The organism is Pseudomonas sp. SJZ080 (assembly GCF_007828295.1).
GTDB classification, from domain to species: domain Bacteria; phylum Pseudomonadota; class Gammaproteobacteria; order Pseudomonadales; family Pseudomonadaceae; genus Aquipseudomonas; species Aquipseudomonas migulae_A.
The window spans coordinates 169947-227414 of record NZ_VIUK01000007.1 but is presented as its reverse complement, the minus strand read 5'-3'; the positions used below and the strand labels follow the sequence as shown (position 1 = coordinate 227414).

Here is a 57468-nt window from a genome sequence, read left to right as displayed (position 1 = left end):
GCCTGGTCCGGGCCGGCACAACCGCAGTCGATGTCGCGGCGCCCGCGCCACAGGTTGATGGCGATGGCGGCGGCGTACAGCGCGATCAGGCTGGCGGCACTGAGCGCCGCCCACGAACGGCAGGCCGGCACCAGCAGTGCAAAGGCGATCGCCAGTTCAATCGCCGGAATGACTCGGGCGCCAGGGCGCACGAGCGCGTCGGGCAGGAGTTGGTAGTCGGCCAGTTGCCTGGCAAAACGTGCCGGAGCGCGCAACTTGTGCGTCGCGGCACTGGCCAGCAACACTGCAATGGCGAGCGCGCTGGCAATGATGAAGATCGGATCGATGTGCATGGCCGAACCTCGTTTAGTAGCTCATGACCTGAGTCGCGGTTTTGGCGACTTTCGGCATGCTGCCAGTGAGCTTGTTGGTCTTCAGATCGAAAATCTGCAACCCGCCCTCGATGTCGGTACCCAGCAACAACGGCTTATCGTCACCGGTGGCCTGCATGCTCCACACCGGCACCGGTGCTTCCAGGGTCGCTACTTTCTTGTGGGTTTTCAGATCGAATGCCCAGATCAAAGGGCTCGGGTCTTCCCACTTCATCGGTTCGTGCGCGTCGTGCATCAGCACGTACAAGCGGTTCAGCTTCGGCGCCACGGCCATCAGTTGCCAGCCACCGGGTGCCCAGCCGGCTTTCTTTTCCTCGTCGCTGGTCAGCGACCACGACGGCAGGATTTTCGGTGCATCGGCAGAGAAGTCCACCGGGCGCACGGTGCCCGTCGTGGTGGTGAAGTAGTAGGTGTCGCCGATGTTCACCGCGCGCTCATTGAGCTTTTCAGCATTGGGGTCGAAGAACGGCGTGCGGCTGCGCGCGGTTTCCTGGCCCTGATCGTTGAGCGTGATCACCTGCAGGCTGCCATCGCCGCACAACGAGGCGAAGCGGCGATTGCCGATCGGGTAGTTGAGAACGCAACCGGGAATCGCCAGTTCGGCGGCGACGGACTTGGCCTGGGTGTCGACCACGGTCACTGAAGTCGACGGCGTGAAGTTGTAGACGTAGACGAAGCGGTCATCGCCGCTGGTCTTCAAACCGTAGCGCTGGGTCAACGATTCGGCGCGCTTGGTCGGAATCAACAGCTCCCAGGCCGGCGACAGGGTCGAACTGTCCCAAGCGGTCAACACATCCGTGCGCGTGCCACGGGTGCCGCGTGAGTAAAAGATGTCGGCGCTGTAGAGGGTTTTCTGATCGTGACTGAGTGTCGAAGGCGCCGCAAAACCGGTGGGTACCATGCCGAGGATGCGTTTTTTGTCGGGGTCGACCACGGTGACGCGGCCCGCCACGAAGCTTTCGAATTCGACGTCGACGATGAACGCGCGATGGACTTCCGGTGGAAATGCCAGAACGGTCTGGCCGATCGTGTCAGCGGGCAGATCCGCGCTGGCATTGTTCAAACCCAGTACCAGCAGGCTGAGACTCAGCGCTGACTGTACGGTGATCCTGGTGGCTCGCATTAGGGGAACTCCCTGAATTATTGTTCACGCAAATCGCGGGTGCATTGGCAGATTTTTGCAGTTCGATTCTGCCTCGCTGGCCGAGGGGGTGAATTGCTGTGGCTGCCAAGCGTTTGTGTGTCTGTGCCAGTCTTTAAAACCGGGCTGCAAACACCGCAATTTCAGGCGAAAACCGTCCCTGTAGGAGCCGGCATGCTGGTGTTGGCGATGTCGAAGACGCCATCGTCAGCAAGCTTGCTCCTACGAAAAACGGTTTGTGTCAGGAAGGCTTTGCGAGGGGAAGGGAGAAGGTGAAAACAGCGCCGCAGGGCTCAAGGTTTTGCGCCCAGATATCGCCACGGTGACGGCCGATGATGTTTTTGCACAGCGCCAGCCCGATGCCGTTGCCGCTGACCTTGGAGGAAAAGAAACCGTCGAAGAGCTTCTCTTGCGCCTGAGCCTGAATGCCGCGACCGCAGTCCTCGATGCGCACCAGCGCCAGCTGATTTTCGGCGCTGGCCTGAATCCGCAGCACGCGCCGTTCGACCGGCAGGTCGCTCATCTCTTCAATCGCGTTGAACGCCAGGTTGAGGATGACCTGACCGATCAGCACTTTTTCGCAGCTCACCAGCAGCGGCGCCGGGCTGGCGACAATGTCGACGCGGACCTGACTCGGGTCGGCGCGCAGGCTGATGAAATAGCGGATTTCGCGCAGCAACTCATTGAGGTCGATCCGCTCTTCACTTTGCTCCAGCTTGACCACGTAATCGCGCACGCTCTTGATGATCAGCGACGCATGCTCGATTTGCCGCACGGCATTTTGCAAACCCCAGGCGACCCCCTGATCAGTGGCCTGCGCTTTGTTCAGGCGAATCACCGCACCTTCGATGAAGTTGCGGGTGGCGGCCAGCGGTTGACTCAGCTCGTGGGCAATCGCCACGGCCATTTCGCCCATGGCGTTGTAGCGGGCCAGGTACTCGAGTTTTTGCTCGCTGACACGCCGCGCTTCTTCGGCGCGCACTTGCTCGGTGACGTCGCGAAACAGCAGCAGATGGCCCACCAGATCGTCTTCAATTTCGATAAAACGACACGTCGCCTCATGCCAACGCCACTCACCGTCGCGGCGCTGCACGTGGTAGTGCACGCTGAACGGTGCATGCTCCAGTGTCTCGCTGGCCAGCTGTTGCAACAAACGCTGGCGTGAATCGTCGTCGCACCATGACAGGAAATTTTCGCCGATCAGCGCGTGTTCTTCGCTGTTGAGCAAATGCGCGCCGGAGTCGCTGATAAAGCGGATATCACCCTCAGGACCGAGCACCGCAACCCCCTCGGCCAGGTCCTGCATGAACGCCTTGAGCCGACTCTCGAAACGCTTGAGGTCGCGCTTGACCTTGTCTTCCCTGGAGATGTCGCGGAACTGCACCATCAACACATCGCGGCCTTCCAGATGCACCAGGGTCGCGACCGCCTCGGACAGAATTTCCACCCCCTGCTTGGAGCGATAACACCATTCGATGGCGCGCTGGCCCGTGCGTGCAGCGCCTTCCAGCCAGCGCAAACCCACCGAACGCCGGTACTTGGGGGCATCGCGGGTCATGTCGGGGGCTTTGAGCGGCGTCAGTTCTTCCAGGGTGAAACCGAGCGCGTCCAGGGCGGCGGTGTTGGCCCAGAGAATCTCCTTGCTCTGAGCATCGTGAAGAATGATGCACAACGGCATGGCTTCGACGAGGGTGAAAAAGTCGTGCGGTTTTGGCAGGTACATCGCGCAGCCCAGAGGAACCGGTGAAAGGGAAGTATGGCGTTTTATACCGTCTTGCGCGTGGGGATGCGCTCAGAAGTAACCGGGGGCGGTCTAGGGGATTTCTTTAGCCAAGTGGCTGCACGCACCAATGGTGGCGACCCGCTGCGGTATTTACACTGACCCCATCAGCGGTCGCCACTCCGCCGGGCAGGCTCCGGCTAATACCGGGTGGTTGATGTATTGCAGGCCCGCGGCGGTGACATCGACACCGAATGCCGCGAAGGCATCTGCGGCCTGCGCATCGTCGAGGTGCGGGGGACGGCGTGCCTGAGCATCGCGACAACGGTTCGTCGAACAAGGAAAAGGCGTCCGGCAAGGCGATGCGCGCCTGCGTTTTTCGCGCTGTTTCCGCTTGTCCGGTATTGGACATCCAACGCAAGGAAGGCTGGCAAGCCAGCGCGGGAGCCTGTTGAATAGCGCTTCGGCTGCCGTCAAGGGAGGAGACAGCCAGGTACGTAATATTTGCCGAACCGCTCGACGAAGCGGTCGAAAAATAACAATAAAACAGGCGTGAGGCTTTGCAGTGATGATGACTTCTTCGGCGGTTCGCAATGAGGCGTTCGAAAGCTGGTTGAGCCAGGTCAACCAGGCCTGTGGGCGTTTCGATGCCAGGGCCCTGGATACGGATTTTTACGGTGAGCTGGCGGAATACCGCAGCGGCGCCATCAACCTCAGTGTCGTCGACATGGCGCACGTGCACCTGTATCGCACCAGCAAAGACGTCAGCGTCAGCCGCGACGGCCACTATTACGCGGTGTTCCAGATGCGCGGCAGTTCACAGCTGGAACAGGGTGAAAATCGCGCTCGACTGGGGGCGGGCGACATCGCCCTGATCGATGCCTGCCGCCCAAGTGACATGACGTACAACGAGGATTCCCGGCAGCTGTCGCTGATTCTGCCGCGTCAGGTGGTTGAGCGCGGTTCGCACTTCAACGGGGTCAACTGCGCCACCCGAATCGCGGCCCACACACCACTGGCGGCGATGGCCAACAAGCTGGTCATGGACACCCGGCAGCAGGAAGGCCTGGACATGCAGGAGAGCGAAGCGGTGCTCGATGCCCTCGTCAGCCTGCTGTCGCCGGCGATCAGCGCCCGCGACAACGGCGGCGATGCCCACGAGCGGCAGTTTCGTAAGGTCATCGCCTACATCGACGAACACATCAGCGCCGAAGAGCTATGCCCCGAGCTGATCGCCCGGGAGGTGGGGGTTTCTGTGCGGGGGTTGTACCGGATGTTCTCCAAGCGCGGCCTGGTGGTGGCGCAATACATCAAGCATCGGCGCCTGGATTTCTGCGCAGAAAACCTGCGCCGCTCCCACGTCGAGCAGAAGCTTTCGGCGCTGTGTTACGCCTGGGGCTTTTCCGATTCCAGCTACTTCTCATCGGCGTTCAAGTCGCGCTTCGGTGTGTCGCCGGGGGCGTATCGCAAGCGCTATAGCCAGAACTGACCCGACGCAACCTTGTAGGGGCCGGCTTGCTGGCGATGGCACCTTTGAGTCTTGCATCGTCAGCAAGGATGCCTTCGCCAGCAAGCCGGCTCCCACAGGGGGCGCGCGCATGAGCCTTAATGCCGCGCCGGCTCTTCCGTCGGCAGGTGCAACACCTCGCGCACCAGCATCGCAATGCTGGTCACGCCCATCTTTTCCTTGATCCTGGTCCGGTGCACATCAACGGTTTTCACGCTGATGTTCAGCTCCCGGGCGATGACCTTGCTCGCCTTGCCATCGATCACCAGCATCAACACTTCCCGCTCACGACTGGTCAACAAGGCCAGTTTGCTTTGCAGGTTCTGGCGTTGCTCCTGATCGGCCTGGGCATGCACGGCCGTCTTCAGCGCCGCCTGAATGCGGTCGATCATTTGTTGCGGGTTGTACGGCTTCTCGACGAAATCCAGCGCACCGTTCTTCATCGCCGTCACTGACATCGGAATGTCGCCATGCGCGGAGACGAAGATGGTCGGCAGGGTACTGCCGCGCTGGTTGAGGATTTCCTGCAGTTGAAAGCCGCTGGTCTCCGGCATGCGCACGTCCAGCACCAGGCACGCCGGTTGCCTGGGGTCGTACTGGCTCAGGAACTCTTCAGCGCCGGCAAAGCATTGCGCCTGCACACTGACCGACTCCAGCAACCAGGCCAGCGAAGTGCGCAAATCCTTGTCGTCATCAACGATATAAACAATCGGTTTGCGGGTTTCCATCAGGGACTGCCACGAAAATTTCTAATTATTGTTTTCGCACGCGTGCACGCTGCGGCGGACATCGGCGCCGGTGTTGACGCCAATCAGCAGAATACCCACTGCGGCGGGCCCTGACGATAAAGAAACCACCTAGTCGACTAGCGGAAAGCCGACCTCGGCATGGGGATCGTCAGAATGGTTGTGCGCCGCGCCGGGCCTTAGTCTTGTTCCATAACCTGCGGGCCGCCAACGGGCGGCCCTCCTGAAGGAAGGGGCACCGACATGGCCGACCTGAGCCAGCAGCAAATCGACTTTCGCAACGCCATGGCGCAGTTGCCGGCGGCGGTGAATATCATCACCACCAATGGCCCCGGTGGATGCTGCGGCATCACCGCCAGCGCCGTGTGCTCGGTGACGGACTCGCCGCCGACCGTGCTGGTGTGCGTCAACCGCAACAGCGCGACCCATGATGTGTTTCGTACCAACGGCCTGCTGTGCGTCAACGTGCTGAGCGGCGAGCAGGAAGAGCTGGCCCGGCACTTCGCCGGCATGACAAATGTGTCGATGGAAGAGCGTTTCGCCTGGGATCTGTGGGACGGTGGCGACACCGGCGTGCCGGTGCTGCGTGATGCGCTGGTGCAGCTGGAAGGGCGGATCAGCGAGTGCAAGGAAGTGGGGTCGCATTCGGTGATGTTTGTCGAATTGTCGAAGGTTGGCGTGCGTGGGGAGGGGGATAGCCTGGTGTATTTCAACCGGGTATTTCATCGGGTTGAGCATGCTGTGGTGGCGTGCTGAAAGATCGCGTTATCGAGGGTGGAGTGTCAGGCGAGGTCGATGTTGCCTGTGATGGCCTCTTCGCGAGCAAGCCGGCTCCCACATTTGTCCGAGTTGCCTGGACGGACGCGGTCATTGTGGGAGCAGGCTTTGCACGCGATGGCGGAGTAACAGGCTACATCACTCTCAGATCCGAAAACTCCCCACCAACTGATTCAGCCGCCCAGCCTCCCGCTCCAGCTCGGTACACGCCCGCAACGTCGATTGCAGGTTCTCCACCCCTTGCTGGTTCAGTGTGTTGATCTCGGTGATGTCCACGTTCAACGCCTCGACCACCGACGTCTGCTCCTCGGTTGCCGCAGCCACTGACTGGTTTACATTGTCGATCTCACCAATACGCTGGGTTACGCTGCCCAGCCGTTTGCCGGCGAGGTTGGCGATGCTGACGCTTTCCTCGCTGTGCTGCTGGCTCTCGGTCATGGTGGTGACCGATTCACGGGCACCGACTTGCAGTTCTTCAATCATCTGCTGGATTTCTGCCGCCGACGTCTGCGTGCGCCCGGCCAGGCTGCGCACTTCATCGGCAACCACCGCAAAGCCACGACCCGCTTCACCGGCCCGTGCGGCTTCGATCGCTGCGTTGAGCGCCAGCAGGTTGGTCTGCTGGGAGATGCCCTTGATCACTTCGAGGATCTGCCCGATGTTCACGGTCTTGCTGTTCAGCACTTCGATGTTGGCGCACGAGGCGCTGATTTTGCCGGACAGTTCGTTCATCACCTGAATCGTGCGCTCGACCACCTGACGCCCGTCTTCGGCTTGTTGGCGCGCGGCGGAGGCCTGCTGTGAGGCATCGGAGGCGTTGGTCGCGATTTCCTGGGCGGCGGCGCCCAGTTCGTTGATGGCCGCCGCCACGCTGTTGGTGCGGGTCGATTGCTCATCGAAGTTGTTCATCGACGAGTTGGTTGCCAGCAATACGCGTTTGGCACCTTCATTGACACCGAGCGCCGCCGAAGACACCTCGCGGATCGAGTGATGAATGCGCTCGACAAACCGGTTGAACGCGGTTGCCAGTTGACCGATTTCATCCCGTGATTGCACGGCCAGGCGTCGGGTCAGGTCGCCTTCGCCCAGGGAGATATCCTCCATGACCCGCGTCAGCAATTGCAAAGGCCGGGTGATGCGGTACGCCGCGTACCAGATCAACACCAGCCCGAGCAGCGCCGAACCGCCGCCCAGCAACAACTCCAGCGCCGTGCTTTGCACACCTTGCGCATCGAGTTGGCTTTGCAGTGCGGTCACTGGCGCCAGCAGCACGTCCTGCGGCACGCCGACCAGCACGCCCCACGGCACGGCACCGGCAATCGGCGCCAGCGGCTCGAGGACTTTGATCTGTTGCCGGTCGACGAACACCTTCGGCTGGCCCTGACGCAAGGTGTCCATCACCTCGGCATTGTCCAGCGGTTGGCCGAGGCGGCTGACGTCCTGGCTGTTGGCGGAAATGACGCCACGCGGGCTGACGATGCTGATCTGCCCGTTGCCGTCGAACAGCTGAAGCGCGCTGGCTTCGCTGTTCTGTTGCAGGGCAGCGAGGTTGATGTCCAGGCCGACGACGGCGATGACTTTGCCGTTGTCGATCAGCGGAAACGCAATGCTGGTCACCAGTTTGCGGCTGCCGGACGCCTCGTCGAAATACGGCTCCAGCACGCAGGCTTTGCGGCTGTCGCGGGCGCAGGTGTAGAAGGCGTTGTACGGCGCGCCGCTGGGCCCGGGCGCGGTGTTGGCGAGCAACGCTTCGTCACCGATCACCGCTTGCAGTTCGCCGGGTTTGCTTTGCACCCAGTACAGGGAAAAGCGCCCGGTTTCGTTGCTGCCCATGACGGCCTGATCGACGAAGCTGGCGTCGGCGCCGTCCAGGGCATCAGGTTCGAAAATGACATAAAGCCCGAGCAGGTCGGGCTTGTCGATCAGGGCCTGATGCAACTGGGTGCTCAGCGCCTGACGCAGTTGTGGGCGGGTCAGGTTGCCCTGGTGTTGCAACTGCCTGAGGTAAAGCAGATAGCGCGACAACCCTTGGCCATATTCGTGAGTCTGCATGAAGGTGCGTTGCACCTGCATCGCCTGCACCTTGCCCAGCGCCTGCATGTGTTCCTTGGCGGCATTGGCGAGCATTTCGCTGCTGGCACGGGCCACTTGCTGGCTGCTTTGATGGGTCTGGTACAGCGACAAACCCATCAGCAAACCCACCACCAGCAGCAGGCAAAGGCCGGCGAGCAGGGCGATCTTGCTCTGAATCGTCAGGAATTTCTTGTGCATTGGAAAGGCCCTTTTCCTTGAAAAGCAATGCCGCCGAAACGCGATCCCGTAGGAGCTGCCGAAGGCTGCTCCTACAGGGAGACGTGTATGGGGTTCTAATTTAGAAAGTGGTAGCGAAAATCACCTGGCTGTAGAGGTTCTTGTCGTTGTTGCCCAACTGCGTACCGCCCTGATCGGCGCTCTTGTCCGGCTGGAACAGACCGATCAGCGGCATTACGCTCAGGTGTTCGTTGACGTGCCATTCGGCGTACAGGTCAACCTCGTGACCATCGGTATTGCCCAGGTTGCGGTCGATGGTGTCGAAGTTGAAGTACATGGCGCCGACGGTCAGGTTCTCCAGTGGCGAGACAGTGAACTTGACGTTCTGGATGCGCGAGTTGGAGTTGAACGGACCGGCGTAGTTGCCCGCCACTTCGCCTTGGAACCAGGTGCCGAAGCCACGACTGAATCCGTAGAACAGCGTGTCATAGCCTTCCGAGAAACGGCTGTAGCGGTAGCTGACATACGGCGACCAGGCCACGTCGGAGAAGGTCCAGCCAGCTTCCAGATACCAGGCGTCTTCGGTCGAGGTGTGAGGTTTGTCCTGTTTGGCGTATTCGCCGGAGAGGAACAGGTCCTTGACCCCGGCGTTGCCGGTAGCACGCAGGCTGTAGGTTTTCATGCCGTCGCGTTCGAGTTGAGCAGGGGAGGCGAAATCTTCGTCGACATCGGTGGTGTCGATGTAGGTCAGGCCGACCGTGCCTTCTTCGGCGACGTGTTCGAGGGTGCCGACGTACATTTCGGTTTTGGCCTGAGCGCGGTTATCCGATTTCAACCACATCAGGTCGCCACGCCAACCTTCCTTGCCACCGATGCGCAACACGGCAGTCTCGTCGAACGCCTTGCGCGCGGCCAGCCAGTAGGCGCCTCCACGGTTGAATTCGCCGTCGGCCAGGCCTTTGCCCAGGTTGAGCGCATCACCATTAATCAGGAAGCCATCACCGACCACGATGTTCTGGCGTCCGAAGGACAGGTCGACGCCATCCTCGCCGAGCACGTCGAACAGCTTGCCCGAACGCCAGCCGAGGTAGGCGTCTTCGAATTTGGTGGTGCGTTCCGAGCCGTCGGTGAAACCCGCGGCATCGCCGTCGCCCCAGGTGCCGGAACTGAGCATATTCGCCGCGCCGTACGCGGTGCCCACGCCGGCCAGGCCCTTGTCGAAGCTCAGGCCATATTTGACGTAGCCTTCGCGCCACGATGAAGAACCCTGGTCGAGACGGCCGGACAGCGCATAGTTTTCCTGACTGTGGAAAATGCCGAAGACCGCTTCCAGCGTGGCGTTCAGGTGACTGTCGTCATCGGCGTAGAGTTCATACGCGCTGGCATGACCGGCACTGATCATCAGTGCGAGCGTAGAGAGACGAAGCAAGGGGGACTTGAGCATGGTGTGGCATCCGTTCTTGTTCTTGAGCGCAGGTTTGCGGTCTTTTTCGATACTAAGGCGCGGAACTTTTCCGGCCTTTTGTGTGGTTGCCAAAGAGTTGGCTGTGCTTGCCAAAATGCTCGGTTTGGCAGCCCCGCCAATACGACTGGCACGCAGGGCAAAACCTGCGCGTCACTGAGCGTCGACAATCCGTCTCAACCCTGCCGATGCTGCGCTGCGTCGGCGCTCCCGTGTTGGCGCTCTTCTGATGAGCGCAGATTTCAAGGTCGTTTTCCTATGGTCACCTCGCTGCGTTTGCTGCTTACCGGTTTGCTCTCGATCACCCTGGCGCAAGCCGCGCTGGCCACTGAATGCGCGCCCGATCAAGGGCATGGCGCCCAGGTGTTCGCCAATGAGTGCGCGGTCTGCCATTCGGTGACCAAGGGCATGACAGGGATGATGGGGCCGAATCTGGCGGGTGTGGTCGGGCGCAAATCCGGCTCGCTGGAAGGCTTCAACTATTCCCAGGCCATGCGCAACAAGGACATCGACTGGCAGGCCGAGAACATCGCGCAACTCATCGCCCAACCCCAGGCATTCGTGCCGGGGACCTACATGCCTTACATGGGCCTGGCGTCGGAGGACGATCGCCAGGCGGTGGTGTGTTTCCTCAAAGAACAACAGTAATCAGCCCGTTCTCCGGCTGAACAATGCGTCTGAACCAAAGGTGATTTATGAGCAACGTTGAAATCCTGCCGCAGGTTGCTGCATTTCTTGACCGCCGCCATGGCTGCTTCATTGACGGCCAGTGGGTGTTTGCCGAAGGACCGAGCATTGCCGTGGTCAACCCGGCCACCGGCAAAACCCTGTGCGAAACCCTGGACGCGCCGCTGGAAGTGGTCGAGCAAGCCGTGCAGTCGTCCCATAAAGCCTTCAAGTCCGGCGTGTGGTCGGGGCTGCGTCCGGCGGATCGTGAACGCATTCTGCTGAATTTCACCGCGCTGGTTGAGGCGCATGCCGAAGAGTTGGCGCAGCTGGAAACCCTGAGTCAGGGCAAGTCGATCAACATGGCCCGCGCGCTGGATCTGAACGCCACCGTGGAGTTCATGCGCTACATGTCCGGCTGGGCGACCAAGATCGAAGGGCAGACCTTTGACGTATCGATTCCGCTGCCGCCGGGTGCGAAATTCACGGCGTTCACCAAGCGTGAACCGGTAGGCGTGGTGGTCGGGATTGTGCCGTGGAACTTCCCGCTGTTGATTGCTGCCTGGAAGCTGATGCCGGCGCTGGCTACCGGTTGCACGGTGATCATCAAACCGGCGATGGAAACCCCGCTGACCGCCATGCGCCTGGCTGAACTGGCGCTGGAAGCAGGCATTCCGGCGGGCGTGTTCAACGTTGTGACCGGTGGTGGCGCTAATGTCGGCGGCGTGCTGACGGCGCATCCGCTGGTGAGCAAGGTGTCGTTCACTGGCTCGACCGCTGTCGGCAAAAGTGTCGGCGTGGCGTGCATGGAAAACATGACGCGTTTCTCGCTGGAGCTCGGCGGCAAAAACCCGATGATTGTGCTGGCCGATGCCGATATCGACAAAGCCGTCCAGGGCGCAATCCTCGGCGGCCTGCTGAACAATGGTCAGGTCTGTGCGGCAGCTTCGCGCTTTTATGTGCATCGCTCGATCCATGACAAATTTGTCGAAGGCCTCGCGGCAGCGGTCTCGGCGATGCCCATCGGCGCGGGCATGAATGGCGATGCTGCGATCAACCCGCTGGTCTCGCGCAAGCAGCAACAAAGCGTGCTCAAGCACATCGAACTGGCTCGCCGGGAAGGTGCGCGCGTGGTGTCCGGTGGCGAGTTGCTGGAAGGCGAGGGCTTTTATGTGCAGCCGACGATTCTGGCGGACATCGATCACAACATGGCGGTGGCCCGCGAAGAAGTGTTCGGCCCAGTGCTGGGGGTAATGCCGTTTGACGATGAAGACACCGTGATCGCCCTGGCCAACGATAATCGCTACGGCCTGGCCGCCAGCCTGTGGACCAATGACCTCGGCAAAGCCATGAACCTGGTGCCGCGCATCGAAGCCGGCACCGTCTGGGTCAATGCCCACGTGTTGCTCGACCCGGCGATGCCGTTCGGTGGCGTCAAGCAATCGGGCATGGGCCGCGAGTTCGGGCGTGCGGTGATCGAGGCGTACACCGAGCTGAAATCAGTGTGCATCGCCCACTGATTCACACGGCGGGTGCCGGCTTCGCCAGTTCGATACCCGCGGCACCCAGACGCTTGAGAATCTCGAACAGCAGATCGCTCTTGGTCACGCCGACAATTCGCGGGCTGCCGACATAGCCGGTGACGGTCAAGGTGATGCCTTCAGGCGTGAGTTTGCTGAAGCGCACCATCGGCGCCGGTTTTTCGAGAATGGTTTCGTGCTCGCAGTAGGTGTTGTAGAGCAGGTCTTTCACCTGTTCGGGGTCGATGTCCAGGGGAAAGGTGAGTTCGAGCGTCGCCACCCCTTGGGCGCTACCGCCCAGGGTCACGTTGCGCAGGTTCTGCGAGATCAGCTGCGAGTTCGGGACGATGACAATCGAGCGGTCACTGAGCTGGATTTCGGTGGCCCGCACGTTGATCCGGCGGATGTCGCCTTCGACCCCGCTGATGCTGATCAGGTCGCCGACTTTCACCGGGCGCTCGGTCAGCAGGATCAGGCCGGAGACGAAATTCTTGACGATCTCCTGCAAGCCAAAACCAATCCCCACCGACAACGCGCTGACGATCCAGGCCAGGTTGGTCCACTGCACGCCCAACGATGACAGTGTCATCAGGATGACCAAGGCATAGCCGATATTGGCGAACAGCGTGGTCAGCGAAGCACGCATGCCCGGGTCCATCTCGGTCTTCGGCAGGAACTCCTTGTCCAGCCAGCGGCCCAGCGTTCGTATCAGGTAAATGCCGATCAACAGAGCCAGTGTGGCATTGAGCAAGTGACCGGGGATGATGTTCAGTTTGCGCAGCCCGGCGCCGCCGAGAATGGAAAAGACGTTGGAGAGCAACTGCCCCAGGGTTGTACCGACACCTCCGACGAACAGGGTGATGATTGCCATCAGCAACAGACCCGCCCGGCCCACCCCCGAGAGAATGGTGGAGATCTGCTCCAGGCGCCGGTCTTCAATGCCCAGCAACTGTTTCAGCGACTTGCCGCTGGGACTTTTGACCGAAAACAGGTATTCGCACGCATCCTTGAAGCATTGCATCAGCAGGTAGAAACCGCAGAGCACGAGGAATCCCCAGACCAGTTCATACGTGACGAACCGGGCCAGGGACACGTACCCCGTCAACAGCGATAACAGTGATATCACGAGCGCGAGACTGGCGATTGTGTAGAGCACGCCAGCGAACGTCCGGCCTGCTTCGGGGGCTTCACCTGCAATGACGACGGCTCTTCGGACTCTGCCGGTGCGTACCAACATGTCCAGCAGGACAAACGAAACCACCAGTGCGACGATGCCTCGCCCGGCGATCACCAGGCCTCCGCTCATCCCCGTTACGTTGATGATCTGGTTCATTGTCACCAGAACCAACAGCGCGGCCGCCAGAATTCGGGGATAAGGTTTCAGTGACAACGCCACCAGGTCGGCGAGCGGCGGTAGCCGCCACGATGGGTGCTGCGTGGATAACAGGGCGCGACTCAGTGAGGTGATCAGGACGCAGGTGTAGGCGACTTTTTCGAACTCCTGGGAAAAGGTGGTCAGCATCGGTGTCAGTGGAGTCTGGCGCGTGAAGGTATAAAACAGCAGTTGCAGGGCGACGCCGACGGTCAATACGGTGGCCAGCACAGAAGCCAGCGCGAGGGAGCTTCGGCGCAGGCGTCCTTCCGGCATCCGGTGAATGCACAGCCAGGTCAGCCCGCGTTCGGCGAGCCGGCGGCCGAGCGTCCAGAAGATCAGGGCCAGCAGCAACAGTACGCAGGTGTAGAGGCGTTGACCGGGTTGCCAGGCCACTTTGACGACCTCCGTGACCTGATCGAAGAACATTTTGACGCGCAGCCGATTGTCCATCGAAGGGGCCAGGACCGGTGACCAGAAGTCGGGGTTCAGGATGCTTCGGGTGCTCAGGGTCAGTTCGCTTTCCAGCAGGTTGCGACGGATACCGGCGATCTGGGTGACGAGGTCGGTGGCACTCGTTTTCAGAACGTCCAGGGTTTTCAGAGTGGCGTCGACTTTGTTTTTTTGTTCGGTGAGCGCTGTTCGCTGTGCGGCGATATCGGATTGTTCGGCCGCAGCGTCATCAAGGGGCGCAGGCCCCAACACGGCCAGTTGTGCGCGGAGTTGGGTTTGTAGCGGCAGCAGTGAGGCGGTGAGGCGATCGACATCCAGCATGAACATCTGGACCAGATCCTGCGGGCCCTCCAGCTGGTTGAAGTTGTCGACCAGCGAGATCTGCTGTTTGAGGCTGTCGAGCCGAAGTTGCAGCGCCTGGAGATCGCTCTGGGAAACGGCAAGGGTCGCGGTTCCCGCCTTGGGCGCGACAATGTCTGGAGCGTCGGCCGCCGACAGCATTCCGGGCCCCGCCCCGAAAAGCGTGAAAGCGACGAAAATCATGGCTTTCAGTGTATGACGCATAGGAGTGTCCGACTCTGTTGTTAGTCATTCAGCCTATGAGGTTAGGTCATCAGGTAAACCTTCGAGGAATAGTTTGGTCGCCTGCCCCCACTGAGCGGGGGCAGGGTGGGGGTGTCAGACGCGTTCGAACAACACGGCGATGCCCTGGCCGCCGCCAATGCACATGGTTGCCAAGGCATAACGGCCCTGAACACGGTGCAGTTCGTGAATGGCCTTGGTCGCGATAATCGCGCCAGTGGCGCCCACCGGGTGGCCCAGCGAGATGCCCGAACCATTGGGGTTGACCTTCTCCGGGTCGAAGCCCAGCTCCTGCGCCACGGCACAGGCTTGCGCGGCGAAGGCTTCGTTCGATTCGATGACGTCCAGGTCGGCCACGGTCAGGCCAGCCTTTTTGAGCACCAGGCGGGTGGCGGGAATCGGACCGAGTCCCATCAATTCAGGCTCAACCCCGGCGTGGGCGTAGCCGACCAGTCGGGCCATCGGCTTGAGGCCTTGGGCGCGCACCATTTCACCGGTGGCCATGATCAACGCACCCGCGCCGTCATTCAGGCCGGAGGCATTGCCGGCGGTGACGCTGCCGTCTTTTTTGAAGGCCGGTTTCATCTTGGCCAATTGCTCGGCATTGACCTCGGCGCGTACGTGTTCGTCGGTCGCGAAGGTCACGGTACCTTTGCGCGACGCCACTTCGATCGGCACGATCTGCCCGTCGAAGCGGCCCTCGGCGATTGCCCGCGCGGCGCGCTGCTGGCTGATCATGGCCAGTTCATCCTGGGCCTGGCGGGTGATGCCATAGCGCTCGGCGATGTTTTCCGCGGTGATGCCCATGTGGAAACCGGCAAACGGATCTTGCAGCACGCCCAGCATGTAGTCGATGGCCTGCATGTCGCCCATGCGGGCACCCCAGCGCGCTTGTGGCAACAGATACGCGCCACGGCTCATGGACTCGACGCCACCGGCCAGCGCCGCGCCTGCATCACCCAGCATCAGGCTTTGGGCGGCACTGACGATTGCCTGTAGACCGGAACCGCAGAGGCGGTTGACGTTGAAGGCTGGCGTCTCTTTCGGCAACCCGGCGTTCATTGCCACCGCCCGGGAGATGTAAGCGTCACGTGCTTCGGTCGGGATCACATGACCCATCACCGCATGGCCGATATGCTCAGGCGCCAGGCCGGAGCGCTCGATGGCGGCGCGGCAAACGTCGGTGGCCAGTTGAATCGGCGGTACATCCTTGAGCGAGCCGCCGAAGCTGCCGATGGCGGAACGGACGGCGCTGATAACGAAAATGTCGGATGGGTTCATGAGGGGTTCCCTGGTTCGGTCTTGTGCGCGTTTGGCGCTTTTATTGGGGGAAAGAGTCTAGGGGCGGTGGTGTGGTTGGCCTATGTCGAAAGTGCTCAAGGGGGGTGGTGTTTTTTGCCAGTTCTGGTGGGGGGATTTTAGATCGGTCTGAGTGGTTGGGGGGCATATCCGTTTCTTCGGTCGCGGCGGCTATTGGTTTCGCCCTTACGGCGAGTCACTTGGAGAAGCGCCAAGTAACCAAGCGCTTTTGCCCCTTTCGTTCGGTGGCTCGCTAATGCTCGCCATGCCCTCGCTCCGGTCCTGCTCCGTGGGCCCGCCGCCATCGGCCATCCTTGGCCGGGGGCGGCTAACCCGGCATCCATGCCGGGTTGCCCACTGCGCAGAACCTGCGCTCGGCCTCTCGAGGGGGCGACCACCGCCACAGCCGCCGAGGCGGCCTGAAAGCCGACCTGGCTCTTTGGTGCGCGCGTTCCCTCATTCCGGATATGTACACCTATCCCCCTGTAGGAGCCGGCTTGCTGGCGATGGACGTTAACGATGACGCGGGCTGTCTGAATGAACGCGTCGCCCAGACGCTTTTCGCCAGCAAGCCGGCTCCTACAGGGAATCCCATACGCTTTTGATTCCCACCACTCATCAGGCCGAGCGTTAGCTCTCCTTCAGCTTTTGATCTGAGCGCCCCCTCGAGAGGCCGAACGAAAGGGGCAAGAGCCCTTGGTTACTTGGGGCTCTTCCAAGTGACTCGCCGTAAGGGCGAAACCAATAGCCGCCATCACCAAAAAAACGGATATTCACACCAACCGTAAAAACACCAAACCTCACTCACCCACCCGCCGCCCCGGAAAAAACAGCTCAAAACACGTCACCCCCTCACTGCTGCTAACGCTGTAACCCCCGTGATGCAACTGCATGATCGTCGCCACAATCGACAACCCCAAACCATTGGAATGAGCCGAGCGCTCGCGGGATTCGTCGACCCGGTAAAAACGTTCAAACAGCCGGGGCAAGTGTTCGGCAGGGATGGTCGGGCCATGGTTGCGCACAATCAATCGGATGCCGTCAGCCGTAGGCGTGGCGCGAATGAACAGCTCTGAATGCGCCGCGCCATATTTGATGGCATTGGCGCACAGGTTGGCCAGCGCACGGCGCAACAGCATCGGTTCAGCCCAGATCACGCCGCTGCCTTGGGCGTCGATGCTGATCCCGACGTCTGCTGCCGGCCCTTCGAAGTAGTCGGCCATGCGCTCCATTTCATCGGCGGCGTCCAGTTCCTGGCGTTGGCTCAGGGCACTGGCCGGATCGGTGCGCGCCAGAAACAGCATGTTGTCGAGCATCCGCGCCAGACGCTCAAGTTCTTCGACGTTGGAGGCGAGCAGCTGCTGATAAGCTTCGACGCTGCGGTTCTGCTGCAGCGCGACCTGGGTTTCGCCAAGCAGATTGTTGATCGGCGTGCGCAGTTCGTGGGCCATGTCGGTCGACACCTGACCCAGTTGCATGAACCCCTTTCCCAGCCGGTCGAGCATCGCGTTCAATGCCTCGATCATCGGCAGCAGTTCCCGAGGTGCGCCCTGGCCATCGAGACGCTCGGTGAGGTTGCCGACGCCGATGCCGTGGGCGTGCCGGGCCAGGCGCCGTACCGGCAACAGGCCGCGATGTACCAGCAGATAACCGGACAGCGCCAGCAGAATCGCTGCCACGCTGGCAAACAGGTACACGTTGAGGCGGTAGCGGGCGAGCACGGCGGTGCGTTCGGTCATCAGGCGCCCGGTGACCACTTGCAGGCTGCCCATGTCGCCGGAATCGATGGTCGCCGCCAACGCCGCGAAAGGCACGCCATCCACGCCGGGGTAGTGCTGCACGTCGCTCAGACTCAGCGGATGGTCCATTGACACCGGCGCCAGCGACGGCATGGCAAGGTTGCCGGGGTTGACCACCAACAAGGGTTTTTGTCCCGGTGCGCCGATGGTCAACAGGGCTTCACGATTGCCCAGCATGTTCTGGAACAGCGCCGGTTTCGTTCGGATCAGCTCCAGCGTATTGCTGTCGTTGAGGAAGGTGCGCAGCTGATCGATGCGGTTCACCAGCGCGGCGTCGTCGCGGCGGATCAGTTCGCGCTCCAGGTCGCGGTACAGCGCCACGCCCAACAGGGTCAGCGAAACAAAGGCGAGCAGGGCAAACACCAGCGCCAGGCGCAGTGTCAGGGAATGGCGAAGACGACTCATGGCTGAGTATCGAAGCGGTAGCCGATGCCGCGCACGCTATGGATCAGCTTGAGCTGGAACGGGTCATCGATTTTCAGGCGCAAGCGGCGCACGGCGACGTCGACGACGTTGGTGTCACTGTCGAAATTCATGTCCCAGACTCTTGAAGCGATCATCGAGCGCGACAACACCTGGCCCTGATGCGTGGCGAACAGGTGCAGCAGGGCGAATTCCTTGTTGGTCAGGGTGATCTTGACGCCTGCGCGGGTGATGCGGCGCTTGAGCACGTCAATTTGCAAGTCGTCCACGTGCAATTGTTCTTCTTCGCGGGTGGGACCACGGCGGGTCAGGGTGCGCAGGCGCGCCACCAGTTCGGCGAAGGAAAAAGGCTTGATCAGGTAATCGTCGGCGCCCAGTTCCAGGCCCTTGATGCGGTCGGCGATGTCATCCCGGGCAGTGAGAAACAGCACCGGCGTGTCGGCCTCCTTGCGCAAGCGGCGCAGGACCTCCCAACCATCCATTTTCGGCATCATCACGTCGAGGACAATGACGTCGAAATCGTGCTCCAGGGCCAGGTGCAAACCGTCGGCGCCATCCCGCGCCAGGCTGACGGAGTAACCGAGCTCCTGCAGGCCGTTGAGCAGGTAGTTACCCGCTTTGGGTTCGTCTTCGACTACGAGGATGTTCATGGGGTTGTGCCTCAGACAATTGGCGCCAGTGTAGCCGGATCAATGATCATTGGTGCAGCCGGTGCCGTTGACCTGGTAATCCAGCACGTGCTCGCGACCCTGGTGGTCCAGGTAGTCGAGCCGCGCCGGAATCAGGCCGCACTGCTGCGAAATATCGGTGCTGGACAGGACTTTATCGACATCCAGGTGCACGAAAAAGCCGGTCTTGTCGTGGATCACCGGCGCCGTGGTTGTCTGCGTATCGGCAAACGCCGAACCGGTTACGAGGAGGGCGGCGAAACCGAGGATAAACATTTTCATGATGAGGTTCTCTATTCGGGTTTTTGGTGGCTGCCGGCGGGTGGCCTGACAGTGAATTGAGGTTAACCAGGCGATCCGGACAGCCGACCAACAGTTCAATGACAAAGTTGTAATGAAACGGCCTCGGCGTTATGGCTGGCGGCCGGACGCTTCGAGGATCAGGTCGGCGATTTCCTTGGCGTGGGAGACCAGCGACAAGTGGCTCGACGGCAGTTCGATGGTGGTCGCGCCCATGCGCTTGGCGAGGAAGCGTTCGAGGTCCGGATTGATGGTCTGGTCGAGGCTGGAGACCGCGTACCACGACGGTTTGCTGTGCCAGGCGGCTGCGGTGGTGCGATCAGTGAACAGGGTTTTGGCGATCGGTTGCTGCACAGCGAACAGTTGCATCGCCTTGTCGTGGGGCACGTCGCTGGCGAAGTATTTGAGGAAGGCGTCCTGCTTCAGGCTGACGAAACCATCGTGTTCTTCGGTGCCAGCGCGCACGGGCATGGTCGGGTATTTGCCCGACAGTGCGACGAAATCTTCCCCGGCGTCCGGCGCGCGGGCGGCGACGTAAACCAGCGAGCTGACCTTTGGATTGCCCCCGGCTTCACTGACTACAGTGCCGGCGTAGGAATGGCCGACCAGAACTGTCGGGCCGTCTTGCTGATTGAGTACGCGCTGGGTCGCGGCGACGTCGTCGGCAACCGAAGTCAGCGGGTTTTGCACCGCTGTGACGTGCAGTCCGGCAGCCTGCAACCGCGAGATTACGTCCGCCCAACTCGAGCCATCGGCCCAGGAACCGTGCACCAGCACGACGTTGTCGGCCTTGACCGGCGCGATGTCGCTGGCCATGGCGGACCCGGTGCCGAGCATCAACAGGCTGGCGGCGATCAGGCAGAGTTTGCTTAATGGTTTCATGGTATCGACCCTTGTCGTCTTCAGTGGGAGGCGTCGCCCGGTGTGGGTGACAGACGACGCCACTGTAGGAAGCGAGGGTGCTGGCTACGCTGACAAGTCGATGACAAGTTTGTAATGCAGGGCTTTGGATAGGCGCAGGTCTTTCGCCTGCCATCGCCAGCAGGCCGGCTCCTACAGATTGTTGTCGTTCATGCGATCACCGAGTCCCTGTAGGAGCCGGCTTGCTGGCGAAGGGGTCGCAGAGTTTCATCGATCCAGACGACTGCCGTACGTCGGCGTCGAGGAACGGTCACCCACTCATACACTTCCAATCGAAGACAATACTTGGGAGTTAGACCATGACCGATGTTCTGAGACAGGATGCCCTGGCGGCCTGGTACAAGCTCCTCGCACACCCCGAAATTCGCATGGATGTTGAGGAGCAGTATGACGAGTTGCTCAAGGCAGCCGATGAGATGGAGCGCAAGGGACTGATCAGCAGCGCTGAATGGCGAACCCTGGTACGCGAGGCCGGGGTGGCGTTTTCCAGTGCGACAGAAGGGGTGGGCAAAGGCACCTAGGGCCCAATCTGCGCACCGGCTTCCTTTTCAGCCTGCTGCGCGAACCATTGCAGGATCAGCGTGCAAGCGGGATGTGCAGCGGTTGTAGGTTGCAGACTCAACGAGTTTGTTATCCGGCCGTGAAGCAGGACGGTTGAGCACGCGTCTGTGGAGCAAGCTGAAAACCAATACCTGATCGTCAGGTGTAGGCCAGCAGCCGACCGCACACCACCACGGCGAGCCACAACGCGATCGACAGCAGCGCCTGGCATTTTGCGAGGCCGGGCGCCGCGACAGCAGTGTTCCATCGATTGACTGAACGATAGACGCCGACGTGGAACAGCGTTGCATTGAGGCCTGCCGTCGCAATCAGGCAAAGCTTGAGGATGAAAACGCTGTTGGAGGCGAAATCATGTGGGTGGGCTGAAAACATCATCAGTCCGGCAGGCACGATCAATAGCAGTGCAGCGACTGACCAGGTCAGGAGGTGGCGAGCGAGGTCGGTCACGGCAATGTTTTTCGACAGCCCGAGCACCCGCAGGTCAAACATCACGACCGAGCCGACCAACACCGCGAACCCGATGATGTGAACCACCTCCACCATCGGATACAGCCACAGGTCGCCCCGCATGGCGGCGCCCAGTGACGAGTCACCCACCCAGTCCAGCCAGCTGTCCGCACCGGGTTCCACGCCGGTGTTGAGGGTTTGCATCAGCGTAACTCTGTGGTTTTGCCGCCCACCGTAATGCGTTCGGCGCGCAGTTCATCCGGTTTGTTGCGATTCTGATAGCCGACCACACTGGCCGTGCTGCCGACACTTAGCATCTCCTTGGAAAGACCACGGTTTTCCATGCGCGAGGGCGGGGCCAATACCACGTTCCAGGTCTTGTCCGGTGTTTTGAGGCGCACGAATCCATGAGGATGGGAGTAACCCGACTCTTCGATCGTGCCATTCAATTGCAAGGGATTGTCGGAGTCGTATTCACTCCAGCCGTGATGAGCGAACGCTGCGGTTGCTGTCAGTATCAGTGACAAACCAATGCTGAGGATGCCTTTCATGACCTGTCTCCTGATGTATGCCATCTACAAACCCAAGTCGCGAAGTCCAGTAGGTTTTTAGAATAGCTGTCCGTTTTCAGTGTTACGTCGATGACTCGACGATTAGTGTTTCCAGAAAAGTAACTGGCTGAAAATCAAACGGTTATTCACCTGTCTTGGATCACCCGGCGCTTAACAGCCAACCTGCAACCCCGCAGCCGAGCACCACCAGCCACGGCGGTAGCTTCCAGAACATCAACGCAACAAGGGCAACCAGCGCCAGACCGAAGTCCTGTGCGGTGAAAATCGCACTCGTCCAGACCGGTTGATACAGGGCAGCCAACAGCAGGCCGACCACCGCTGCATTCACCCCGGCCAGTGCCGCCTGTGCGCGCAGATTGCTGCGCAACCGTTCCCAAAAGGGTAAGGCACCCAGGACCAACAGGAACGATGGCACGAAGATCGCCAGCAGGCAGATCAACCCGCCGAGCCAGCCCGACGGCGCAAGACTCGTGGATGCGCCGAGGAACGCCGCGAACGTGAACAGCGGACCCGGCACGGCCTGCGTGGCGCCATACCCGGCGAGAAACGCTTCATTGCTGACCCACCCCGAAGGCACCACCTCGGCTTGCAACAGCGGCAGTACGACGTGGCCGCCACCGAACACCAGTGAGCCGGCCCGGTAGAAGGCATCCACCAGCGCCAGGGTTTGACTCGGATAGAGTTGATTGAAAATCGGCAGGCCGATCAGCAGTGCCAGAAACAGCGACAACCAGATCGCCCCGGCCCGGCGGCTGAGGGGGATGGGCAGAGGATCGTGCCCGTCGCGCTGCGCGGGCTTGAACAACAGCAGGCCGGCGACACCGGCGGCGATAATCACCCCGACCTGCGCCCATGCGGACGGTTCAAGCAGGACAACGCAGGCTGAAATCATCATGAGGGCGACGCGCAGCCCATCCGTGCACAGGTTTCGCGCCATGCCCCATACCGCTTGGGCAACCACCGCGACGGCCACCACTTTGAGCCCGTGCAGCGCGCCGGGCGCGAGGAGTGCACCGTATCGGGAAAGCCCCAGTGCAAACAGGATCAGGGCAACGGCCGAAGGCAGCGTAAAGCCGGCCCAAGCGGCGAGCGCCCCATGGTATCCCGCCCGGGACATGCCCACCGCAATGCCGACCTGGCTGCTGGCCGGTCCGGGCAGGGATTGGCACAGCGCCACCAGATCCGCATAACTGCGCTCCGTCAGCCAGCGCCGTCGTGTGACGAACTCGTCACGGAAGTAGCCCAGGTGAGCGATGGGGCCGCCAAAAGAGGTCAGCCCGAGGCGCAGGAAAATGATAAACACCGACCATGGGCTGCTGCGGCTATCGGCACGGGGTTCGTCCATGTACGCGTCTTCCTGAAATGAAGTGATTCACTGTTGTATGCCGCCATTCTAACCATGGCCTACGCTTATCCCGAGATGGATGTTCATTGATCGGGGTATTCGCCCTGATCGACGTTCAACCGGCGCCCCATAAAAACAAAAGTCTCGGGAGAAAACGCATGTTTGCATTGTTACGTCGATCCACCCGTTGCCTCGCGGTTGTCGTCACGACCGCTGTGCTCACAACGCCTGCCTTTGCGCTGGATACCGTCAAATTCATGGCCCCCGGTTCGGTCGGCGGCGGTTATGACCAGACCGCCCGTGTCCTGGGCAAAGCCTTGATTGAAGCCAAGGTCGCCAAATCCGCCACCTTCGAAAACAAGGGAGGAGCAGGGGGCACGCTGGGGCTGGCGCAGTTTGCCAACAGCACCAAGGGCGATCCGGATGCGTTGCTTGTGGTTGGCGCGATCATGGTCGCGGGCATCGAGCAGAACAAACCGCAGATTACCTTGAAGGATGTGACGCCGATTGCGCGGCTCTTTACCGAGTACAACGTGATTGCGGTGCGCAAGGAGTCCGAGTTCAAAACCCTGGAGGACCTGCTGAAAGCCTTCAAGGACAAACCGACGAGTATTTCCTGGGGCGGTGGCTCCAAGGGATCGATCGATCACATCGGTATTGCCGAACTGGCCGCAAAAATGGGCATTCCGGTCAACAAGGTCAATTACGTTGCCTTCGCGGGCGGGGGGGAAGTGGTTGCCCAGGCATTGGGAGGGCAGATCAAAGTGATCACCGGCGGTTACGCCGAGCTTGGCCAGTACATCAGGAGCGATCAGTTCCGTGTGCTCGCCATTGGTGCACCGGAGCGCGTTGCCGGCATCGATGCCCCGACGCTCAAGGAAAGCGGGTATGACGTGATCATCGGCAATTGGCGTGGTGTTTACGGTGCCGCGAATCTCACACCCGAGCAGCGCAAGGAAGTAACCGACGCCGTGGTCGCCGCCGCCAACAGCAAAGTCTGGAAAGACAATATTGAAACCAACAAATGGTCTGCCAACATTCTGACCGGTGACGAGTTCGGCAAATTCGTCGACGAGGAGCACGTGAGGCTGCATGCGATGCTGGTCGAGGTCGGGCTGGTTGCGAAATGACTCAGTCGCGCAAAGTCGTACCGGTGCAACTGGCGATTGGCGCCGGAGTGCTGGCCATCAGCGCCGTGCTGGCGTACGGCGCCTTCCTGTTTCCCCCCGAGATGGGGTTCGTCATCCTCGCCGCGTATGTCTATCCCTATGCTGTAGCGGTGTTCCTGGGGGGCGTGGGTGTGTTCCTGATCTATCAAGCCCTCACCGGCGGTTTTCGCGAACTGGCTGACCACGAAGACGAGTCCGCCAAGGCGTTGCCCGGCGGCAAGGCAGGGGTGGCGTGGGTGACGGGCGGGCTGTTGGGGGTGGCCGTGCTGATCAATCTGATCGGATTCGTCCTGTCGGCCGCGCTGTTGTTCGCCTGTTCGGCGCGAGGTTTTGGCAGCCGCCATCCCCTGCGCGATCTCGCCATCGGCATTGCCCTGACGCTGCCGATTTACTGGTTGTTCAATGCCGGGCTGGGGGTTTCCCTTCCGCCGCTTGTCAACGCCTGGATCTGATTCGGGCCGAAGGAGATCAACAGGGTGGACATTCTTGCAAGCCTGGCAATGGGTTTTTCCTCGGCCCTGACGCCGATCAATCTGATGTGGGGGTTCATTGGCTGCCTGCTCGGCACCGCCATCGGTGTCTTGCCGGGCATCGGGCCGGCGCTGACGGTGGCGCTGCTGCTGCCGATCACCGCGAAGGTCGACCCCACCGGCGCGCTGATCATGTTTGCCGGCATCTATTACGGCGCTCAGTTTGGCGGCTCTACGACGTCCATTTTGCTTAATACGCCCGGGGAATCGTCTTCCATGGTGACCGCCCTGGAAGGCAACCTCATGGCCCGCAATGGCCGGGCAGGACCGGCCTTGGCCACGGCGGCCATTGGTTCCTTTGTGGCGGGAACCATTGCGACCATTCTGCTGACCCTGTTTGCGCCGATCGTGGCCAAACTGGCGCTCAAATTCGGACCTGCGGAGTATTTCGCAATCCTCGTGCTGTCATTCACGACGGTGTCTGCCGTGCTCGGCGCGTCGATGTTGCGCGGCTTTGCCTCGCTGGGTGTTGGCCTGACCGTGGGTTTGATCGGCCTGGACTCGACCTCGGGCATTGCCCGCTACACCTTGGGCGTTCCGGAGCTGGTCGATGGCATCGAAGTCGTGCTCGTCGCAGTCGGGTTGTTTGCGGTGGGCGAGGCGTTGTACAGCCTGCTGTATCAGAAAGAAGAAGCGACGGGCCGGCATCGCCTGACCTCCTTGTGGATGACGCGCGCCGACTGGAAACGCTCGGTTCCGGCATGGCTGAGGGGAACGCTGATCGGGTTTCCCTTCGGGTCGATTCCGGCCGGTGGCGCGGAGATCCCGACGTTCCTGTCCTATTCCACCGAGCGCAAGCTCAGCAAATACCCGAAAGAATTCGCCGCCAGCAAAGGCGAGGGTGCCATCGAGGGCGTCGCCGGCCCTGAAGCTGCGAACAACGCGAGTGCGACCGGTTCTCTGGTGCCGTTGCTGACCCTGGGTATCCCGACGTCGGCCACGGCCGCCATCCTGTTGGCCGCCTTCCAGAACTACAACCTGCAACCGGGACCGCTGCTGTTTGAAACCTCGGGGGAGCTGGTCTGGACCCTGGTGGCGTCGCTCTACATCGGCAACGTCATATTGCTGGTGTTGAACCTGCCGTTGGTGGGGCTCTGGGTGAAACTGTTGCAAATCCCGCGACCGTACCTGAACGCCGGGATTCTGGTGTTCGCCACCATCGGCGTGTACGGCATGCGCCACTCTTCCTTCGACCTGTTGCTGATGCTGGCGATCGGCTGGGGCGGGGTGTTGATGCGGCGATTCGACTTCCCCGTCGCGCCGGTGATCGTGGGCATGCTGCTGGGGCCAATGGCGGAAAAACAACTGCGCAACGCGTTGTCGATCAGCGAGGGCGACTGGACGGTGTTTCTGACGCAACCTATTTCCGCTGCGTTTCTCGCATTAACCCTGCTGGTGCTGTTGGTGCCGCATCTGCTGCACGCCAGGGGTATCAAGTTGCATGAGGATGATTGAGCGGGTGCGGGGCGATTATTCAAATGTTTCGTTCCCCCTGTAGGAGCCGGCTTGCTGGCGATTGGTCCTTAAGCCTTGCAATGCCCTTTCGGCCGCTATCGCCAGCAAGCCGGCTCCTACAATTGATTGGTGTCATGGCGAGTACCGCGTTCGCATGAAGTTGCCGTTGTTTTTATTACCGAATGCATTGACGTCAGCGTTATGTCCTTTTGGCGGTATCTACTGGCTTATTAGCGTTAGTCGGCAATCGGCAGGCGCGTTAGAGTCGAGGCACTGTTCCTCGCCACCGCCGGATGACACCGATGACCCGCCCCCGTTTCTTGCCCGACAACTTCACCCTGACCCTGATCGGCGTGGTCGTTCTCGCCAGTCTGCTGCCCGCCAGTGGCCAGGTCGCGGTCGGTTTTGGCTGGCTGACCAACCTCGCCATTGCCCTGCTGTTTTTCCTCCATGGCGCGAAACTGTCGCGTGAATCGATCATTGCCGGTGCCGGCCACTGGCGCCTGCATCTGCTGGTGTTCAGCCTGACGTTCATCCTGTTCCCACTGATTGGCCTGGCGCTCAAACCCTTGCTCTCGCCGCTGATCGGCGACGATCTGTACATGGGCATGCTCTACCTCTGCGCGTTGCCTGCCACGGTGCAGTCGGCGATTGCTTTCACGTCCCTGGCTCGGGGGAATATTCCGGCAGCGATTTGCAGCGCGGCGGCCTCGAGCCTGTTCGGGATCTTCCTCACACCGTTGTTGGTGACGTTGCTGCTGAATGTGCACGGCGAGGGCGGATCGACGCTTGATGCGATTCTGAAGATCAGCGTGCAACTGTTGCTGCCGTTCATTGCCGGGCAGATCGCTCGGCGCTGGATCGGCGCCTGGGTGGGGCGCAACAAGAGTTGGCTGAAGTTCGTCGACCAGGGCTCTATTTTGTTGGTGGTGTACGGCGCGTTCAGTGAGGCGGTGATCGAAGGCATCTGGCACCAGATTCCGCTCTGGGAGCTGGCCGGATTGGTGGTGGTCTGCTGCATCGTGCTGGGCCTGGTATTGCTGGCGTCCACCGTGCTGGGCAAGGCCTTTGGCTTCAGTCAGGAAGACCGCATCACCATCCTGTTCTGTGGTTCGAAAAAGAGCCTGGCCACCGGCGTGCCGATGGCTCAGGTGTTGTTCGCCGGCAGCACCATTGGCGTGTTGATCCTGCCGTTGATGCTGTTTCACCAGATTCAGCTGATGGTCTGCGCGGTGCTGGCGCAGCGTTATGCCAATCGCCCGGAAACCGTTGTCGAGCTGATGGCTCAGGTTGATCCTTGAGGGCGCTGGCCTCGACTGAAGCGATGTTTCTTGTGGGAGCTGCGGTGCGGCGATCCGATTTGCTCGCGATGGCGGCCTGACACTGTTCTCGCGCGTGTACCCGGAACCCCTGTAGGAGCTGGCTTGCTAGCGATGGCTGAGCGTCAGGCGACATAGGTTTTGATGGTGTATATATCCATTCCTGCGGTAACGGCGGCTAATGGTTCCGCCCTTACGGCGGGTTACTTGGAAGAGCGCCAAGTAACCAAGCGCCTGCGCACCTGACGTACGGTGGCTCGCCAAGGCTCGCCATCCCCTCGCTCCGGTCCTGCTCTGTGAGCCCGCCGCCATCGGCCATCCATGGCCGGGGGCGGCTAACCCGGCATCCATGCCGGGTTGCTCACTGCGCAGAACCTGCGCTCGGCCTTCCGACGGGGCAGATCAAGATCAAAATCAAAAACAAAGCGAGGAGGCCTGGTAGCCGACCTGATGTTCGTCAAGGTCATCGGCGGTGAATCCCCATGTCATGGCCGCCAAAACTCCCCTGTGGGAGCTAGCCTGCTAGCGATGGACGTCCAGACACCGCGTTCATTCAGACCGCACGCGTTATCGTTAACCTCCATCGCGAGCAGGCTCGCTCCCACAAGGGATCGACCTACACATCGGGACAATGGACAGGCCAATGCGACGCGGCCTTTAGCAGCAAGCTGCGGAAGGCCGCGCGCAGCGAAATGCCCGCCATTGTCCACTTCGTTGAAATAGCTCAGGTTGGGATAGGCGCGCTCGGTCCAGGTTTTCGGTGCCTGGTAGATTTCACCCTGAAACACCGTCACGGCTACAGGAATCTTGATATCCCGGGGCTTCTGTTCCACGGCGGCCCATCAGTCAAGAAAGGCATTGGCTTGCGTCACGAAGTCGTCGGCATACTGGAATAATGCACCGTGCCCCGAGTTCGGATAGATCAGCAGCCTGGCGTTCGGAATGTGCTGTTGCAGCGTGTACGAGTTCTGGGTGAGCACCATGATGTCCTTGCTGCCGTTGACCACCAGCGTGGGCTGGCCAATCTTGCTCAGTTGCGAAAAAGTGCCGTCACCGGGAGTGTTCCACTTGCCCAGCGCCGCCCCTTGGGCCGCGATGACTTTCATCGAATTGAGCTTGTCGAGACCCTCTTGGCGCTGATGGCGCCGTTCCCAGAATTCCCGGGCTGCCAGTTGGCTTGATGGCGCCGGATCGAAGAACAGATACGCGGTTTCTTCCAGCGTGGCGATGGATTCGCGCAGCGCGATTTCGGGAACCCGTGGATCATTTCCCGCGACCCCGCCGCGCGGCGACGTTCCCGCCAGGATCAGCCGGCGCACCAGATGCGGATGGCGCAACGCAACTTCCTGCGCCACCATGCCGCCGATTGAAAAGCCAAGCACGTCTACCTGCTTCAACCCACGGGCGCGGGCAAACGCGGCGACGTGGTCGGCCATGCCCTCGAACGAATCAGGTGTTTCGCCGCTACTGAGGCCGACGCCTGCATTGTCGAACAGGTAGACCGGGCGCTGCTTTGCCAGGCCATCGGTCACTGCGGGGTCCCAGTAATCCATATTGCCGCGAAAGTGCTGGAGCAAGATCACGGGAACGCCGGTCTGCGCCCCGAAGTGGCGATAGGCATAACGCACGCCGTCAGCTTCGACGAATTGATTGGGTGCGTTGTTGTGCGTGGCAGCCGGCGCCGCAAGGGCGCCGGCGACCGCGATGGTAAAGAATGCAGCCCCGAGGGCCAGCCGCTGGAAGAGTTTCACGGTGTGCTCCTTACGCAACGGTTTCTGGGTTCAGGTAAGCCGCTTGCTCGGTAGACAGGCTGGCCTTGATGGCGCGTGTGCCTTTGTCTGCGAGCACTTCCTGCAGGCCTGCTTCCACACCGTCCAGCGATTGGGTCACGACGTCGGATGGCTGGACTTTCGGTACGTCGAAACCATGCGTCAGGTCAGTGTCGATGAAGCCAACATGCAGCCCTTGCACGCTTGTGCCCTGGCCATGGAGTTCGATTCGCAGCGAATTGGTGAAGCTCCACGCCGCTGCTTTCGATGCCGCATAGGCGGACAGGAAAGGCGCGGCAATCCAGGTCGCATCCGACAGTACGTTGACGATTGCCCCACCGCCGTTGGCCTTGAGTACAGGTGCGAAAGCGAGGCTGACGTGCATGACGCCGTAGTAATTGGTTTCGAAGATTTCGCGGGCGGCTTCCACCAGGCCAGGATCAAGCATGGAAGGCAGCACGCGGGCGATACCGGCGTTGTTGACCAGCAGCGTCACGTCGCCAGCCTGGGCAACGGCCGCGGCGACCGATGCCGGGTCGCTGACGTCGAGGCGAATGGCGATGACGCCCGGAATGTCGACACCCTCAGGATTGCGCACCCCTGCGTAGACCTTGCTGGCGCCGCGTGCCACGAGTTCTTTTGCGAAGGCAAGGCCAAGACCACGGTTGGCGCCGGTAACAAATGCTACGGAGTTTTTGATGTTCATGGTGGTGTGCTCTGGCAGGGGAGCGACTTACGCTCATTAAGATTGCGGTTGCAATCAATGTTTTTATAGTGGTAGTCGCAATTATTAAAGTCAAGCTAAAAACCAAACAATTTTAATGCCTAATTAAACAGGGAATTGTCGATAATTGCGGTTGCAACGATAATGTGCCAGAGTGCGCGCGAAGGAGACTCATCATGAAAATCTCGAAAGAAAAAGCACAAGCCAATCGCGCCGCACTGGTGGAGACGGCAAGCCGCCTGTTTCAACAGAAAGGGATCGACGGGGTGGGCGTTGCCGAGATCAGCAAGTCGGCTGGTTTGACCCACGGCGCGCTGTACGCGCATTTCCCATCCAAGGAAGCGTTGGCCGCCGAGGCGCTGGCATGGAGCCTGGAGCAGGGGAATGCCAAGCTCTATACCGGCACGGTTGATGGCGAGCCGGACCTGGATCGTTTCCTGTCCGACTATCTATCCGTCGACAGGCGCGACGATTACGCCGACCACTGCGCAATGGCCGCGTCCGCCAGCGAAATCGGCCGCCAGGATGTTGCGACCAGCGCAACGTTTACCGAAGGTTATATGGTGCTGGTGCGGGCGTTTGAGCGCAGGGTTGCCGCCAACAATCCCGACGTCGACGCGCTTGACACCGCCATGGCCATCGTAGCGGCAATGGTTGGCGCGCTCTCGGTTGCGCGGGCCACGGCGAAGGCCAGGCCAGAGGTGTCGGCCCAGGTGTTGCGGGGCGTGCGTCACATGATCGACAGCGCACTGGGCAAACCGGTCTAGCCGGGTGTTGAAACAGCGCCTACTTGCATTCCATCTGCGCAATCCGGGTCATTTGCCACTGAGCAGTGGCAAATGACCCGCTTGGTTTTGGCAGCAGCAGGTGCCTATTGCCCGTCCACGAGGCGAGGCAGCTTCAACGGGTTGAAATCACGCAGTGCCTCAGGCAACAGCGCATCCGGAAAACCCTGGTAAGCCACCGGACGCAAGAAGCGCTCGATCGACGTCATGCCTACCGAGGTGAAGCGGCTGTCCGAGGTGGCCGGGAACGGGCCGCCGTGAACGGTGGCGTAGGTCACCTCCTGGGGATGGGCAAACGCATTGACGACGATGCGCCCGGTGCGGCGTTCCAACACCGGCAGCAAGCGCCGGGCCAATGGCAAGTCACTTTCTTCAAGGTGCAGGGCGGCGCTGAGCTGGCCTTTGAGCGAGCGCGCAATGGCGAGCAGTTCTGCTTCATCCTCGACAGTCACCAGCAGGGCAGATGGACCGAAGACTTCCTGGGAAAGTACCGCTTCGTTCAGGAAGCGTTGGCCGTCGACTTCCAGTAACGCGGACTGGCCGTCAAAGTCCTCGTTGGCGGCCGAGCCTTCGGCGACGCGGCGCGCACCGGCATTTTCCATCGCGGCCAGACCGTTCAGGTAGGACGCATGAATCCCCGGGGTCAGCATCGTGCGTGCCGAGGCCTCGGCTACGCGTTTCACCATGGCGTCGCGCAGTGCTTCAAGACCAGCGCCCTTGATCGCGATCAGCAGGGCGGGCCTGAGGCAGGCTTGCCCGACATTGACCAGCATGCGCTCGATAAAACCGTCACCGATCTGCGTGCCACGTTCGGCGAGTGCGGTGGGCAGGATGAACGTAGGGTTGATGCTGGTCATCTCGGTGAACACCGGAATGGGATCGGGCCGTAGCTGTGCTCGGCGATACAGCGCCATTCCGCCCTGTTCCGAACCGGTAAACGTCACCGCCTTGATCAGCGGATGATCGACCAGGGCTTCACCGATCGTGTTGCCGGTGCCGCGCACCATCGAGAAAACACCCTCGTGCAAGCCGTGGTCATGCACCGCTTTTTGGATGGCGCGCGCCTGGATTTCCGAAGCACCCGGATGGGCGTTGTGCGCCTTCAGAATGACGGTCGCGCCAGCGGCCAGTGCCGATGCGGTATCGCCGCCCGCCACCGAATAGGCGATCGGGAAGTTGCTCGCCCCGAAAATGGCCACCGGGCCGATGGCCATTTTTTGCAGCCGATGGTCCATGCGCGGGCGAGGCTGACGATCAGGCTGAGCCGGATCGATGGCCAGTTGCAGGAAGCGGCCTTTGCGCACGACTTCCGCGAATTGACGAAACTGGGTGGCGGCCCTTGTTGCCTCGCCTTCCAGTTGCGCTTGCGGCAAGCCCGTTTCAAGCGCGGCGCGTGCCGCTAACGCTTCGCGGACCGCTTCGAGATTGTCGGCAATGCTGTCGAGAAACGCCGCGCGCGCCGCGAGCGAGGTATGGCTGTAACTGTCGAATGCCTCGTCGGCGAGCGTTGCCGCCTGGTGGACTTGTGCCACCCCACCCAGCGCAAAATCCGGTTCGATCAACCTGTTGATGGCGGGGTTGAGCGCTTTCATTGTCCCTTCTGTGGCCGGGACGTCGTGGGCGCCGATGATCAGGTTTCCTGTCAATTTCATCGGCGGTTACTCCTGCTGTGCCAGGGTGGTAACGAGTTCGTTCGTCGTCACAATGGCGTGGGCGAAGGTGGGGCCGTTCAGTTCGTGGGCGGCGTGCATCATCTCCGGGCGGAAGGCGGCCGTCGCATCACGCACCAGAGTGACGTGGTAACCCAGTTCCGACGCGTAGCGGGCAGTCGCTTCGATGCAGGTGTTGGCCAGCAGGCCGACGATGATGACGTGGGTGATGCCTTTCTGCTTGAGGCGAAAATCGAGGTCGGTATTGGCGAAACCGCTGGACCCCCAATGCTCCTGAACGACGATGTCACCGTCCTTTGGCGCGAAATCCGGATGCCATTCGCCGCCCCATTCCCCGCGAGCGAAGTGATGCATGTGCATGATCTTGCACTGGGTCGGTGTCGGATGATCCCAGCCTTCGTAGTCGCCGTGTTCCCAGCGATGGTGCGGTACGATGACCACCGGAATGTCGCGGGCACGCACCGCGCGGTCGAGGGTGCGCAGGTTGTCCAGCAGGCCGACTTGCTCGGCGATCGGCTTGATCAAGGGGAAGACCTTGCCGTTTTCCGACAGGAAGTCGTTGTACGGATCGACCAGCAGGTAGGCGGTCCTGTTGAGCGGATAAGGGGCGTTCGACATGGCGATGTTCTCCACGAAAAGTTGAGTGACCGGTGCCGGGGACTTGCCTGGGCATCTTGTTGATATGATAATCATAGTAACTGTGAAAGAGGCAAGTCCGTATGTCGATAAATACCACTGTTCCCGAGACCCTGTGCCCGATTTCCCGGGCCGAGGCGATCGTGGGCGACCGCTGGACCGTGCTGGTCCTGCGTGAGCTGCTTATGGGGAGTCATCGGTACGACGAGATTCAGGCGCAAACCGGCGGCACCCCGCAAATGGTCGCTGCACGCTTGAAGAGTCTGGAGGCTGACGGCCTGGTCGAACGCCGTCTCTACAACGAACGCCCGCCACGCTACGAATACCACCTGACCGAAAAAGGGCAGGCCTTTTACTCGGTGGTGCTGGCGCTGCGCGCCTGGGGAGAAACCTGGTGCAAGTCGCCGGATGAAGGCCTGGCGGTGGTGTACACCCACAAAACCTGTGGCGAGCCCGCAGGATTAGGACCGCTTTGCGAACATTGCGGTGAGTTGTTGCGTCGGGATGAACTGATCAGTGAGCAGAGCGAAGCCTACGCCGCAGAACGACAAGCGCGGCGTGAGGCTTTCAAAGGGAGTCGGAGCCAGGCGTAAGGATGCTGTAGCCGCCCACCCCGAGCTTGCGAACGGGGAGGGCGTGGATGAAACGATCGACGATGCTAGAACTGCGGCGTGTATTTCACACTGAACATCACGTTGCGCGGATCGCCGTAGTTGTTGTTGCCATTGATCTGGTTGTAGGCCGCCGTGAAGTAGGTCTTGTCAAACAGGTTGTTGGCGTTCATCGCCAGCTCGATTTCCGACGTGAGCTGGTAACCGACACGGGCATTCCACACGGTGTAACCCGGTACGTTGACGGTGTGGTCGTAACCGATCGTGTGGGTTTGAGCAACGAAGCCCAGGCCCGTGCTGACACGGTTCCAGTCGCCGCTGAACTGGTAGTTGCCCCACACGCGCAGCATGTGTTTCGGCGTCCACCAGCTGAAGACCTTGCCTTCGTTCTCCGGGTCTTTGAGGTACTTGGTGGTGTTGTAGGTGTAGCCGGCAAACAGTTGCAGATTGTCGATCACTTCGCCGCTGATTTCAGCGTCGAGACCCTGGCTGCGCACTTTGCCGGATGCCTTCGAGCAGTACCAACCGTCGCAGATTTGCCCACCGTCCGTGTCGAGAGTGGCACGGTTTTCCTGGTCGTAACGGAACAGGGCCAGGGACGTATTGACCCGACCCTCCATCAACTCACCCTTGAGACCCACTTCGTAGTTCGTACCGATAATCGGTTTAACGACCGAGCCGCCTGTATCGCGTTCGGTTTGCGGTGTGAACACGTCGGTGTAGCTGGCATAGACCGCCCATTCGCGGCTCAGGTCATAGACGATACCGGCGTAGGGCGTCACTTCGCCGTTTTCATTGCTGGTGCTTTCAGGATCGGCGGTGATGCTGGTTGCGTCCTGGCGCCACGATTTATAGCTGTAGTCGTACCAGCTCACCCGTGAGCCGAGCACCAGGGTCAGCGGATCGATCGGCTTGACCCGCCAGCTGCCATACAGGCCTTTTTGGCGGATGTCATATTTGCTCGGCGTCCCACGACCTCCGGGGCTATCGAGCAAACCGTCGTAACTGATTTCCGGACGATCGTGATCAATGTTGAAGATATTGTCGGTGCTGTTATTGAAGGTCCGGGCGAATTTGTCGTCCGACGTGTACTTGGAATAGTTGCCGCCCACCATGATTTCCTGCTGCATGGACAAGGCTTCGAACTTGCCGGTGAGGTTCATGTCCAGAGCGACTTTGGTGGAATCCATATCCGTCACGAAGTCAGCGTATTGCACACCGCTGCCATCGGCATTGATGCCGGTGCCACTGGATTGCACCCTTGTGTTCTTTGCCTTGTTGGTTTCAGTCATGCGCACAGCGCCGACCTTGAAGGCCCAATCGTCGTTGAAACGGTGTTCCAGGTCGGTGTAGAGCGTGGTGACATCGATATCCGAATGGTTCCACTTTGCCCCGGTGTACGTCTTGCGCGGCAGGTCGATGGGTTTGCCGTCGGCGTAACGCGGGAAGCCGCGGACATTCGAGCGCGATTCGCCGTCGGACTGGCTGACTGCCAGGCCCAGGGTAGTGGCCTCGCTCAGATCGAAGTCCAGCGCGCCGTACAGCGAGGTGGTCTTGTACCACTCGGAATCGACGAACGAGTGGGTGTCATCCTGGTCGGCAACCAGGCGTCCGCGCACAGTGCCGGCCTGGTTCAGCGGCCCGCCGGCGTCCAGCTGCAGACCGTAGTGATCCCACGAGCCGGCCTTGCCGGTGAGGGTTACGGTCGGTGCGTTCTGGCCGCGTTTGCGCACCAGGTTGACCGCGCCGCCGGGGCTGCCGGTGCCCTGCAGCAAACCGGACGCGCCACGCAGCACTTCCATGCGATCGAAGAAAATCAGGTCCTGCGTGGCCCAGTTGCCCAGCGCGTAAGTGTTGCGCGGGATCGGCACGCCGTCGTACTGCCAGTCATCGATCTGGAAGCCGCGCGAACTGAGGACCAAGCCTCTGCCGACGCCTTGAGCCCCGACCAGGCCGGTGGTCTTGTTGGCCGCGTCTTTGAGATCGACGATATCCTGATCGTCCATTTGCTTGCGGGTCATCACCGTGACCGACTGCGGAATTTCCTTGAGGGTATGGCTGCCCTTGCCGATGGTCACCGCCCGCGCGGCGTAGGAACCCGAGCCTTCGGTGGTGGCGTCGGTGCTGCGCTCGACAATGGTGGTGACGCCCAGTTGCAACGCTGCGCTGTTGTCCGCAGCTGGCTCGACGCTGAAGTTACCTTGTCCGGTCACTCGCAATTGCAGGCCGCTGCCTGCCAAGGCCATCTGCATTGCCTGTTCCGCGGGCATCTGGCCGACCACTGCCGGCGCCTGTTTGCCCCGCACCAGCGACGGCTCCAATGAAACGATATGCCCGCTCTGGCTGGCGATGGCATTCAGCGTGCTGGCGAGTGGGCCGGCCGGCAAATTGAACGTCAGGTCTTGCGCCTGCGACAGGGCAGAGCTCGCGAGGGTTGCCAGGGCGACGGCGGCGGAAAGGGCGTGGGGCCACGGGTTGAACACAGCGTTCTCCTGAAAATGTGGAAGTGTCAGGAGATAGGTGGGACGAGAAATGAAAACCGGACACGAATGAGAGCGATTTGCAAAAAAAATCTTCCCGCGGGGTTATTTCGCACGAATCAGCGTCAACCATGGGCTGTAGCGGTCCACGCGAATCGGCAAGGTTTCCGCCAACGCCATGAACACCCGATCGGGATCGTTCAACGGAAATACGCCCTGGACGCGCAAGCCTCGAACGTCGGGCGCCACGCGGACAAAACCCCGGCTGTAAGGGCGTAGCGCGTCGACGACTTGCTCCAGTGGATCGTCCAGTACATTCAATCGACCGCTCAGCCAGTCGGCGCGATGACGCTGATCGCCGGCGACCGGTGCAATTTTTCCCGCATACAGCATGGCCGATTGACCTTCCTGCAGGTCGAGCGTCGTGCCATCGAACAGGCGGGCTTCGACCGAGTGCTGCAGCACCACGACGCGAGTGACGTCTTGTTCCTGAGCCACCAGGAATCGGGTGCCCAGCGCACGTGTTTCCCCTTGAGCGGTCCGCACGCGCAGTGGACGCTTGGGGTCAGCCGCCACCTGAATCACCAGTTCGCCATGGCGCAGAATCACCAATCGTTGCTTGTCATCGAAGCGCAGATCCACCGCGCTGTTGGCGTTGAGACTCAGGCGACTACCGTCGGCCAGCGTGAAGTTTTGGCGCTGGCCGCGAACGGTGTGCAGATCCGCCAGCAGCGAGTCACCCAGCGGGCTGCGAACACCCAGCCATGCGCCGCCGCCCAGCAGGCCCAGGCCCGCGATCACGCGCAGCGCATCGCGGCGTGAACTGCGGGGTTGCAGCAGCAGTTGCCGTGCTTCGTCGGCCTGGCCGGGCAGGCGTCGATCCAGCGTACGAATCGTGTTGAAGGAACCCCCGAGGCGCTCCTGCAATGTTGCCCAGGCGCGGGCGTGTGCGGGATCCATCATCAACCATGCGTTGAACCGTTCTTGCAGTGCGGCATCGGGCTTGCCGGCACGCAGGCTCACCATCCAGTCAATGGCCTGCTCGCTGACCGGGTCAAGGCGCGCTTTGCTCATGGCGCGAACTCGCTCAGATAGCACTGACACAATGCCTGTTTCATGTAGCGGCTGACCGTACGCTCCGACAGCCCCAGTTTTTGAGCAATCGCCACGTAGCTCAGACCGTCCAGCTGGCTGTAGAGGAACGTGGTTTTGACGACCATTGGCAAGCCGTCGAGCGCTCGGTCGATGGCGACCAGGGCTTCGATCAGCTGTAGTTGTTCTTCCGGGGAGGGCGCGAACGCTTCGGGCAGCGTGGACAGGCGTTCGAGGTAGGCCAGTTCCAGTTTGCGCCGGCGATGGCGGTCAAAGATCAGCCGTCGGGCAATGGTCGAGAGGTAGGCGCGGGGTTGTTCGATGCTGTCCGGGTCCACCCGGGCCACCAGCATCTGGCAAAACGTATCGGCGACGGTGTCCTCAGCGTCCGCGTGATTGCGCAGGCGCCGCTGGATATGCTGCAGCAGCCAGCGATGATGGTCGCTGAAAAAGAAGCCCAGCTTGCTGGTTGGAGGAGATTGCACCGGTTGGCTTTCCAGATGTTAGTGTGAATCGTTCTCAATACTACCTTTGAGAGGATGACCACTGCAATCTCTGACTTCGCCAAGGGAACGGGCACTTCTTTGGTTCAACGATCCGCCAGTTCTTCCAGCAGGTCTGCTGAAGGAACGAAGAACAGGCCTCCGGTGACCGCCGTGCTGAAATCGAGCAAACGGTCGTAATTGCCCGCGGGTCTGCCGACAAACATGTTCTCGAGCATCAGCTCAAGCGGGGCAGGCGAGCGCGCATAGCCGATGAAATACGTGCCGAACTCACCGGCGCCCGGGCGACCAAAGGGCATGTTGTCGCGCAGGATTTTTACTTCCTGACCGTCTTGGGTAATCGTCGTCAAGGCGCTGTGCGAGGAGGTCGGTTTGACCGAATCATCGAGTTCGATGTCGGACAGTTTGGTTCGCCCGATAACCCGTTCCTGAGCCTCGACGGACAACGCGTTCCAGGCAGTCATGTTGTGCAGGTACTTTTGCACCAGCACATAGCTGCCTGCGGTGAACGACGGATCTTCGTTGCCCACGAGCGTGAAGTCGACAGCCTTGCGACCGACCGGGTTTTCGGTGCCATCCACGAAACCGATGATGCTGCGCATATCGAAATAGCGAAAACCCTGGATTTCATCGACGACCGAAACCGCCTCTCCAAGTGATGACAGTAACTGCGTTGCCAGTTCGAAGCAGAGGTCCATCTGGTCTGCACGGATGTGCAGCAAAAGGTCGCCGGGCGTCGCAATGGCTCGGCGTCCCTCTACACCAAATTCGCGAAAGGCATGCAGTGAGGCAGGGCGCGGATTGCCGAACAGCGCGTCCCACGCCGTAGACCCAAAACCGCAGACACACGACAGGTTACCGGAGGGAACGCGTTTGCCAACCGATCGTGTCAGGGCCGCGACATCGGCGCACCAGGCCCGGACTTTACCGGCAGCGTCACTGCCAGGCGCCAGCGTTGCCACGATAAAAATCGCGCTGCTGGTTATGGGGTTACAGACGGCTTGAGGTTCAGGCGTTTGGTTATCCATTGGCGTCCACGTTGTCCAGGAGAGTTGCGACACTCTAGCGTTCTCGCCAGTTGAGTGAAACACGCGTGTTCGGTCTGAACGTTGACGCTGTTCCTGGTTGAGATAAAAGGGGACAGGGCTCGAATACCCCATCCCCTTCATCACGTCACAATCAGAACTTGAACGCCTGGCGCCCAACCAGCAGCCATTTGCCTTTCTGCTTCTGCCAGATCTGGAAATTTTCGATTTCGGTCGGAATCACTTCGGTGCCTTTCAGCGCCTGTGCCGAAAAATGGTTGCGAACCAGGGCGACGTCACCGGAGAGGGTGATGGTCTGGTTTTGCATCTCCAGGGTTTTGAACGCGCTTCGGCCGGTTTCGATGTCGGCAATGTATTCCTGTTTGTTCTGGATCTTCCCGCTGGAATGCCCGTAGGTCAGGTTCTCGGCGGTCAGCGCGTTCAGTTCGGGAATGTTCTTTTTCAGCATGGCTTGGGTCAGGTGGTCGACGGCCTGCGCCACATCTTTCTCAGCGGAGGATGGTGTGGCCGCGACGTAGCCACTGAACAGGCACAGAAAACCAATCAGCACTTTCATTTTTTTCATGGGTGTTTCCTTGTTGTTGTGGGTGATCGAGTGAGGAATAAAAGGGGCTATTCATCAGTCGTCGTACAACCTAGCATGTACTGTGGGAAAAACGAACTTGCAGGCCGGGCTTTTCTCGAAGTCAGGAACCGCGCAGGCTTATCGCGTCATCGTTGAAAAACACGGCCGCGCCACCCCGCGAAAGCTTGGAAGCTGCAGCCATCGCGAATGGGTCCTGATGTTGGGTGAAGCCCATTACGTGCGTTACGACGAGACCACCGCTGCACGCTTGTTGAGCCTGGGCAAAAAGCTCAGACCCTGCAGGCGCTTCCGGGCCCCAAGGCCCGCGCTGTATCCAACCTGTGAGGCGCTCAAATCCACATCCCCGGTACGAGCTCACGCTGCTGGTTCCCCTTCGCGGCAAAACGCAAAAAGCGCCGATGACGACCGCATGTCGCAAAAGCACGAACACATCGACATAACCTTCAATTCCCCTGCGTCGCGGTCGATAACCTGTTCAGACGCCATCCACGAATGGCTGTAGCCAACTGACCAGGGGACCCACAGAGTGTCGATAAAATTACGCTTGATCCTGCTGATTGGCACCGGTCTGCTTACGGCCTTGATCATGAGCCTGGTGAGTTACCTGGGAAATTCGCAAATGGCGACCGCGGTGAACGACAACGAGGTCAGCATGACCGCGCTGCGCAATCACCTCGAAGCCGACATGATGCACGACGCATTACGCGCCGATGTGCTGTCGGCGATGTTGGTCGGGCTCGGCAAAAGCACCAGTACGAATGCCGAAGTGCGCAGTTCCATCGAGGAACACGCGTCGCACTTTCGTGAAGTGCTGGGTGAAAACCTCAAGCTGCCGGTCAACGACACCATCAAGGCCGGCTTGAACACGATCAAACCCAGCCTCGATACCTACATCAACGCCGCCGAGCGCATTGTCGGGCTGGCCTTGGGAAATCCGGATGCGGCACAAAAAGAGCTGGGTAACTTCAACACCGCGTTCAGCCAGCTGGAAGACCAGATGGCTGCCCTCAGTGAGCTGATCGAGACCAACACCCAGCAGACCAGCGCAGGCACTCAGCAGGTCATCGGCAACGCCAATCTCACGCTGGGCATCGTGCTTGCCGCCAGCCTGTTGCTGCTGCTCGCCCAGGGACGCTGGGTGATTCTGAGCATCATGGGGCCGTTGCAGACTGCGAGCCGTATCGCCGAGAGCATCGCCCACGGCAACTTGAGCGAAACGATTGCCGAGCCCACCCGCAAGGACGAAGCCAGCGCGCTGATCCGCAGCCTGGCGACCATGCAGCGCGATTTGCGCGGCATGATCGAAGTGGTGCGCAGCAACGCCCATGGTGTCAGTGGCATGAGCGCACAGTTGAGCAATGGCTGCCATGAAGTCGCCGACAGCAGCCAGCAGCAAAGCGCCGCCGCCAGCACCATGGCCGCCGCCGCGAGTGAAATGACCGCGAGCATCGAGGACATTACCCGCCACGCCGAGCGCGCGCTGAACATGGCCAACCAGGCCGAGGCACTGGCCAAGGATGGCGGTCGGGTGATCCATCAGGTGGTCAACGACATGGACGGGATTGCGCGTTCGGCGCAGCAGTCGGCCCAGGTCATCCGCACGCTGGACAAGGAATCCGAGGGCATTTTCAGCATCATTCAGGTGATCAAGGGCATCGCCGATCAAACCAACCTGCTGGCGCTGAACGCCGCCATCGAGGCCGCGCGTGCCGGGGAGCAGGGCCGCGGCTTTGCCGTGGTGGCCGACGAAGTCCGTAGCCTGGCGGGGCGCACCAGCGCCTCTACCCAGGAAATCGCCACCATGGTCGCGCGCATCCAGCAAAGCACCCGCGAGGCGGTCACCAGCATGGAGGCGGGTGTGGCCCAGGTCGACAAAGGCATGGCCGTGACCGCCGACGTCGAACGCGCCATCCGCGAAATCCTCGAGGCCACGCTGAACACCACGCAACTGGTGAACGACATCTCCCGCACGATCGGCGAGCAGAGCCTGGCCAGCAATGAAATCGCGCATCAGGTGGAGATGATAGCGGGCATGTCCGAAGGGAACAGCAAGGTCATTGGCCAGACGGCTTCGACCACGGACGAGCTGTCCACCCTGGCGGGCAAGCTGTCCCAGTCGGTCGACAGGTTTCGTCTCTGAGACATGAAACCCGACCCTGCAGGAGTCGGCTTGCTGGCGATGCTGACAACGCGGTATCCCGTCAAACCGCGTTGATACTTTCGCCAGCAAGCCGGCTCCTACAGGTACTTATCCGTCACCGCCCCTTCTGAAGCGCTGGACACCGTCTTCGCATACTTCGCCAGCACCCCGCGTTTGTACTTCGATTCCGGCCGCACCCAGCGGGTCTTGCGATCGGCCAGTTCCGCATCGGAAACATCGACCGTGATCTGTCTGCTTTGCGCATCGATAGTGATTTTGTCTCCATCTTCGATCAACGCAATCGGCCCGCCATCAAAGGCTTCCGGCGTGATGTGCCCCACGACGAAACCGTGGGAACCACCGGAAAAACGGCCATCGGTGATCAGCGCAACGTCCTTGCCCAAGCCTTTGCCCATGACCGCCGACGTCGGCGAAAGCATTTCACGCATGCCCGGGCCGCCCTTGGGGCCTTCGTAACGGATCACGATCACGTCACCCGCTTTCACTTCGCCGTTGAGAATGCCGGCCAAGGCGCCTTCTTCACCGTGATAGACCCGTGCCGTGCCTTCAAAACGCAGGCCTTCCTTACCGGTGATCTTGGCCACCGCGCCAGTCGGTGAAAGGTTGCCGCGCAACACAACAAGGTGCGAGTCCTTTTTGACCGGCCGATCGAAGGGCAGGATCACGTCCTGACCTTCCGGATAATCCGCCACGTTTTCAAGGTTTTCCGCGAGGGTCTTGCCGGTCACCGTCATCGCATCGCCATGCAGCATGCCAGCCGCGAGCATGCGCTTCATCAACGGTTGAATGCCGCCGATGGCGACCAGTTCGCTCATCATGTATTGGCCGCTGGGGCGCAGGTCGGCCACCACCGGCGACACCTTGCCCAGCTCGACGAAATCATCCAGCGTCAACTCGACATCCACCGCGTGCGCCATGGCCAACAGATGAAGCACCGCATTGGTCGAGCCGGCGAGGGCGATCACCACGCGGATCGCGTTTTCGAAGGCTTTGCGGGTCATGATGTCCCGCGGCTTGAGGTCCAGTTTCAGCAGCTCCATGACCTGCTGGCCGGCGCGGAAACTGTCCGAGGCCTTGTCGCTGCCGACGGCGTCCTGCGAGCTGGAACCCGGCAGGCTCATGCCCAGCGCTTCAATGGCCGAGGCCATGGTGTTGGCGGTGTACATCCCGCCGCAAGAACCGGGGCCGGGAATCGCCACTTCCTCGATCTGCTTGACCTGGATTTCGTTGATGTCGCCGCGCGCATTCTGGCCCACGGCTTCGAACACGGAAATGATGTCGGTGTGGCCGGCGCCCGGCCGGATCGTACCGCCATAAACGAAAATGGAAGGGCGGTTCAGCCGCGCCATGCCGATCAGGCAGCCCGGCATGTTCTTGTCGCAACCGCCCACCGTCACCAGACCGTCGAAGCCTTCGCACCCGGCGACGACCTCGATTGAATCGGCAATCACCTCCCGCGACACCAGCGAATACTTCATGCCTTCGGTGCCGTTGGCGATGCCGTCGGAAATGGTGATGGTGTTGAAAATCACGCCCTTGGCCCCGGCGGCATTCGCGCCCTGTTCGGCCTCTTTCGCCAGTTTGTCGATGTGCATGTTGCACGGCGTGACCATCGCCCAGGTCGAGGCGATGCCGATCTGCGGCTTCTTGAAGTCCTCGTCGGTGAAACCCACGGCTCGCAGCATCGAGCGGCCGGGGGCGCGCTCCACACCGTCGACCACTTGGGAGGAATATTTGCGCAGATCTTTTTTATCGCTCATGACTGCTCCTCAGCGGCTCGTCGAAAAAACAGATTGAGTATAGTGGCCCCGGCGCGCGTGTTCGGACTATCAGGTCGGGAACAGACGCGCTGGTTTGCGATGTCGTGATATTCTTCGCCTCAACTTGGTTTGACCTATTCAGTTTGCGTGTCCTCGAGACGCGCCAACAGAATCACTGTCGCTCAAGTAGCTGAAGCCAATAAAGATAAAAAGTCAGTTCAGTAGGGACATATAAACTGAGGTCGATGGATCACGTCGGCCTTGTGTGCCCACCCTCCGATTTCATGTGCGAGCACCCACGACATCCTGCCTGAATGCCGTGAAACAAGGGCTTGTGAGTGAAGATCGAAGGGCGGATGGCGTTTTATCAAAGGTGCTACAGATGTTTAAGAAAATGAACACGGCCCTGTTGGGGCTGGCTTTGTCGATGGGGATCACGTCCGTTCACGCGGAAGAGGCAAAGAAAGTCGATGTGTTGCTCATCGGCGGCGGCATCATGAGCGCGACCCTGGGTGTCTGGCTCAATGAGCTGGAACCTGGCACTTCGATGGAAATGATCGAGCGCCTCGACGGCGTCGCCCTGGAAAGCTCCAACGGCTGGAACAACGCCGGTACCGGTCACTCTGCCCTGGCCGAGTTGAACTACACCCCGGAAGACGAGAAGGGCAACGTCTCGATTCCGAAAGCCGTTGAAATCAACGAAGCGTTCCAGATTTCCCGTCAGTTCTGGGCCTGGCAGGTTCAGCAAGGCGTGCTGAAAAACCCGCGTTCGTTCATCAACTCCACGCCGCACATGAGCTTTGTGTGGGGCGACGACAACATCAAGTTCCTGAAGAAACGCTACGAAGCCCTGCAGGCGAGCCCGCTGTTTGCCGGTATGCAGTATTCCGAAGACCCGGCCGTGATCAAGAAGTGGGTTCCGCTGATGATGGAAGGGCGTGACCCGAACCAGAAAATCGCGGCCACCTGGTCCCCGATCGGCACCGACGTCAACTTCGGCGAAATCACCCGCCAGTTCGTTGCGCACCTGCAAACCACGCCGAAGTTCGACTTGAAACTGTCTAGCGAAGTGCAAGACATCACCAAGAACGAAGACGGCACCTGGCGCGTCAGCTACAAAAACCTGAAAGATGGCAGCAAATCCGAAACCGACGCCAAATTCGTGTTCATCGGCGCGGGCGGCGGTGCATTGCACCTGCTGCAGAAGTCCGGGATTCCTGAAGCCAAGGAATACGCAGGCTTCCCGGTTGGCGGCTCGTTCCTGGTAACCGAGAACCCTACCATCGCCGAGCAACACCTAGCCAAGGCCTACGGTAAAGCCTCTGTCGGCGCTCCGCCGATGTCGGTTCCGCACCTGGACACCCGTGTTCTGGACGGCAAGCGCGTTATCCTGTTTGGCCCATTCGCGACCTTCAGCACCAAGTTCCTCAAGGAAGGCTCGTACCTGGACCTGCTGACCACCACCACCACGCACAACGTGTGGCCAATGACCAAGGTCGGCATCAAGGAATACCCGCTGGTCGAGTACCTTGCCGGTCAACTGATGCTGTCGGATGAAGACCGCCTCAACGCCCTGAAAGAATACTTCCCGAACGCCAAGGCTGAAGACTGGCGCCTGTGGCAAGCCGGCCAGCGCGTGCAAATCATCAAGCGTGATGAAGCGGCGGGTGGCGTCCTGAAACTGGGTACCGAAATCGTTGCTTCCGCTGACGGCACCATCGCCGGTCTGCTGGGCGCTTCGCCGGGTGCCTCGACTGCTGCGCCGATCATGCTGACCGTGCTGCAGAAAGTGTTCAAGGACAAGGTCGCTTCGCCTGCCTGGCAGGAAAAGCTGCACCAGATCGTGCCGAGCTATGGCACTCAGCTGAACGGCAGCCCTGAAAAAGTGGCTGAAGAGTGGGCCTACACCGCCAAGGTGTTGCAACTGACTCCGCCGCCGGCGATCGGTCAGGTGGCGGCTCCGGCTGCCGCTCCGGCCGAGGCGCCAAAGGCACCGAAAGCCAACGCTGCGAGCGACATGGCTCTGTAATCAGGGCGTAATCTGAAAGCCCACTGAACCGGTGACGGTCAGTGGGCTTTTTTGTGGGCGAAGACACTGCAGGAGCGAGCTTGCTGCGGGTGGCGTTCCGACGATGGTCGTCAACGATAATGCGAAACACCAGATGCCCCGTGGCGACCTTGGGTTTTTCGCGAGCAGGCTCGTTCCTACAAAATGAAATGTGGTGTAAACCGATTTGAGCACTAGACACGGGTTTCAATCCGGAAAGACCGGTAGGCCGCCTTGCAAAGTCCCGGCCTTATATCTTTACTGTTACTCAATGTAAGCGCGCTGCATCATAAAATATGTCTTGTTTTTCAAGGTTTAAGCGCGCTTATTGAAGTTCCGCCCGGATCTTTTATATCTGATCTGCCTAAGATAAAGCTCAAAGGATGACGAAAAGTGAAAGATAACTTGGCGGCAGTTATCCGAAAACTCATTTCCCCTTCAATGCGGTATGAAATGAGGCAGGCTTCAAGCTGGCTGCGAGACATCCTTGGGCGTGCGTGTGTCTGGCGTTGGGAAATTACCAGGTTCAGGCTGCAAAAGGACAGTCCTTACGAGATCCTCTATATCGGGAGGAAACAGCAACGGGAAATGGCCAAGCTACTCATCGGGGGGAAGAACACCTCTGTGACTGACGGCGAGCCGAAACCCGCCGAGCCGAAACCCGCCGAGTCGAATCATGTGGTGGTGGTCAGTGAGGTGCGGACCCCGGGGACTTTGTCTATTCCCTTGTATCTGAGTGCCGTCGTTCCGCTGGGGCGCTCCATCGAGGACATCACCGCAAAATACGATGGTGAGCTGCGTCGAAACATCCGCAAGAACCGACCGCACTATCACATGAGGCCGGCGCTGCTGGATGAAGAAATAGACAAGGCCGACAGGGAAATGCTTCGGCCTTATGCCCAGGCAAGGCAAGGCATCCACGCTGCGCAATTTCCCACCGAGGAAGTGTTCAGGATCGCCAGGACTGTCGGGCGGCTCGACCTGATCATGCGGGATGACGAAGTAATTGGCTGTCACCTGGGCTGCGCCGTAACGCGTGGCGGAAAACGCTATTGGAGCACGCTGCGTTTCGGGTACACCGAGGCGGTTTTTTCAGATGCCAAGCGACTGGGCGAGGTCAACGCGATTACCACCTTCATGGCGCTTGAGTCGGCGATCCATGAAGGCTTCGATTATTACGACATCGGTCTTTGCGTGGCACGGCCGGATGACGGACTGCTGAAATGGAAACGAAGGCGCGGCGGTGACGTTGATTCCCTGGGCAACCACGCTTATATGTTTCTGCGACTGCCCAAGGCAGGTGTCGCCAGATTCCTTTGGGACACGCCGCTTTTTGCTGCCGAAGGAAAGGAATTGACCCTTCACCTTGGCTTGCCTGACGGGCCAAGCGATGAAGAGGCCGCCAGCCGCTATCATGAAATGGTATTTGGCGGGCTGCACAAGATTTATCTCTACTGCGCGCAGAACTCGGGCGAACAGTTTCTCGAAACCTTGCGCAGTCGCTACGCTAACTTGCAGACCCCACCCGTTATGGAAAGGATTCCATCCAGCTGAGTATTTTCAGAACGTTCTGTCCAGAAGGGAGGACTTTTCATGGAAAGCGATGTCTCGCACATCAGCACTTCGACCGCTGGCAATCGAAGGAAATGGACCCTTGCCGCCTACAGGTACATGGCAAGAAAAAGACTCGCGCGCAAGGCAGAGATCAACCTGAAAAGCCTGGCGGTCAAACGCTGGAACGTTGCGCCGGGTGGCGTATCGTACTCTCCACCGGCTTTCTTCCTGCCCGGTCAGATGGAACGCGTGACGGGGTGGGAGGCAAAGCGTTTTTATCCGTTCGAGCATCCGGCGCGCACGATGGAAGGGCTGGGTGACGTGGTCCAAGGCCCGACACGCGGTTACTTGCTCGAGAATGTCTGGCTGATCGATGGAGCGCTCTACAAGGACAACGCAAGTTTCTGGTTGTCTCTCAAGCCCGGCAGGTTTCCGCGCATTGTCGTGGAGCATGAGATCGACCGCGCGGCCGTCTTCTGCACGCAGAATGGCAATACCTGGTTTGGTACGCGGTTGATGGAAGACTTCCCGACCTATCCATTGGCCTGCGATGAAGGCGTCCCGGTGACCACCGCGCCATCCGCCCGGTTTCCTCTCTCTGCCCAGACTCTCGCGTACGAAGAGTGGCTTGGCATGAAGCCGGTTCGCTTGAACGGCGCGTTTTTTCATGAGCTCGTGCTATTCGACGATTTCAGCAACAACCAAAGCAGGCACCTGCGTTACCGGGCCATGGGGGAAAAGCTGCTGTCGCACGTGAGCCATGAGGATCACCCGGGCGTGTTCATTCTTCGCGGAAGCGCCGGCGACTTGCGCCTTTTGCGCAACGAACTCGAGATCGCCGAACATCTGCGCAAGACTCGAGGTTTTCGTGTACTCGATCCTTTGAAAACCGACGTCCCGACCATCGTGGCGACCTGTGCCGGAGCGCGGACCGTGATCGGGGTCGAAGGCAGTCAGCTCGTACACGGTGTCAATGTATTGCAGCAGGGCGGTTCGTTGCTGACGCTGCAGCCACCGAACCGCTTCGTCAGTTACTTCAAATACCTGACGGATCGCGACCAGCAGAATTTTGGCTTTGTGGTCGGCACGCCTGAGGGCGATGGCTTCAAAATCGATATTGAAGAGGTGGAGCGCACATTGGACCTGTTTCCTTCATGACGGCCGCCCGGGCTCTGTGATCCGCAGTTTTTTACCCAATCTGCCACTTTCGCCACAAGGGCGGCGGATCTAAAGTCGAGGGCGCCTCTTCAGGGAACTTCTGGTCATGTACAGCCCGCTTGCCCTCCCGGGTACCGCTCGCCACTTCCACGACCGCATCTACGCCGGCGACATCATGCTTGTCGCGGACTTGCAGCCCATGACAGCACTGGTCGAGTTCACCCGTGCCTTCCTCGAAGAGGCGCTGCATCCCTGGCCGCCACAACACATCCATCGCTACTTGAGCCACGAACAGCAGACGGTGCTGTTCGCAAAATGCCAGAACGAATTCGCTCGCTCGGCCGAGATCCAGCGCCTGTGGCAGGCGGTTATCGAACAGCTTGGGTTGACCCCGGATTCTCTGGCGTGCGATCGATTGCACCTGCGTTTCCAGCCCCACCGGGAAGCCGAGCAGTTCACCCCACGCGCCCGCACCACGGCCACCATCGCCTTCCACCGCGATACATGTGGCTCGAACATGTACGCGCAGACCAATTGGTGGGCGCCGGTCTATCCGGTCACGGCCGGTCGGACGTTCGCGTTGTACCCCGGCCTGTGGCAGCGGCCGCTGCTCAATTCGAGTGTCACCTTCGATATGCGCGCCATTTTGCAGCGCTCCCATCAGGACGGACGCAATGCAGTGGATGCCGACGAGGCCATCCCGCATCTGCTGGAGGCAATTGCCGCGGAGGAGGGGATTGCCGTTGAGATCGCCCCCGGCAGTCTCATCGCCTTTTCCGGGGCCCATGCCCATGCCGGCGTCGGCAACAGCACCGGCCTGACGCGGATCTCGTTCGAGACACGCTCAGTGCTGATCGCCGACGTGATGGCCGGGTTGGGCGCCCCCAACATCGACGGTTACGCGCCGTGGCAGACGCCGGGGTTGTTTCGCCGGATGAGCGACGGTCAGCGCCTGAGCGATATTCTTGGCTGTGGGGTCGTTGAGCGCTATTCGCGGTCGGCTTGAAAAAGCGCTGCGAATGGGGCTAGATCCTTCCCACATCCCTCGTCGCCAGGATCTGTTTATGCCGCTGAGTTTTCACAAGATGCACGCCAATGGCGATGACTTCGTTGTTGTGGACGCACGAAACTCGGCCAACCCAGTGACCAGTGCCATCGCTCGGCGAATGGGCGATCGCAACCGTGGCGTCGGCTTCAATCAACTCGCGGTGCTGCTCGATTGCGATGACGCCGCCGCGCGGCTGGTGTTCTGGAACGCCGATGGCTCCCCGCTGGATGCTTGCGGCAGCGCAACGCGCGGTGCCGCGGACAGGCTGATGCGCGAAGCCAATTCCACCTCGATTGTGCTGCGCACCAACCGGGGTTTGCTGACGTGCGAACGAACCTCGACCGGCGCCATTTCGGTCAACATGGGAGCGCCGCTTTTTGGCTGGTCGGATATTCCTTTGGCTCAGGAACTGGATACGACTGTCCTGCCCCTGGAGGGAGGCCCGACCGCGTGCAGCATGGGCAATCCGCACTGCACTTATTTTGTGGATGACCTGACGGCGATTGATATCGCGAGCATCGGGCCGGCCATTGAAACCAACCCGCTGTTTCCCCTTAAAACGAACGTGCATTTTGTTCAGGTTATTGACCGCAAGCATATTCGGTTGCGTATTTGGGAACGTGGGGGTGGAATTCCGCTGGGCTCCGGTTCTTGCTGTTGTGGTGCGGTTGTTAATGGGATTCGTCGGGGTTTACTGGATGAATCCGTTGAGGTCGAGTGTGATGGCGGGAGCGTGACGGTTCAGTGGGATGAGGTGGGGGCGGTGTTTCTTACTGGGCCGGTGGAGGCGACTTTTTCGGGGACCATCGCGGATGGCTTATTGAACGCTTGATTGGCGCTTTTTCGTAGTAAGCGGTGCAGCCCCGTTGGGCTTCGAAGAAGACTTAATGGATTCATTCATCGTCATGTATTAGCTCCAAGGCCTTGATCCACTCGGTCGGAGCTTCAAATTTTGCGTAATACGACTGTTTTTCTGAATCACTTAATTGAGTGAAAAAAGGCAGGAAGTAGTTGTCGTTGTAGTAACCCTGCGCGCCTTGCATATGGCCACCCCCAACGCGCCGCCGATGCCTTGCAGCACGCGGGCCAGAACAAACATTTCGATGTTCTGGCTTAGCCCGCACAGGAGCGAGGCGAGGGTGAACACGACGATTGCGCCGGCGAAGACTCGCCGCGCTCCAAAGCGGTCGGCGATCCAGCTGGAAAGCGGGATGAAGATTGCCACCGCCAGAATGTAGGCGGTGATGCCCACGTTCATGTCGACCGGTGTGATCTCGAAGGCGCTGGCCATGGTGGGCAGCGCGGTCGCGATGACGGTCGCGTCGAGGTTTTCCGTGAAAAAGGTCACCGCCACCACCAGCGCGATCAGCCGGGTTTGCAGGCTCAGGCCGGACTCGGTTGTGGTACGTGGATCGGGCGTGGCGGGTGACTTCACCGAGGTGATCCTTTTTCGAGACGCGTCAAACAGAAAACGTCGCGATGAGTTTTACCACTCCGAGCCCACTCAGTCCCTAACTCCGGGACTTGAGACGTTCGACGATCGCCTTGCCCACGTCCAGTGCTGAGCCCGGGGTTTGTCCAGTCACCAGTTCGCGGTCAATGACGACGTTGGAAGTCCAGGGCGAGGTGTTGCTGCGATAGACGCCGCCCGCTTGTTCCAGTGCCGTTTGCGGATAGAACTTCATGGCGCCGCCATTGAGCAAGCCCTTGGCCAGTTCCTCTTCCTGATTGCTGATGACCGTGAATTTATAGCCGGTGTAGGTCCAGCCTTTTGTCGAGGCTTTGCCGCCGGTCTCGAGTTGTCGGGTGAAAGCGACAGGATCGGCCAGGGTCGACAGCAGGGCAATCGGGCCGTGGCAGACGAGGGCAGTGGTCTTGCCGTTGTCATGGAAGTTGTTCAGCAGCTTGCCCAGCGCGGCGCTGTGCAGCAGGTCCTGCATCGGCGCATGGCCGCCGGGGACGTAGACGGCATCGAACTGTTCGTAGCCGATCTGTTCGACCCGCGCCAGGCTGATGACCGGCGACTCACCTTTCGAGGTGATTTTCAGGTGATCCAGCAGTGCCTTGTGCGCCTGCAAGGCCGCCACGTCATTGTTGAAATACATCTTGTCGTTGGACGACTGGTCCAGAGTCGGCGCCTTGCCGGTCGGGGTGGCGAAGGTCACCGAGTGCCCGGCATCGAGCAGCAGTTTTACCGGTTGCATCAGTTCGTTCAGGTAGAAACCGGTGGCGAAGACCTTGTTGTCCTTGAGGTCGAGGTGGTCGGAGTCTGACAGCACGATCAGGACATTGCCGGCCTGTGCGTTGAAGGCGGCGGCGGAAATGGTCATGGCGAGGGCGAGTCGGGCGATAGGGCGCATGGGGCTTCCGTGAGTGATCGATCGGCGGGTGCTGATCGTTGATTCACTATATTCATGCCTCCGTGGGCGATAAACTCGCTGCAAAGGAAAGCACTTGTTCTTTGGAGGTCAAGGTGAGCCGGCGATTCGATTATCTCGCGGACGTTGAAGTGTTCGTCACCGTGGTGGAAAAGGGTTCGTTGAGCGCCGGGGCGGTGTTTCTGGCGACCACACCGTCGGTGGTCAGCCGGGCGATTTCGCGCCTGGAAGCGCGTCTCGGGGTCCAGCTGTTGCGACGCACGACCCGACGCCTGAGCCTGACCGAGGCGGGCCTGCTGTACCTTGAACAATCACGCGCGGCGTTCGGGTTGATCGATGATGCCGAGCGGACGATCCAGGGGCAGGAGGGCGAGTTGACCGGGCGGGTGCGGCTCAGTGTGCCGACGACCTACGGGCATTACCGGTTGCCGCCCTTGCTGTCTCGATTTACGCGGCAGTACCCGCAGGTGCGAATCGAGTTGAGCATCAGCAATCGCAATGTGGATCTGGTGGCGGAGGGGTATGACCTGGCGATTCGTCTCGGGCAATTGCCGGACAGTGGCCTGATCGGCCGCAAGCTTGAAGACGCGGGTTTGTGCCTGGTCGCCGCACCGGATTACCTGAGTCGTGCCGGCACGCCGCGCAGTGTCGACGAACTGTCGGCGCATGCCTGCCTGCCGTTTGTGATGCCCAGCAGCGGTCGCGTCGGGCCCTGGCTGTTTCGCGAACAGGGGGTGGATCGGGAGTGGATACCTGAGGCGAATGTGCAGGTGTCCGACGACGTGCTGGGCATTGTGTCTCTGGCCGAGCACGGCATGGGGATCTGTCAGAGTTACGACTTCATCGTCCGTGAGCGGATTCAAAGTGGCCGCCTGGTGCCGCTGCTCGAACAGTCGGGCGGACGCTCCCGACCGTTCTCTGTGATCTACCCGCCCCATCGCCAGTTGTCCGCGACAGCGCGGGCCTTGATCGACTTTCTGACCCGGGAAGTGGCCACCGACGACCTTCTTTGAAAAAGCACTCACCGTTGCAGTGAGCGCCGGCCGGCCTGGCTTCGCGCGTCAGATTTTATCGATCGGCACCCCGTGGTTGTTCTTCCACATCAACACCACGGCACTGGCGATCACGGCGACCACGATCAGGTAAATGTTGAACATCCACCCCATGTTTTCCGAGTACAACCAGGTCGTCAGGTACGAAGCCGTTCCGCCAAACACCGCCACACCCAAAGAAATGCACACCCCAAACATGCGTGTGCGATAGCGGGTCGGAATCTGCTCCGAGATCGAAGCAGGTTTGCAGCCGGTGATAAAGCCTACCAACAGCAAGCCTGCCGTCTGCGCCACCATCAACGTCCACGGCTCATTGGAGATCAAACCCCACAGCGGGAACAGCGTCGCGGCAATCCCCAGCAAGGAAATCAGCGCTGAAATCTTGCGTCCCCACTGATCCGAGATCCAGCCGGAGATCGGCAGGAACACCAGGTAAATGACCTGTGCAATACAGCTCATGGTGAACGCACTGCGCGGGTCCATGCCCTTGACGCTGATGGCGTAGATCGACGCTGAGGTGACCCACGTGTAATACGTCAACGTGGCGCCGGCTTCATAGAGAAACAAGCGAACGCCGTGTTGAATGATGGTGCCGCGGCTCCACGCCGGTTCTTCGGACATGCCACCGGCACTTGGGCTGTGTTCGCTTTCCATCATGTTGCGCCGCAGCCACAAGGCAAAAACCGCCAACAGGCCACCGGTGGCGAAAGGGATGCGCCAGCCCCATTCCTGCATTTCACTGACGGACAACAACGACGTCAGCAAGGCCATGTAAAACGTCGCCAGCAACGATCCGCAACCGACGGCCAGAAACACCGTGCTCGACCATAGCCCGCGGTGTTTCGGCGGCGCGATTTCAGCGATGTAGGCGTAAGAGGTGGTGGTTTCGCCGCCATGGGCAAAGCCCTGCACCAGCCTGGCCAGCAGCAGGAGTGCTGAGGCCCAACTGCCAATCGCGTCATACGAGGGAATGAACGCAATCAGCAAACTGGCGCCGGCCATCAGCAACATGGTGCTGAGCAACACCACGCGCCTGCCCAGCCTGTCGGCGAGGATGCCGAAGAAGATGCCGCCAATCGGCCGTAGCAGGAACCCGGCGGCAAACACCGCCAGCGTGTTGAGCAGGGCAGAGGTGGCGTTGCTTTTATCGAAGAGTGCCGCCGCGATGTACACCGATGCGACGGTGTAGATCGTCCAGTCGAACCACTCCAGCAGGTTGCCGACGCCGGTGGCCATCAATGACTTTCTGCGCAGGGTGGTACGTGTTTTGGCCTGCCCGATCGAGTAGTCGGGCATGGTCTCGGTGATGTTATTCATTGTTGGCTCCGAGATGTTTCATGAACCACGGGATGTGGTGGGTGACGATGCGGTGCGGAAAGCTCCCTGAAAAAACGAGATGTCCCTGAAATACACAATTCTGTAGGAGCCGGCTTGCTGGCGATCCAGTCGCTGCGGTGTGTCAGGTGCACCGTGGTGATTTCATCGCCAGATCAAGCCGGCTCCTACAGGTGGGGTCAGCGTCAGGCGTTGATGTGCGCCAGCGCCACTTCCTCGATCCCGGCAGCGTCGAGTTTGTAGTGCTCGTACAGGTGAGTCGGCGGGGCGATCAGGCTGTATTCGTCGTAGATGCCGTGACGCTTGAGCTTCACGCCGACGCCTTCGTCCGCCAGTACTTCAGCCACTGCGGCCCCCAGGCCACCGAGCACGTTGTGCTCTTCGACGGTCATCATGCGTTTGCTGCGGGCAGCCGCTCGCAGGATGGCGTCACGGTCGATCGGCTTGATCGACGCCATGTCGATTACGCCCACCGAGCGGCCTTCAGCGTTCATCTTGCGAGCCGCCGTCAACGCCGCATGCACGGTGATGCCGCAGGCGATGATGGTCAGTTCCTCGCCTTCAAAGTGCTCATGAGCCTTGCCGAATTCGAAGACCACACCGTCCTCGTAAACGATCGGGTCGCGACCGCGACCGATGCGAAAATACACCGGCTTGTCGTAGGTGGCCGAGGCTTTGATCGCCGCCACCAGTTGTGCGCCGTCTGCCGGCGACACGACCGCCAGATCAGCAATCGAGCGCATGGTGGCGATGTCTTCGGTGGCGTGATGCGAGGTGCCGTAGAAACCCAGGGAGATGCCGGTGTGGTGACCGATCAGGCGCACCGGTTGCGCCGAATAGGCGACGTCCATGCGGATCTGTTCGCAGCACAGCAGGCCGAGGAACGAGGCAAAGGTCGCCACGAACGGCATCACGCCGCAGGTGGCCAGGCCGGCGGCCGCCGTGACCATGTTCTGCTCCGAGATACCGAATTGCAGGTAACGCTCGGGGTAGCGGCTGGCGAACTTGTTCAGGCCGTTGGAGTACTGCAAGTCGGCGGAACCGGCCATCACCGGATAACCGGCCTCGGTCAATTCGATCAGCGCATCAGACAGGTAGGACAGCCCCGGGTTAAGCGCGTTAAGGCCACGGTACTGCCAGGAATTGGGGGAAAGAGGGGCATTCATGTTCAGATCTCCATGGCTTCAATTTCAGCGATAGCGCGTTTGGCGTCTTCCGGGTCGAGGTAACCGAGGTGCCAGCCGGGTTCGGTTTCCATGTAGGAAACGCCTTTGCCTTTGACGGTTCTGGCGATGATGCACACCGGCTTCTCACGGGTTTCATCGGCTTTGACACGGCGCAGGGTTTCAGTCACTTCGGCGATGTTGTGGCCGTCGATGACGTGCACTTCCCAACCGAACGCACGCCATTTTTCGTCCAGTGGTTCGATGCCGATCACGTCGTCGACCGAGCCGTCGAGCTGGAAGCCGTTGCGGTCGACAATCGCGATCAGGTGCCTGGCCTTGTGATGGGCGGCGCTCATTGCGGCTTCCCAGACCTGGCCTTCCTGCATTTCACCGTCTCCCAGCATCACGAACACGTCGTAGACTTCGCCGGTGAAACGCTGGGCCAGGCACATGCCCAGGCCGCCGGAGAGGGCGTGGCCGATGGAGCCGGAAGAGAAGTCGATGCCGGGCACTTTGCGCATGTCAGGGTGATCGCCCAAAGGGCTGCCCAGGCGGGTGTATTCATCCAGCCATTCCTTGGGGAAAACCCCGAGGTCGGCCAGGATCGGAAACTGGCCCACGGCGGCGTGGCCCTTGCCCATCAGGAACCTGTCACGCCCCGGCCATTTCGGTTCTTCCGGGCGAATGGTCATCACGTCGTAGTACAGCGCGGAGAACAATTCGGCAGCGGAAAACACCGAGGTGTAGTGGCCGGTCTTGGCAATTTCAATCAGGCGGATCGTTTCCAGACGGACGAATTTCGCCCGGTCTTTCAACAGGCGCACAGTCTCGGCGGAGGGCACAAAATTGCTGGCTTTCCACTGTTCGAGTGTTTTGCGGGGTGCAGACATCTCTACCTCCAATCACAGGCATGAATTTGTTGAAGTTGAATCTCAGTGGCGGGTGTTGAACTTCAACGGGGTGGTTGTGGATTCAACGGCGCTTTTGAGTCGGTGCTCAGTGGGTCAGGCCTTCAAGCGCGTGCATCGCCCCGATCAGTTCGTCGCAAGTCAGTGCGCCGCCCGATGCCGAGAAAAAATTACGCGCGTGGGGGGCTTTCAAGGTGGGCTCGGCCACTTGCATCAGCACCGAATCGTCGACGCTGAGGACGCCCAGTTCGGCCAGGTTGCGAGGCAAGCCGATACGTTGATAGAAGCTCAACATATCGCCCATGAGTTCGGCGTCGCGGTCTTCAAGCACCAGCTGCACGAGCAAGCCGTACGCCACTTGAAAACCGTGAACCTGCTGTTGCGCGCCGGGGATTTTCGACAGGCCGCGGGTCATCGCGTGGGCAATGGACAGGCCACCGCTTTCGAACCCCAGGCCGCTCATCAACAGCACCGCTTCAATCAAGTGATCGAAGGCGACCGTGACTTCGCCGGTACCTGCCTGTGCCAGCGCAGGTTCGGCGTATTGACGAATGAGGTCATAGCACTCGCGCGCCAGCACCAACCCTGACAGTGCCGGGCGCGCGCCAAACATGTTCACGCCACCGGACTTGAAACACTGCTCGGCTTCGAACTTTTTGGTTAACGCATCGGCAATCCCCGCGAGCAGGAACTGACGCGGTGCCTGGGCGATCAGCGACGTGTCCACCAGCACGTAGCGAGGGCTGACAAGCAGGTGACCGACTTCGCTGAGTTGATGATGGGCGTCGTAGATCACGTAGTTTTTCGAGGTGGGTGCATCGTTGGACGCTACGGTCGGCATGGTGATCAGTGCGCGACCCGAGGTGTGGGCGAGGGCTTTGCCGGCGTCGATGCACTTGCCGCCGCCGACCGCCAGGATCATGTCGAACTCGACTTCAGCAGCCGCCTTTCTCAGGCCGGCAATCCCGTCGGCGGTGATCTCGCCGTCGAAGGTGAGGTAGTGCAACTCGACGCCGGCTTGCGCACAGGTGTCGTCGAGTCGTTGCCGGATCAAACCCAGCACGTAGCTGTCGATGACGACCACGGCCTGGCGTCCGCAATGCGCCAGATAAGTGCCCGCCTGGGCGAGCACTTCAGTGCCCTGGACGTACCGTCCGGGCGAGCCGAAAACCAGATTCATTCAGCACCTCTCACTTCACTGCTTTGTTGTTATTCGAGGACTCGGCGGCAGACTGCCGGCGCCTCGGTTTTGTGTGATGCATGATATATCATGTTTTTAGACGGTCAAGCGCTCAATCGACGAGAGGCCGTCAGGCGATCGAATAACCGCCATCCACCGGCAACGTTGTGCCCGTGACGTAACGTGCGTTGTCCGACACCAGGAAGGCGATCACGTTGGCCACGTCTTCCGGCGCGCCCCAGGTTTTCATCGGGATACGCGCCATGATGCCCTCGGAGCGTGCCGGGTCTTCGAAGGCGCGGCGCGACAGATTGGTCAGAATCCAGCCCGGCGCCACGGCATTGGCGCGCACGCCATCGGTCGCCCAGGCCACGGCCATGCAGCGCGTCAGTTCGGAGATGGCCGCTTTGCTCGACGCGTAGGCCGGGGTCTTGGCCGAGCCGA

The 57468-nt window shown here is 60.5% G+C and carries 49 protein-coding genes and 6 pseudogenes (2 of these 55 running past the window's edge); 21 read left to right on the top strand and 34 right to left on the bottom strand.

The features are described from left to right. From FBY04_RS12760 to FBY04_RS12750, 3 genes are all read right to left on the bottom strand, one after another. Window positions 1-332, bottom strand: partial view of a MauE/DoxX family redox-associated membrane protein gene (locus FBY04_RS12760; protein WP_084322566.1) — the 5' portion only. It extends 208 nt beyond the left edge of the window; 332 of the gene's 540 nt are visible here — the first part of the coding sequence; it begins with the start codon at window positions 330-332; the stop codon falls past the left edge of the window. A gap of 13 nt (window positions 333-345) precedes the next feature. Next, window positions 346-1494 carry an amine dehydrogenase large subunit gene (locus FBY04_RS12755; RefSeq protein ID WP_084322565.1) on the bottom strand — a complete coding sequence of 383 codons (1149 nt, stop codon included), beginning with the start codon at window positions 1492-1494 and terminating at the stop codon, window positions 346-348. 259 nt (window positions 1495-1753) lie between these two features. Next, complete coding sequence (locus FBY04_RS12750; protein WP_145315425.1) at window positions 1754-3235, bottom strand: PAS domain-containing sensor histidine kinase; 1482 nt, start codon at window positions 3233-3235, stop codon at window positions 1754-1756. A 187-nt stretch (window positions 3236-3422) separates the two neighbouring features. Here FBY04_RS12750 and FBY04_RS32720 point away from each other — a divergent pair. Both FBY04_RS32720 and feaR read left to right on the top strand, forming a co-directional pair. Next, window positions 3423-3687: pseudogene (locus FBY04_RS32720) on the top strand (2Fe-2S iron-sulfur cluster binding domain-containing protein); the annotation flags it as partial. A 113-nt stretch (window positions 3688-3800) separates the two neighbouring features. Continuing rightward, complete coding sequence (feaR, locus tag FBY04_RS12740; RefSeq protein WP_145315424.1) at window positions 3801-4721, top strand: transcriptional regulator FeaR; 921 nt, start codon at window positions 3801-3803, stop codon at window positions 4719-4721. Between the two features lie 116 nt (window positions 4722-4837). Here feaR and FBY04_RS12730 read toward each other — a convergent pair whose 3' ends face one another. After that, complete coding sequence (locus FBY04_RS12730) at window positions 4838-5467, bottom strand: response regulator transcription factor (RefSeq protein WP_145315422.1); 630 nt, start codon at window positions 5465-5467, stop codon at window positions 4838-4840. A 261-nt stretch (window positions 5468-5728) separates the two neighbouring features. On the opposite strand from FBY04_RS12730, the gene hpaC reads away from it, so the two are divergent. Beyond that, entirely contained in the window at window positions 5729-6241 is a 513-nt protein-coding gene (gene hpaC, locus FBY04_RS12725) for a 4-hydroxyphenylacetate 3-monooxygenase, reductase component (RefSeq protein ID WP_084322561.1), read from the top strand. 165 nt (window positions 6242-6406) lie between these two features. On the opposite strand, the gene FBY04_RS33195 is transcribed toward hpaC, so the two are convergent. The 3 genes and pseudogenes from FBY04_RS33195 to FBY04_RS12715 form a co-directional block, all read right to left on the bottom strand. Continuing rightward, entirely contained in the window at window positions 6407-7660 is a 1254-nt protein-coding gene (locus FBY04_RS33195; protein WP_371850937.1) for a methyl-accepting chemotaxis protein, read from the bottom strand. A gap of 144 nt (window positions 7661-7804) precedes the next feature. Further along, a pseudogene (locus FBY04_RS33190) lies at window positions 7805-8314 on the bottom strand (cache domain-containing protein); the annotation flags it as partial. A gap of 319 nt (window positions 8315-8633) precedes the next feature. After that, complete coding sequence (locus FBY04_RS12715) at window positions 8634-9956, bottom strand: hypothetical protein (protein WP_145315420.1); 1323 nt, start codon at window positions 9954-9956, stop codon at window positions 8634-8636. A gap of 276 nt (window positions 9957-10232) precedes the next feature. On the opposite strand from FBY04_RS12715, the gene FBY04_RS12710 reads away from it, so the two are divergent. Then, window positions 10233-10622, top strand: coding sequence for a cytochrome c family protein (locus FBY04_RS12710; RefSeq protein ID WP_145315419.1), 390 nt, complete (start codon window positions 10233-10235; stop codon window positions 10620-10622). A gap of 47 nt (window positions 10623-10669) precedes the next feature. Further along, window positions 10670-12160, top strand: coding sequence for an aldehyde dehydrogenase family protein (locus tag FBY04_RS12705; protein WP_145315418.1), 1491 nt, complete (start codon window positions 10670-10672; stop codon window positions 12158-12160). A gap of 1 nt (window position 12161) precedes the next feature. Here the strand turns inward: FBY04_RS12705 and FBY04_RS12700 are convergent, their stop codons facing one another. From FBY04_RS12700 to FBY04_RS12675, 6 genes are all read right to left on the bottom strand, one after another. Next, entirely contained in the window at window positions 12162-14549 is a 2388-nt protein-coding gene (locus tag FBY04_RS12700; RefSeq protein ID WP_145315417.1) for a DUF3772 domain-containing protein, read from the bottom strand. Window positions 14550-14663: 114 nt separating this feature from the next. Then, window positions 14664-15848: an acetyl-CoA C-acyltransferase family protein gene (locus FBY04_RS12695; protein WP_084322555.1), complete on the bottom strand. Its 1185-nt coding sequence runs from the start codon at window positions 15846-15848 to the stop codon at window positions 14664-14666. A gap of 818 nt (window positions 15849-16666) precedes the next feature. Further along, the gene (locus FBY04_RS12690) at window positions 16667-18070 is read right to left on the bottom strand and encodes a heavy metal sensor histidine kinase (protein ID WP_084322150.1); all 1404 of its coding nucleotides are present in this window, start codon (window positions 18068-18070) and stop codon (window positions 16667-16669) included. Further along, window positions 18067-18738 (bottom strand): heavy metal response regulator transcription factor, encoded by a 672-nt coding sequence (locus FBY04_RS12685; RefSeq protein ID WP_084322151.1) that lies wholly within the window; start codon window positions 18736-18738, stop codon window positions 18067-18069. Before FBY04_RS12685 ends, FBY04_RS12690 begins: the two co-directional genes overlap by 4 nt. A 39-nt stretch (window positions 18739-18777) precedes the next feature. Further along, window positions 18778-19038: a DUF2790 domain-containing protein gene (locus FBY04_RS12680; protein ID WP_145315416.1), complete on the bottom strand. Its 261-nt coding sequence runs from the start codon at window positions 19036-19038 to the stop codon at window positions 18778-18780. A 129-nt stretch (window positions 19039-19167) separates the two neighbouring features. After that, complete coding sequence (locus FBY04_RS12675; protein WP_145315415.1) at window positions 19168-19938, bottom strand: alpha/beta hydrolase; 771 nt, start codon at window positions 19936-19938, stop codon at window positions 19168-19170. Between the two features lie 338 nt (window positions 19939-20276). On the opposite strand from FBY04_RS12675, the gene FBY04_RS12670 reads away from it, so the two are divergent. Next, entirely contained in the window at window positions 20277-20498 is a 222-nt protein-coding gene (locus FBY04_RS12670) for a hypothetical protein (protein WP_145315414.1), read from the top strand. A 178-nt stretch (window positions 20499-20676) separates the two neighbouring features. Here the strand turns inward: FBY04_RS12670 and FBY04_RS12660 are convergent, their stop codons facing one another. The 3 genes from FBY04_RS12660 to chrA form a co-directional block, all read right to left on the bottom strand. Then, on the bottom strand, window positions 20677-21189 hold the full coding sequence (locus tag FBY04_RS12660; RefSeq protein ID WP_145315413.1) for a DUF6644 family protein: 513 nt from the start codon (window positions 21187-21189) through the stop codon (window positions 20677-20679). Continuing rightward, window positions 21189-21536: a DUF6152 family protein gene (locus FBY04_RS12655; protein WP_145315412.1), complete on the bottom strand. Its 348-nt coding sequence runs from the start codon at window positions 21534-21536 to the stop codon at window positions 21189-21191. Before FBY04_RS12655 ends, FBY04_RS12660 begins: the two co-directional genes overlap by 1 nt. Before the next feature lie 160 nt (window positions 21537-21696). Next, entirely contained in the window at window positions 21697-22902 is a 1206-nt protein-coding gene (gene chrA / locus FBY04_RS12650; protein ID WP_145315411.1) for a chromate efflux transporter, read from the bottom strand. 158 nt (window positions 22903-23060) lie between these two features. Between chrA and FBY04_RS12645 the strand changes: the two genes are divergently transcribed. From FBY04_RS12645 to FBY04_RS12630, 4 genes are all read left to right on the top strand, one after another. Next, on the top strand, window positions 23061-24032 hold the full coding sequence (locus FBY04_RS12645; protein ID WP_084322167.1) for a tripartite tricarboxylate transporter substrate binding protein: 972 nt from the start codon (window positions 23061-23063) through the stop codon (window positions 24030-24032). Next, window positions 24029-24523, top strand: coding sequence for a tripartite tricarboxylate transporter TctB family protein (locus FBY04_RS12640; RefSeq protein ID WP_145315410.1), 495 nt, complete (start codon window positions 24029-24031; stop codon window positions 24521-24523). The genes FBY04_RS12645 and FBY04_RS12640 overlap by 4 nt, the downstream gene beginning before the upstream one ends. 24 nt (window positions 24524-24547) lie before the next feature. Beyond that, window positions 24548-26056: a tripartite tricarboxylate transporter permease gene (locus FBY04_RS12635; RefSeq protein WP_084322170.1), complete on the top strand. Its 1509-nt coding sequence runs from the start codon at window positions 24548-24550 to the stop codon at window positions 26054-26056. Window positions 26057-26358: 302 nt separating this feature from the next. Further along, window positions 26359-27357 carry a bile acid:sodium symporter family protein gene (locus tag FBY04_RS12630; RefSeq protein ID WP_145315409.1) on the top strand — a complete coding sequence of 333 codons (999 nt, stop codon included), beginning with the start codon at window positions 26359-26361 and terminating at the stop codon, window positions 27355-27357. A 683-nt stretch (window positions 27358-28040) separates the two neighbouring features. On the opposite strand, the pseudogene FBY04_RS32715 reads toward FBY04_RS12630, so the two are convergent. The 3 genes and pseudogenes from FBY04_RS32715 to FBY04_RS12615 all read right to left on the bottom strand — a co-directional run. Beyond that, a pseudogene (locus FBY04_RS32715) lies at window positions 28041-28217 on the bottom strand (epoxide hydrolase); the annotation flags it as partial. After that, complete coding sequence (locus FBY04_RS12620) at window positions 28218-29126, bottom strand: alpha/beta fold hydrolase (RefSeq protein WP_218571656.1); 909 nt, start codon at window positions 29124-29126, stop codon at window positions 28218-28220. A gap of 10 nt (window positions 29127-29136) precedes the next feature. Further along, window positions 29137-29850 carry an SDR family oxidoreductase gene (locus tag FBY04_RS12615; protein ID WP_145315408.1) on the bottom strand — a complete coding sequence of 238 codons (714 nt, stop codon included), beginning with the start codon at window positions 29848-29850 and terminating at the stop codon, window positions 29137-29139. 194 nt (window positions 29851-30044) lie between these two features. Here FBY04_RS12615 and FBY04_RS12610 point away from each other — a divergent pair, with 194 nt between their 5' ends. Further along, window positions 30045-30635, top strand: a complete 591-nt coding sequence (locus FBY04_RS12610; RefSeq protein WP_084322178.1) for a TetR/AcrR family transcriptional regulator — start codon at window positions 30045-30047, stop codon at window positions 30633-30635. Window positions 30636-30739: 104 nt separating this feature from the next. Here FBY04_RS12610 and FBY04_RS12605 read toward each other — a convergent pair whose 3' ends face one another. Further along, window positions 30740-32305 (bottom strand): aldehyde dehydrogenase (NADP(+)), encoded by a 1566-nt coding sequence (locus FBY04_RS12605; RefSeq protein ID WP_145315407.1) that lies wholly within the window; start codon window positions 32303-32305, stop codon window positions 30740-30742. 6 nt (window positions 32306-32311) lie between these two features. Continuing rightward, entirely contained in the window at window positions 32312-32941 is a 630-nt protein-coding gene (locus FBY04_RS12600) for an isochorismatase family cysteine hydrolase (protein WP_145315406.1), read from the bottom strand. 101 nt (window positions 32942-33042) lie between these two features. On the opposite strand from FBY04_RS12600, the gene FBY04_RS12595 reads away from it, so the two are divergent. Continuing rightward, the gene (locus tag FBY04_RS12595) at window positions 33043-33552 is read left to right on the top strand and encodes a helix-turn-helix domain-containing protein (RefSeq protein WP_145315405.1); all 510 of its coding nucleotides are present in this window, start codon (window positions 33043-33045) and stop codon (window positions 33550-33552) included. A 65-nt stretch (window positions 33553-33617) separates the two neighbouring features. On the opposite strand, the gene FBY04_RS12590 is transcribed toward FBY04_RS12595, so the two are convergent. The 5 genes from FBY04_RS12590 to FBY04_RS12570 all read right to left on the bottom strand — a co-directional run bounded on the left by FBY04_RS12590 (window position 33618) and on the right by FBY04_RS12570 (window position 39256). Beyond that, the gene (locus tag FBY04_RS12590) at window positions 33618-36053 is read right to left on the bottom strand and encodes a TonB-dependent receptor (protein WP_145315404.1); all 2436 of its coding nucleotides are present in this window, start codon (window positions 36051-36053) and stop codon (window positions 33618-33620) included. A gap of 102 nt (window positions 36054-36155) precedes the next feature. Continuing rightward, entirely contained in the window at window positions 36156-37124 is a 969-nt protein-coding gene (locus FBY04_RS12585; protein ID WP_145315403.1) for a FecR domain-containing protein, read from the bottom strand. Beyond that, the gene (locus FBY04_RS12580; RefSeq protein ID WP_084322188.1) at window positions 37121-37627 is read right to left on the bottom strand and encodes a sigma-70 family RNA polymerase sigma factor; all 507 of its coding nucleotides are present in this window, start codon (window positions 37625-37627) and stop codon (window positions 37121-37123) included. The genes FBY04_RS12585 and FBY04_RS12580 overlap by 4 nt, the downstream gene beginning before the upstream one ends. Window positions 37628-37731: 104 nt before the next feature. Further along, window positions 37732-38673, bottom strand: a complete 942-nt coding sequence (locus FBY04_RS12575; protein WP_084322190.1) for a Dyp-type peroxidase — start codon at window positions 38671-38673, stop codon at window positions 37732-37734. Between the two features lie 151 nt (window positions 38674-38824). Further along, on the bottom strand, window positions 38825-39256 hold the full coding sequence (locus FBY04_RS12570) for a nuclear transport factor 2 family protein (RefSeq protein WP_145315402.1): 432 nt from the start codon (window positions 39254-39256) through the stop codon (window positions 38825-38827). A 130-nt stretch (window positions 39257-39386) separates the two neighbouring features. On the opposite strand from FBY04_RS12570, the pseudogene FBY04_RS32710 reads away from it, so the two are divergent. From FBY04_RS32710 to FBY04_RS33180, 3 genes and pseudogenes are all read left to right on the top strand, one after another. Further along, a pseudogene (locus FBY04_RS32710) lies at window positions 39387-39548 on the top strand (DNA methylase); the annotation flags it as partial. A 255-nt stretch (window positions 39549-39803) separates the two neighbouring features. Beyond that, window positions 39804-40559, top strand: a pseudogene (locus FBY04_RS33185) (MCP four helix bundle domain-containing protein); the annotation flags it as partial. Beyond that, window positions 40554-41417, top strand: a complete 864-nt coding sequence (locus FBY04_RS33180) for a methyl-accepting chemotaxis protein (protein WP_371927780.1) — start codon at window positions 40554-40556, stop codon at window positions 41415-41417. The pseudogene FBY04_RS33185 and the gene FBY04_RS33180, both read left to right, overlap by 6 nt. Window positions 41418-41515: 98 nt before the next feature. Here FBY04_RS33180 and ilvD read toward each other — a convergent pair whose 3' ends face one another. Next, entirely contained in the window at window positions 41516-43198 is a 1683-nt protein-coding gene (gene ilvD, locus FBY04_RS12555) for a dihydroxy-acid dehydratase (RefSeq protein ID WP_145315401.1), read from the bottom strand. Between the two features lie 382 nt (window positions 43199-43580). Between ilvD and mqo the strand changes: the two genes are divergently transcribed. The 5 genes from mqo (at window position 43581) to dapF (ending at window position 49837) form a co-directional block, all read left to right on the top strand. Next, a complete protein-coding gene (gene mqo, locus FBY04_RS12550; RefSeq protein WP_084322198.1) occupies window positions 43581-45227 on the top strand; it encodes a malate dehydrogenase (quinone) in 1647 nt (548 codons plus the stop codon). Between the two features lie 411 nt (window positions 45228-45638). Then, the gene (locus FBY04_RS12545; RefSeq protein ID WP_145315400.1) at window positions 45639-46799 is read left to right on the top strand and encodes a hypothetical protein; all 1161 of its coding nucleotides are present in this window, start codon (window positions 45639-45641) and stop codon (window positions 46797-46799) included. 39 nt (window positions 46800-46838) lie between these two features. Then, entirely contained in the window at window positions 46839-47957 is a 1119-nt protein-coding gene (locus FBY04_RS12540) for a glycosyltransferase 61 family protein (protein ID WP_145315399.1), read from the top strand. A gap of 106 nt (window positions 47958-48063) precedes the next feature. Then, entirely contained in the window at window positions 48064-48963 is a 900-nt protein-coding gene (locus tag FBY04_RS12535; RefSeq protein WP_145315398.1) for a hypothetical protein, read from the top strand. Between the two features lie 58 nt (window positions 48964-49021). Next, the gene (gene dapF / locus FBY04_RS12530; RefSeq protein WP_145315397.1) at window positions 49022-49837 is read left to right on the top strand and encodes a diaminopimelate epimerase; all 816 of its coding nucleotides are present in this window, start codon (window positions 49022-49024) and stop codon (window positions 49835-49837) included. 183 nt (window positions 49838-50020) lie between these two features. Here the strand turns inward: dapF and FBY04_RS12520 are convergent. Next, a pseudogene (locus tag FBY04_RS12520) lies at window positions 50021-50392 on the bottom strand (MFS transporter); the annotation flags it as partial. Between the two features lie 124 nt (window positions 50393-50516). After that, window positions 50517-51365: a type 1 glutamine amidotransferase domain-containing protein gene (locus FBY04_RS12515; RefSeq protein ID WP_145315396.1), complete on the bottom strand. Its 849-nt coding sequence runs from the start codon at window positions 51363-51365 to the stop codon at window positions 50517-50519. Between the two features lie 113 nt (window positions 51366-51478). Here FBY04_RS12515 and FBY04_RS12510 point away from each other — a divergent pair, with 113 nt between their 5' ends. Next, on the top strand, window positions 51479-52396 hold the full coding sequence (locus FBY04_RS12510; RefSeq protein ID WP_145315395.1) for a LysR family transcriptional regulator: 918 nt from the start codon (window positions 51479-51481) through the stop codon (window positions 52394-52396). A 48-nt stretch (window positions 52397-52444) separates the two neighbouring features. Here the strand turns inward: FBY04_RS12510 and FBY04_RS12505 are convergent, their stop codons facing one another. The 5 genes from FBY04_RS12505 to FBY04_RS12485 form a co-directional block, all read right to left on the bottom strand. Continuing rightward, the gene (locus FBY04_RS12505; protein WP_084322209.1) at window positions 52445-53752 is read right to left on the bottom strand and encodes an MFS transporter; all 1308 of its coding nucleotides are present in this window, start codon (window positions 53750-53752) and stop codon (window positions 52445-52447) included. 203 nt (window positions 53753-53955) lie between these two features. Beyond that, window positions 53956-54936 (bottom strand): transketolase family protein, encoded by a 981-nt coding sequence (locus tag FBY04_RS12500; protein WP_084322210.1) that lies wholly within the window; start codon window positions 54934-54936, stop codon window positions 53956-53958. Window positions 54937-54938: 2 nt separating this feature from the next. Next, on the bottom strand, window positions 54939-55826 hold the full coding sequence (locus tag FBY04_RS12495) for a transketolase (protein WP_084322211.1): 888 nt from the start codon (window positions 55824-55826) through the stop codon (window positions 54939-54941). 106 nt (window positions 55827-55932) lie between these two features. Next, window positions 55933-57024, bottom strand: coding sequence for a glycerol dehydrogenase (locus FBY04_RS12490; RefSeq protein ID WP_145315394.1), 1092 nt, complete (start codon window positions 57022-57024; stop codon window positions 55933-55935). Window positions 57025-57154: 130 nt separating this feature from the next. Continuing rightward, on the bottom strand, window positions 57155-57468 hold the final stretch of the coding sequence (locus FBY04_RS12485) for an SDR family NAD(P)-dependent oxidoreductase (RefSeq protein WP_084322213.1). 379 nt of this gene lie beyond the right edge of the window; 314 of the gene's 693 nt are visible here — the last part of the coding sequence; its start codon lies off the right edge, out of view; it ends in the stop codon at window positions 57155-57157.

Coding starts and splice junctions, on each gene's coding strand:
- FBY04_RS12755 (WP_084322565.1), bottom strand. CDS start 1,494: ATGCGAGCCACCAGGATCACCGTACAGTCAGCGCTGAGTCTCAGCCTG.
- FBY04_RS12750 (WP_145315425.1), bottom strand. CDS start 3,235: ATGTACCTGCCAAAACCGCACGACTTTTTCACCCTCGTCGAAGCCATG.
- feaR (WP_145315424.1), top strand. CDS start 3,801: ATGATGACTTCTTCGGCGGTTCGCAATGAGGCGTTCGAAAGCTGGTTG.
- FBY04_RS12730 (WP_145315422.1), bottom strand. CDS start 5,467: ATGGAAACCCGCAAACCGATTGTTTATATCGTTGATGACGACAAGGAT.
- hpaC (WP_084322561.1), top strand. CDS start 5,729: ATGGCCGACCTGAGCCAGCAGCAAATCGACTTTCGCAACGCCATGGCG.
- FBY04_RS33195 (WP_371850937.1), bottom strand. CDS start 7,660: ATGGACACCTTGCGTCAGGGCCAGCCGAAGGTGTTCGTCGACCGGCAA.
- FBY04_RS12715 (WP_145315420.1), bottom strand. CDS start 9,956: ATGCTCAAGTCCCCCTTGCTTCGTCTCTCTACGCTCGCACTGATGATC.
- FBY04_RS12710 (WP_145315419.1), top strand. CDS start 10,233: ATGGTCACCTCGCTGCGTTTGCTGCTTACCGGTTTGCTCTCGATCACC.
- FBY04_RS12705 (WP_145315418.1), top strand. CDS start 10,670: ATGAGCAACGTTGAAATCCTGCCGCAGGTTGCTGCATTTCTTGACCGC.
- FBY04_RS12700 (WP_145315417.1), bottom strand. CDS start 14,549: ATGCGTCATACACTGAAAGCCATGATTTTCGTCGCTTTCACGCTTTTC.
- FBY04_RS12695 (WP_084322555.1), bottom strand. CDS start 15,848: ATGAACCCATCCGACATTTTCGTTATCAGCGCCGTCCGTTCCGCCATC.
- FBY04_RS12690 (WP_084322150.1), bottom strand. CDS start 18,070: ATGAGTCGTCTTCGCCATTCCCTGACACTGCGCCTGGCGCTGGTGTTT.
- FBY04_RS12685 (WP_084322151.1), bottom strand. CDS start 18,738: ATGAACATCCTCGTAGTCGAAGACGAACCCAAAGCGGGTAACTACCTG.
- FBY04_RS12680 (WP_145315416.1), bottom strand. CDS start 19,038: ATGAAAATGTTTATCCTCGGTTTCGCCGCCCTCCTCGTAACCGGTTCG.
- FBY04_RS12675 (WP_145315415.1), bottom strand. CDS start 19,938: ATGAAACCATTAAGCAAACTCTGCCTGATCGCCGCCAGCCTGTTGATG.
- FBY04_RS12670 (WP_145315414.1), top strand. CDS start 20,277: ATGACCGATGTTCTGAGACAGGATGCCCTGGCGGCCTGGTACAAGCTC.
- FBY04_RS12660 (WP_145315413.1), bottom strand. CDS start 21,189: ATGCAAACCCTCAACACCGGCGTGGAACCCGGTGCGGACAGCTGGCTG.
- FBY04_RS12655 (WP_145315412.1), bottom strand. CDS start 21,536: ATGAAAGGCATCCTCAGCATTGGTTTGTCACTGATACTGACAGCAACC.
- chrA (WP_145315411.1), bottom strand. CDS start 22,902: ATGGACGAACCCCGTGCCGATAGCCGCAGCAGCCCATGGTCGGTGTTT.
- FBY04_RS12645 (WP_084322167.1), top strand. CDS start 23,061: ATGTTTGCATTGTTACGTCGATCCACCCGTTGCCTCGCGGTTGTCGTC.
- FBY04_RS12640 (WP_145315410.1), top strand. CDS start 24,029: ATGACTCAGTCGCGCAAAGTCGTACCGGTGCAACTGGCGATTGGCGCC.
- FBY04_RS12630 (WP_145315409.1), top strand. CDS start 26,359: ATGACCCGCCCCCGTTTCTTGCCCGACAACTTCACCCTGACCCTGATC.
- FBY04_RS12615 (WP_145315408.1), bottom strand. CDS start 29,850: ATGAACATCAAAAACTCCGTAGCATTTGTTACCGGCGCCAACCGTGGT.
- FBY04_RS12610 (WP_084322178.1), top strand. CDS start 30,045: ATGAAAATCTCGAAAGAAAAAGCACAAGCCAATCGCGCCGCACTGGTG.
- FBY04_RS12605 (WP_145315407.1), bottom strand. CDS start 32,305: ATGAAATTGACAGGAAACCTGATCATCGGCGCCCACGACGTCCCGGCC.
- FBY04_RS12600 (WP_145315406.1), bottom strand. CDS start 32,941: ATGTCGAACGCCCCTTATCCGCTCAACAGGACCGCCTACCTGCTGGTC.
- FBY04_RS12595 (WP_145315405.1), top strand. CDS start 33,043: ATGTCGATAAATACCACTGTTCCCGAGACCCTGTGCCCGATTTCCCGG.
- FBY04_RS12585 (WP_145315403.1), bottom strand. CDS start 37,124: ATGAGCAAAGCGCGCCTTGACCCGGTCAGCGAGCAGGCCATTGACTGG.
- FBY04_RS12575 (WP_084322190.1), bottom strand. CDS start 38,673: ATGGATAACCAAACGCCTGAACCTCAAGCCGTCTGTAACCCCATAACC.
- FBY04_RS12570 (WP_145315402.1), bottom strand. CDS start 39,256: ATGAAAAAAATGAAAGTGCTGATTGGTTTTCTGTGCCTGTTCAGTGGC.
- FBY04_RS33180 (WP_371927780.1), top strand. CDS start 40,554: ATGCAGCGCGATTTGCGCGGCATGATCGAAGTGGTGCGCAGCAACGCC.
- ilvD (WP_145315401.1), bottom strand. CDS start 43,198: ATGAGCGATAAAAAAGATCTGCGCAAATATTCCTCCCAAGTGGTCGAC.
- mqo (WP_084322198.1), top strand. CDS start 43,581: ATGTTTAAGAAAATGAACACGGCCCTGTTGGGGCTGGCTTTGTCGATG.
- FBY04_RS12540 (WP_145315399.1), top strand. CDS start 46,839: ATGGAAAGCGATGTCTCGCACATCAGCACTTCGACCGCTGGCAATCGA.
- FBY04_RS12535 (WP_145315398.1), top strand. CDS start 48,064: ATGTACAGCCCGCTTGCCCTCCCGGGTACCGCTCGCCACTTCCACGAC.
- dapF (WP_145315397.1), top strand. CDS start 49,022: ATGCCGCTGAGTTTTCACAAGATGCACGCCAATGGCGATGACTTCGTT.
- FBY04_RS12515 (WP_145315396.1), bottom strand. CDS start 51,365: ATGCGCCCTATCGCCCGACTCGCCCTCGCCATGACCATTTCCGCCGCC.
- FBY04_RS12505 (WP_084322209.1), bottom strand. CDS start 53,752: ATGAATAACATCACCGAGACCATGCCCGACTACTCGATCGGGCAGGCC.
- FBY04_RS12500 (WP_084322210.1), bottom strand. CDS start 54,936: ATGAATGCCCCTCTTTCCCCCAATTCCTGGCAGTACCGTGGCCTTAAC.
- FBY04_RS12495 (WP_084322211.1), bottom strand. CDS start 55,826: ATGTCTGCACCCCGCAAAACACTCGAACAGTGGAAAGCCAGCAATTTT.
- FBY04_RS12490 (WP_145315394.1), bottom strand. CDS start 57,024: ATGAATCTGGTTTTCGGCTCGCCCGGACGGTACGTCCAGGGCACTGAA.